Source organism: Terribacillus saccharophilus, from assembly GCF_000725365.1.
Lineage (GTDB): Bacteria > Bacillota > Bacilli > Bacillales > Amphibacillaceae > Terribacillus > Terribacillus saccharophilus.
Genome location: NZ_CP008876.1, coordinates 360001 through 416922, shown reverse-complemented (window position 1 = coordinate 416922; position 56922 = coordinate 360001). Strand labels below are relative to the sequence as shown.

The 56922-nt window shown below is 42.5% G+C and carries 61 protein-coding genes, 2 tRNA genes, 2 rRNA genes, 1 pseudogene and 2 riboswitches (2 of these 68 cut by a window edge); of the genes and pseudogenes, 17 read left to right on the top strand and 49 right to left on the bottom strand.

Annotated elements, in window-relative coordinates:
- The 3 genes from GZ22_RS02240 to groES all read right to left on the bottom strand — a co-directional run.
- Window positions 1-265: the start of a Gfo/Idh/MocA family protein gene (locus GZ22_RS02240; RefSeq protein WP_038558264.1), read on the bottom strand. 707 nt of this gene lie to the left of the window's left edge; the window shows 265 of its 972 coding nt (coding positions 1-265); the start codon lies at window positions 263-265; its stop codon lies off the left edge, out of view.
- Between the two features lie 330 nt (window positions 266-595).
- The gene (groL, locus tag GZ22_RS02235; protein ID WP_038558262.1) at window positions 596-2227 is read right to left on the bottom strand and encodes a chaperonin GroEL; all 1632 of its coding nucleotides are present in this window, start codon (window positions 2225-2227) and stop codon (window positions 596-598) included.
- Window positions 2228-2279: 52 nt separating this feature from the next.
- On the bottom strand, window positions 2280-2564 hold the full coding sequence (groES, locus tag GZ22_RS02230) for a co-chaperone GroES (protein ID WP_038558259.1): 285 nt from the start codon (window positions 2562-2564) through the stop codon (window positions 2280-2282).
- 267 nt (window positions 2565-2831) lie between these two features.
- On the opposite strand from groES, the gene GZ22_RS02225 reads away from it, so the two are divergent.
- On the top strand, window positions 2832-3560 hold the full coding sequence (locus tag GZ22_RS02225; protein ID WP_038558257.1) for a CPBP family intramembrane glutamic endopeptidase: 729 nt from the start codon (window positions 2832-2834) through the stop codon (window positions 3558-3560).
- Between the two features lie 6 nt (window positions 3561-3566).
- A complete protein-coding gene (locus tag GZ22_RS02220; RefSeq protein ID WP_038558255.1) occupies window positions 3567-3773 on the top strand; it encodes a DUF4305 domain-containing protein in 207 nt (68 codons plus the stop codon).
- 86 nt (window positions 3774-3859) lie between these two features.
- Here GZ22_RS02220 and GZ22_RS02215 read toward each other — a convergent pair whose 3' ends face one another.
- The 4 genes from GZ22_RS02215 to GZ22_RS02200 all read right to left on the bottom strand — a co-directional run bounded on the left by GZ22_RS02215 (window position 3860) and on the right by GZ22_RS02200 (window position 8133).
- The gene (locus GZ22_RS02215; RefSeq protein ID WP_038558253.1) at window positions 3860-4369 is read right to left on the bottom strand and encodes a GNAT family N-acetyltransferase; all 510 of its coding nucleotides are present in this window, start codon (window positions 4367-4369) and stop codon (window positions 3860-3862) included.
- 66 nt (window positions 4370-4435) lie between these two features.
- A complete protein-coding gene (locus GZ22_RS02210; protein ID WP_038558250.1) occupies window positions 4436-4744 on the bottom strand; it encodes a DUF2087 domain-containing protein in 309 nt (102 codons plus the stop codon).
- 202 nt (window positions 4745-4946) lie between these two features.
- Complete coding sequence (locus tag GZ22_RS02205; RefSeq protein WP_051747956.1) at window positions 4947-7019, bottom strand: class I SAM-dependent methyltransferase; 2073 nt, start codon at window positions 7017-7019, stop codon at window positions 4947-4949.
- Between the two features lie 172 nt (window positions 7020-7191).
- Window positions 7192-8133: a helix-turn-helix transcriptional regulator gene (locus GZ22_RS02200; protein ID WP_051747954.1), complete on the bottom strand. Its 942-nt coding sequence runs from the start codon at window positions 8131-8133 to the stop codon at window positions 7192-7194.
- An 84-nt stretch (window positions 8134-8217) separates the two neighbouring features.
- On the opposite strand from GZ22_RS02200, the gene GZ22_RS02195 reads away from it, so the two are divergent.
- Window positions 8218-8661 carry a VOC family protein gene (locus GZ22_RS02195; protein ID WP_038558247.1) on the top strand — a complete coding sequence of 148 codons (444 nt, stop codon included), beginning with the start codon at window positions 8218-8220 and terminating at the stop codon, window positions 8659-8661.
- Between the two features lie 23 nt (window positions 8662-8684).
- Here GZ22_RS02195 and GZ22_RS02190 read toward each other — a convergent pair whose 3' ends face one another.
- The 6 genes from GZ22_RS02190 to GZ22_RS02160 all read right to left on the bottom strand — a co-directional run bounded on the left by GZ22_RS02190 (window position 8685) and on the right by GZ22_RS02160 (window position 14091).
- A complete protein-coding gene (locus tag GZ22_RS02190) occupies window positions 8685-9074 on the bottom strand; it encodes a hypothetical protein (RefSeq protein WP_038558245.1) in 390 nt (129 codons plus the stop codon).
- Window positions 9075-9103: 29 nt separating this feature from the next.
- A complete protein-coding gene (locus GZ22_RS02185; protein WP_038558243.1) occupies window positions 9104-9388 on the bottom strand; it encodes a regulator of G-protein signaling domain-containing protein in 285 nt (94 codons plus the stop codon).
- 130 nt (window positions 9389-9518) lie between these two features.
- A complete protein-coding gene (locus tag GZ22_RS02180; protein ID WP_051747952.1) occupies window positions 9519-10034 on the bottom strand; it encodes a DoxX family protein in 516 nt (171 codons plus the stop codon).
- A 327-nt stretch (window positions 10035-10361) separates the two neighbouring features.
- On the bottom strand, window positions 10362-11774 hold the full coding sequence (locus tag GZ22_RS02175; RefSeq protein WP_051748436.1) for an alanine/glycine:cation symporter family protein: 1413 nt from the start codon (window positions 11772-11774) through the stop codon (window positions 10362-10364).
- 646 nt (window positions 11775-12420) lie between these two features.
- Entirely contained in the window at window positions 12421-12978 is a 558-nt protein-coding gene (locus GZ22_RS02165) for a cysteine hydrolase family protein (protein WP_038565458.1), read from the bottom strand.
- 147 nt (window positions 12979-13125) lie between these two features.
- On the bottom strand, window positions 13126-14091 hold the full coding sequence (locus GZ22_RS02160) for a hypothetical protein (protein ID WP_038558237.1): 966 nt from the start codon (window positions 14089-14091) through the stop codon (window positions 13126-13128).
- Between the two features lie 80 nt (window positions 14092-14171).
- A riboswitch (SAM riboswitch) is annotated at window positions 14172-14276 on the bottom strand.
- A gap of 220 nt (window positions 14277-14496) precedes the next feature.
- Between GZ22_RS02160 and GZ22_RS02155 the strand changes: the two genes are divergently transcribed.
- Entirely contained in the window at window positions 14497-15105 is a 609-nt protein-coding gene (locus GZ22_RS02155) for a transglutaminase-like domain-containing protein (protein WP_038558235.1), read from the top strand.
- Window positions 15106-15454: 349 nt separating this feature from the next.
- Here the strand turns inward: GZ22_RS02155 and GZ22_RS02145 are convergent, their stop codons facing one another.
- From GZ22_RS02145 to GZ22_RS02090, 13 genes and pseudogenes are all read right to left on the bottom strand, one after another.
- Window positions 15455-16318: a DegV family protein gene (locus tag GZ22_RS02145; RefSeq protein WP_038558233.1), complete on the bottom strand. Its 864-nt coding sequence runs from the start codon at window positions 16316-16318 to the stop codon at window positions 15455-15457.
- A gap of 260 nt (window positions 16319-16578) precedes the next feature.
- Window positions 16579-18081, bottom strand: a complete 1503-nt coding sequence (locus GZ22_RS02140) for an amino acid permease (RefSeq protein WP_404815066.1) — start codon at window positions 18079-18081, stop codon at window positions 16579-16581.
- Window positions 18082-18149: 68 nt separating this feature from the next.
- A riboswitch (Lysine riboswitch) is annotated at window positions 18150-18336 on the bottom strand.
- A gap of 121 nt (window positions 18337-18457) precedes the next feature.
- Complete coding sequence (locus tag GZ22_RS02135; protein WP_038558229.1) at window positions 18458-18961, bottom strand: DoxX family protein; 504 nt, start codon at window positions 18959-18961, stop codon at window positions 18458-18460.
- Window positions 18962-19197: 236 nt separating this feature from the next.
- Entirely contained in the window at window positions 19198-20250 is a 1053-nt protein-coding gene (locus GZ22_RS02130; protein ID WP_038558228.1) for a tetratricopeptide repeat protein, read from the bottom strand.
- A 149-nt stretch (window positions 20251-20399) separates the two neighbouring features.
- Entirely contained in the window at window positions 20400-20966 is a 567-nt protein-coding gene (locus GZ22_RS02125) for a 5' nucleotidase, NT5C type (protein ID WP_038558227.1), read from the bottom strand.
- Window positions 20963-22072, bottom strand: coding sequence for a bifunctional diaminohydroxyphosphoribosylaminopyrimidine deaminase/5-amino-6-(5-phosphoribosylamino)uracil reductase RibD (gene ribD / locus GZ22_RS02120; protein WP_038558225.1), 1110 nt, complete (start codon window positions 22070-22072; stop codon window positions 20963-20965). Before ribD ends, GZ22_RS02125 begins: the two co-directional genes overlap by 4 nt.
- Entirely contained in the window at window positions 22065-22820 is a 756-nt protein-coding gene (locus GZ22_RS02115; protein ID WP_038558224.1) for a GTP cyclohydrolase II, read from the bottom strand. The genes ribD and GZ22_RS02115 overlap by 8 nt, the downstream gene beginning before the upstream one ends.
- Window positions 22821-23077: 257 nt before the next feature.
- Window positions 23078-23548 carry a Cys-tRNA(Pro) deacylase gene (ybaK, locus tag GZ22_RS02110; RefSeq protein WP_164072000.1) on the bottom strand — a complete coding sequence of 157 codons (471 nt, stop codon included), beginning with the start codon at window positions 23546-23548 and terminating at the stop codon, window positions 23078-23080.
- 28 nt (window positions 23549-23576) lie between these two features.
- On the bottom strand, window positions 23577-23984 hold the full coding sequence (locus GZ22_RS02105) for a hypothetical protein (protein WP_038558220.1): 408 nt from the start codon (window positions 23982-23984) through the stop codon (window positions 23577-23579).
- 3 nt (window positions 23985-23987) lie between these two features.
- The gene (locus GZ22_RS02100; protein ID WP_038565453.1) at window positions 23988-24191 is read right to left on the bottom strand and encodes a helix-turn-helix transcriptional regulator; all 204 of its coding nucleotides are present in this window, start codon (window positions 24189-24191) and stop codon (window positions 23988-23990) included.
- A 78-nt stretch (window positions 24192-24269) separates the two neighbouring features.
- A complete protein-coding gene (locus tag GZ22_RS18750; protein WP_038565451.1) occupies window positions 24270-24788 on the bottom strand; it encodes a DNA topology modulation protein in 519 nt (172 codons plus the stop codon).
- 15 nt (window positions 24789-24803) lie between these two features.
- A pseudogene (locus GZ22_RS18810) lies at window positions 24804-25250 on the bottom strand (2-thiouracil desulfurase family protein); the annotation flags it as partial.
- 12 nt (window positions 25251-25262) lie between these two features.
- Window positions 25263-25820, bottom strand: coding sequence for a helix-turn-helix domain-containing protein (locus GZ22_RS02090; protein ID WP_038558218.1), 558 nt, complete (start codon window positions 25818-25820; stop codon window positions 25263-25265).
- A 79-nt stretch (window positions 25821-25899) separates the two neighbouring features.
- Between GZ22_RS02090 and GZ22_RS02085 the strand changes: the two genes are divergently transcribed.
- Complete coding sequence (locus tag GZ22_RS02085; RefSeq protein ID WP_099046352.1) at window positions 25900-26616, top strand: AzlC family ABC transporter permease; 717 nt, start codon at window positions 25900-25902, stop codon at window positions 26614-26616.
- Window positions 26613-26936, top strand: a complete 324-nt coding sequence (locus GZ22_RS02080; RefSeq protein ID WP_038558215.1) for an AzlD domain-containing protein — start codon at window positions 26613-26615, stop codon at window positions 26934-26936. The genes GZ22_RS02085 and GZ22_RS02080 overlap by 4 nt, the downstream gene beginning before the upstream one ends.
- A gap of 34 nt (window positions 26937-26970) precedes the next feature.
- Here the strand turns inward: GZ22_RS02080 and hpaB are convergent, their stop codons facing one another.
- Window positions 26971-28401 carry a 4-hydroxyphenylacetate 3-monooxygenase, oxygenase component gene (gene hpaB / locus GZ22_RS02075; RefSeq protein WP_038558213.1) on the bottom strand — a complete coding sequence of 477 codons (1431 nt, stop codon included), beginning with the start codon at window positions 28399-28401 and terminating at the stop codon, window positions 26971-26973.
- A gap of 305 nt (window positions 28402-28706) precedes the next feature.
- Between hpaB and GZ22_RS02070 the strand changes: the two genes are divergently transcribed.
- Both GZ22_RS02070 and GZ22_RS02065 read left to right on the top strand, forming a co-directional pair.
- Window positions 28707-29669 (top strand): L-lactate dehydrogenase, encoded by a 963-nt coding sequence (locus GZ22_RS02070; RefSeq protein ID WP_425427795.1) that lies wholly within the window; start codon window positions 28707-28709, stop codon window positions 29667-29669.
- A gap of 33 nt (window positions 29670-29702) precedes the next feature.
- Complete coding sequence (locus GZ22_RS02065; RefSeq protein ID WP_038558208.1) at window positions 29703-31325, top strand: L-lactate permease; 1623 nt, start codon at window positions 29703-29705, stop codon at window positions 31323-31325.
- A gap of 78 nt (window positions 31326-31403) precedes the next feature.
- Here the strand turns inward: GZ22_RS02065 and GZ22_RS02060 are convergent, their stop codons facing one another.
- The gene (locus GZ22_RS02060) at window positions 31404-32060 is read right to left on the bottom strand and encodes a DUF4097 family beta strand repeat-containing protein (RefSeq protein ID WP_038558206.1); all 657 of its coding nucleotides are present in this window, start codon (window positions 32058-32060) and stop codon (window positions 31404-31406) included.
- A 132-nt stretch (window positions 32061-32192) separates the two neighbouring features.
- On the opposite strand from GZ22_RS02060, the gene GZ22_RS18495 reads away from it, so the two are divergent.
- From GZ22_RS18495 to GZ22_RS02045, 3 genes are read left to right on the top strand one after another with little or no spacing between them, the layout of a single operon-like run.
- Entirely contained in the window at window positions 32193-32339 is a 147-nt protein-coding gene (locus tag GZ22_RS18495) for a hypothetical protein (RefSeq protein ID WP_038558205.1), read from the top strand.
- 11 nt (window positions 32340-32350) lie between these two features.
- Window positions 32351-33106 (top strand): MerR family transcriptional regulator, encoded by a 756-nt coding sequence (locus GZ22_RS02050; protein ID WP_038558203.1) that lies wholly within the window; start codon window positions 32351-32353, stop codon window positions 33104-33106.
- 1 nt (window position 33107) lies between these two features.
- Window positions 33108-33767, top strand: a complete 660-nt coding sequence (locus GZ22_RS02045; RefSeq protein ID WP_038558202.1) for a GAP family protein — start codon at window positions 33108-33110, stop codon at window positions 33765-33767.
- Between the two features lie 225 nt (window positions 33768-33992).
- Here the strand turns inward: GZ22_RS02045 and GZ22_RS02040 are convergent, their stop codons facing one another.
- The 5 genes from GZ22_RS02040 to GZ22_RS17920 all read right to left on the bottom strand — a co-directional run bounded on the left by GZ22_RS02040 (window position 33993) and on the right by GZ22_RS17920 (window position 37814).
- Window positions 33993-34535, bottom strand: coding sequence for a hypothetical protein (locus tag GZ22_RS02040; RefSeq protein ID WP_038558200.1), 543 nt, complete (start codon window positions 34533-34535; stop codon window positions 33993-33995).
- Window positions 34536-34556: 21 nt separating this feature from the next.
- Entirely contained in the window at window positions 34557-35234 is a 678-nt protein-coding gene (locus GZ22_RS02035) for a DUF554 domain-containing protein (protein ID WP_038558198.1), read from the bottom strand.
- A 27-nt stretch (window positions 35235-35261) separates the two neighbouring features.
- Window positions 35262-36218 (bottom strand): LacI family DNA-binding transcriptional regulator, encoded by a 957-nt coding sequence (locus GZ22_RS02030; protein ID WP_038558196.1) that lies wholly within the window; start codon window positions 36216-36218, stop codon window positions 35262-35264.
- A 216-nt stretch (window positions 36219-36434) separates the two neighbouring features.
- Entirely contained in the window at window positions 36435-37205 is a 771-nt protein-coding gene (locus GZ22_RS02025; RefSeq protein ID WP_038558193.1) for a TSUP family transporter, read from the bottom strand.
- 144 nt (window positions 37206-37349) lie between these two features.
- Window positions 37350-37814, bottom strand: coding sequence for a DUF4306 domain-containing protein (locus GZ22_RS17920; RefSeq protein WP_051747944.1), 465 nt, complete (start codon window positions 37812-37814; stop codon window positions 37350-37352).
- A gap of 225 nt (window positions 37815-38039) precedes the next feature.
- Here GZ22_RS17920 and GZ22_RS02015 point away from each other — a divergent pair, with 225 nt between their 5' ends.
- Window positions 38040-38954, top strand: coding sequence for an iron-hydroxamate ABC transporter substrate-binding protein (locus GZ22_RS02015; protein ID WP_038558191.1), 915 nt, complete (start codon window positions 38040-38042; stop codon window positions 38952-38954).
- 41 nt (window positions 38955-38995) lie between these two features.
- Here the strand turns inward: GZ22_RS02015 and GZ22_RS02010 are convergent, their stop codons facing one another.
- Complete coding sequence (locus tag GZ22_RS02010) at window positions 38996-39877, bottom strand: LysR family transcriptional regulator (RefSeq protein ID WP_038558189.1); 882 nt, start codon at window positions 39875-39877, stop codon at window positions 38996-38998.
- 126 nt (window positions 39878-40003) lie between these two features.
- On the opposite strand from GZ22_RS02010, the gene GZ22_RS02005 reads away from it, so the two are divergent.
- Window positions 40004-40582, top strand: coding sequence for a LysE family transporter (locus tag GZ22_RS02005; protein WP_038558188.1), 579 nt, complete (start codon window positions 40004-40006; stop codon window positions 40580-40582).
- Between the two features lie 330 nt (window positions 40583-40912).
- Here the strand turns inward: GZ22_RS02005 and hxlR are convergent, their stop codons facing one another.
- Window positions 40913-41284: a transcriptional activator HxlR gene (hxlR, locus tag GZ22_RS02000; protein WP_038558186.1), complete on the bottom strand. Its 372-nt coding sequence runs from the start codon at window positions 41282-41284 to the stop codon at window positions 40913-40915.
- Between the two features lie 149 nt (window positions 41285-41433).
- Here hxlR and GZ22_RS01995 point away from each other — a divergent pair, with 149 nt between their 5' ends.
- Window positions 41434-42600 (top strand): iron-containing alcohol dehydrogenase, encoded by a 1167-nt coding sequence (locus GZ22_RS01995; protein ID WP_038558184.1) that lies wholly within the window; start codon window positions 41434-41436, stop codon window positions 42598-42600.
- 27 nt (window positions 42601-42627) lie between these two features.
- Here GZ22_RS01995 and GZ22_RS01990 read toward each other — a convergent pair whose 3' ends face one another.
- From GZ22_RS01990 to GZ22_RS01980, 3 genes are read right to left on the bottom strand one after another with little or no spacing between them, the layout of a single operon-like run.
- A complete protein-coding gene (locus GZ22_RS01990; protein ID WP_038558183.1) occupies window positions 42628-43296 on the bottom strand; it encodes a haloacid dehalogenase type II in 669 nt (222 codons plus the stop codon).
- On the bottom strand, window positions 43289-44722 hold the full coding sequence (locus tag GZ22_RS01985; RefSeq protein WP_425427794.1) for an MDR family MFS transporter: 1434 nt from the start codon (window positions 44720-44722) through the stop codon (window positions 43289-43291). The genes GZ22_RS01990 and GZ22_RS01985 overlap by 8 nt, the downstream gene beginning before the upstream one ends.
- A gap of 43 nt (window positions 44723-44765) precedes the next feature.
- Window positions 44766-45188, bottom strand: a complete 423-nt coding sequence (locus GZ22_RS01980; protein ID WP_038558180.1) for a universal stress protein — start codon at window positions 45186-45188, stop codon at window positions 44766-44768.
- A gap of 298 nt (window positions 45189-45486) precedes the next feature.
- Here GZ22_RS01980 and GZ22_RS01975 point away from each other — a divergent pair, with 298 nt between their 5' ends.
- On the top strand, window positions 45487-45744 hold the full coding sequence (locus GZ22_RS01975) for a hypothetical protein (RefSeq protein ID WP_038558178.1): 258 nt from the start codon (window positions 45487-45489) through the stop codon (window positions 45742-45744).
- A gap of 113 nt (window positions 45745-45857) precedes the next feature.
- On the opposite strand, the gene GZ22_RS01970 is transcribed toward GZ22_RS01975, so the two are convergent.
- From GZ22_RS01970 to GZ22_RS01960, 3 genes are all read right to left on the bottom strand, one after another.
- Window positions 45858-46604 (bottom strand): ABC transporter permease, encoded by a 747-nt coding sequence (locus GZ22_RS01970; RefSeq protein ID WP_038558177.1) that lies wholly within the window; start codon window positions 46602-46604, stop codon window positions 45858-45860.
- Window positions 46601-47326, bottom strand: a complete 726-nt coding sequence (locus GZ22_RS01965) for an ABC transporter ATP-binding protein (protein WP_038558173.1) — start codon at window positions 47324-47326, stop codon at window positions 46601-46603. The genes GZ22_RS01970 and GZ22_RS01965 overlap by 4 nt, the downstream gene beginning before the upstream one ends.
- A gap of 128 nt (window positions 47327-47454) precedes the next feature.
- Window positions 47455-48081, bottom strand: a complete 627-nt coding sequence (locus tag GZ22_RS01960) for a redox-sensing transcriptional repressor Rex (RefSeq protein WP_038558168.1) — start codon at window positions 48079-48081, stop codon at window positions 47455-47457.
- A 448-nt stretch (window positions 48082-48529) separates the two neighbouring features.
- On the opposite strand from GZ22_RS01960, the gene GZ22_RS01955 reads away from it, so the two are divergent.
- Complete coding sequence (locus tag GZ22_RS01955; RefSeq protein WP_038558166.1) at window positions 48530-50485, top strand: ABC-F family ATP-binding cassette domain-containing protein; 1956 nt, start codon at window positions 48530-48532, stop codon at window positions 50483-50485.
- 194 nt (window positions 50486-50679) lie between these two features.
- On the opposite strand, the gene tsaD is transcribed toward GZ22_RS01955, so the two are convergent.
- Genes tsaD through tsaE form a run of 4 tightly spaced genes read right to left on the bottom strand, consistent with a single transcriptional unit; the run spans window position 50680 to window position 53277 of the window.
- Window positions 50680-51687 (bottom strand): tRNA (adenosine(37)-N6)-threonylcarbamoyltransferase complex transferase subunit TsaD, encoded by a 1008-nt coding sequence (gene tsaD, locus GZ22_RS01950; protein WP_038558162.1) that lies wholly within the window; start codon window positions 51685-51687, stop codon window positions 50680-50682.
- Window positions 51684-52133 carry a ribosomal protein S18-alanine N-acetyltransferase gene (rimI, locus tag GZ22_RS01945; protein ID WP_342666727.1) on the bottom strand — a complete coding sequence of 150 codons (450 nt, stop codon included), beginning with the start codon at window positions 52131-52133 and terminating at the stop codon, window positions 51684-51686. Before rimI ends, tsaD begins: the two co-directional genes overlap by 4 nt.
- Window positions 52130-52828 (bottom strand): tRNA (adenosine(37)-N6)-threonylcarbamoyltransferase complex dimerization subunit type 1 TsaB, encoded by a 699-nt coding sequence (gene tsaB, locus GZ22_RS01940; RefSeq protein WP_038558161.1) that lies wholly within the window; start codon window positions 52826-52828, stop codon window positions 52130-52132. The genes rimI and tsaB overlap by 4 nt, the downstream gene beginning before the upstream one ends.
- Entirely contained in the window at window positions 52825-53277 is a 453-nt protein-coding gene (gene tsaE / locus GZ22_RS01935) for a tRNA (adenosine(37)-N6)-threonylcarbamoyltransferase complex ATPase subunit type 1 TsaE (RefSeq protein WP_038558159.1), read from the bottom strand. The genes tsaB and tsaE overlap by 4 nt, the downstream gene beginning before the upstream one ends.
- Window positions 53278-53421: 144 nt before the next feature.
- Between tsaE and GZ22_RS01930 the strand changes: the two genes are divergently transcribed.
- A complete protein-coding gene (locus GZ22_RS01930) occupies window positions 53422-54204 on the top strand; it encodes a PP2C family serine/threonine-protein phosphatase (RefSeq protein WP_038558158.1) in 783 nt (260 codons plus the stop codon).
- Window positions 54205-54249: 45 nt separating this feature from the next.
- Here GZ22_RS01930 and GZ22_RS01925 read toward each other — a convergent pair.
- The 4 genes from GZ22_RS01925 to GZ22_RS01910 form a co-directional block, all read right to left on the bottom strand.
- A tRNA-Asp gene (locus tag GZ22_RS01925) sits at window positions 54250-54326 on the bottom strand.
- Window positions 54327-54396: 70 nt separating this feature from the next.
- Window positions 54397-54471, bottom strand: a tRNA-Met gene (locus tag GZ22_RS01920).
- A 21-nt stretch (window positions 54472-54492) separates the two neighbouring features.
- Window positions 54493-54605: ribosomal RNA gene (rrf, locus tag GZ22_RS01915) — 5S ribosomal RNA — on the bottom strand.
- 290 nt (window positions 54606-54895) lie between these two features.
- Window positions 54896-56922: ribosomal RNA gene (locus GZ22_RS01910) — 23S ribosomal RNA — on the bottom strand (it continues 899 nt past the right edge of the window).

Genomic DNA, 56922 nt, shown 5'->3' with positions numbered 1-56922 from the left:
TACCACGCCCTATAAGCTCTAATTCAATCTCTCCCCGAACCATTGGCGGCGTAACAATATAAACCGCATCAAGCTCCTCTGCATCCAGCATTTCCACATACTGATTATACCCAATTGCACCCTCATAATCGGACGCCATATCCGCTGCTTTCTCTTTGCTTGTTCCGCAAATAGCTTGGATCTGAACCCCATCCATCTTAGATAGAATGTCCGCATGCTTGCGGCTAAACCAACCTGTTCCAATCATTCCAATTTTGAGTGTCATGTTTTTCTCTCCCTTGTTTGTTGGTAGTGAGCTGTAAAATAGAAAGATGTTGCTTACGTTTCAGTGGCGTGGTGTCCTAACGGGTCACTTTGATAAAAGCAGCTTTGAGGTAGTTAAATTCCGGATAGTGATTTAGTACTGTGAAATCTTCTGACAACTGATATTATTCTTAAACCCATAATGAAAATAGAAAAGAAAAAGCCTCCCAAAAGTCCATTGACCATTGAGAGGCTTCTTAGATTTAATTGGCTTTTTAGAAAAAACCAATTAAAAATCTATATTCATTTATAGAGTTTCAAATCCTTGTGTAGCAAAGGGTTTGAGGACAGATTACATCATTCCGCCCATTCCACCCATACCGCCCATGTCAGGCATGCCGCCGCCAGCGTTTTCTTCTGGCTTGTCAGCTACTACTGCTTCAGTAGTTAGGAACATAGCTGCTACGGATGCTGCGTTTTGAAGTGCGGAGCGTGTAACTTTAGTTGGGTCAACGATACCTGTTTCAAGCATGTTTACCCATTCGCCTGTTGCTGCGTTGAAGCCGATGCCGACGTCTTCTTTTTTAAGACGTTCGATGATAACGGATCCTTCAAGGCCTGCGTTGTGTGCGATTTGGCGAACTGGTTCTTCGATTGCACGAAGGACGATTTTCGCACCAGTTTCTTCGTCGCCAGTTAGTTCGAGACCTGCAACGTGGTTGTAGATGTTAACTAGAGCTGTACCACCACCGGCTACGATACCTTCTTCTACTGCTGCGCGAGTAGAGTTAAGGGCGTCTTCGATGCGTAGTTTGCGTTCTTTCAATTCTGTTTCAGTAGCAGCACCGACTTTAATTACTGCAACACCGCCAGAAAGTTTCGCTAGGCGCTCTTGTAGTTTTTCTTTATCGAATTCAGAAGTAGTTTCTTCTACTTGTGCACGGATTTGTGCTACGCGGGAAGAAATGTTTTCTGGGTTACCGTTACCTTCAACGACAGTTGTGTTTTCTTTTGTAACAACAACTTTAGAAGCGCGGCCAAGCTGCGTGATTTGCGTGTTCTTCAGATCAAGACCTAGGTCTTCTGTGATCACTTCACCACCAGTTAGTGTCGCGATATCTTCTAGCATTGCTTTACGACGGTCACCGAAGCCAGGAGCTTTAACAGCTACAGCGTTGAATGTTCCGCGTAGTTTGTTTACAACAAGTGTTGCAAGTGCTTCGCCTTCTACGTCTTCAGCGATCATCAATAGAGGCTTGCCTTGTTGTACAACTTGCTCAAGCACAGGAAGTACTTCCTGGATGCTGGAGATTTTTTTATCTGTGATCAAGATGTATGGATCTTCAAGAACTGCTTCCATTTTATCTTGGTCAGAAACCATGTACGGAGAAGCATATCCGCGATCGAATTGCATACCTTCTACAACTTCAAGCTCTGTGTTGAAGCCGCGGGATTCTTCGATAGTGATAACGCCGTCGTTACCAACGCGCTCCATTGCTTCTGCGATTAGTTTACCAACTTCTTCGTCAGCTGCAGAGATTGCCGCTACTTGTGCGATAGACTCTTTGCCTTCGATTGGTTTAGAGATTTCTTTAAGCTGCTTGATAGCTACTTCAACAGCTTTTTCGATACCGCGGCGTACGCCTACTGGGTTCGCACCAGAAGCGACGTTTTTAAGACCTTCGCGGATCATTGCTTGTGCAAGAACCGTTGCTGTAGTTGTACCGTCACCAGCGATTTCGTTTGTTTTAGAAGCAACTTCAGATACAAGCTGCGCACCCATGTTTTCGAATGCATCTTCTAGTTCGATTTCTTTAGCGATTGTCACACCATCATTCGTGATTAGTGGAGAACCGAATTTCTTATCCAAAACGACGTTACGGCCTTTTGGTCCGAGTGTTACTTTAACTGCATCAGCAAGAGTGTCCACACCGCGAAGCATGGAACGACGAGCGTCTTCAGAGAACTTAATGTCTTTAGCCATTAATAAAAACCTCCTAATATATCTTCTATGTTATATAAATCTGTTCTTCGGATTATCCTACTACTGCAAGGATGTCGCTTTCGCGAAGAATTAAGTAATCTTTACCTTCATATTTCAATTCTGTACCAGAGTATTTAGAGAAGATGATCAAATCGCCTTCTGAAACTTCCAGCGCAACTCTTTCTCCATTATCGGTTACACGACCGCTACCGACGGCAACAACTTTACCTTCTTGCGGTTTTTCCTTCGCAGATTCAGGAAGCACGATACCAAATGCTGTTTTTTCCTCCTGCTCTACAAGTTCAATTACGACACGATCGCCTAGTGGCTTCAACATGTGAGAAACCCTCCTTATATAATCGATAATTTGTTTTTTAGCACTCGAGTTAGTTGAGTGCTAACCCAGTTATTATAATAATCAAAACGAAAACGGAATGCAAGCATGACACTCTGATAGTTGTTCGACGAATTCCTTGTTTCTCCTGCCAAGCCTTGGACGAATTAACAGGGTAATTACAATGCGCACCGCTACATACTTACCTGCTTCTTATGTTAAAATACGTAAGATGCCAACTACATAAGTAAGGCGGAAGGAGTCGTTATATTGCCAGCACGTTATTGGTTCGTCATATTGACATATATTGTGATGCAGCTCTCTGCATTCCTGCTTGTTCCTTTCGTTCCTTGGATGAGGGAGCAGAATCTGGATGTTGTGACCATATCGTATTGGTGGAGTCTGATCACCTTCCTGCTCGCTGTCATTATCGTCTGCTTTATGCTGCGTAAGGACATGAGGACACCAGCTATGCGAAACGCCACTGGTCCTGGTATGACGATTGTCTGGATCATTATCGGTTTCTTTGGTGCCTATGCCGGACAGATAATTGCAGGGTTGATCGAGACGTATGTTTTTGGAATTACACAAGGCTCAGAAAATACGTCTAGCATCATGGATGCAGTTCGCGCAGTTCCAGCGTTCGCACTAATCGTAGTTGTATTCGCACCAGTGTTGGAGGAAATCATTTTCCGTAAAATACTATTCGGCGAAATCTACAAGCGAACAAACTTCTTCGTAGCAGTACTTATCTCCGCACTCGTATTCGGTGCCGTACATGGAGACTTCTTACACCTATTGCAATACTTCGTTATGGGTGTCGTTTTTGCAGCTTTATATGTACAAACTAAGCGAATCATCGTACCAATCATCACACACGGCTTGATGAATCTGATGGTCGTAATCATTCAGTTTAATCTCACCCCGGAAAGAATGGAAGAGATAGAAAGAATGCGGAAACAACTCGAAAATATGCAAATGATCATCTTTGGAGGATAAGAATTTATGATACGATCGCCATTGCCCGCCGCGATACTTTACCTTGTAATAGGTGTTTTCTTCGTCTATTGGGCCATTCATGACGTACAGGCAGCGAAAGACTGGACGATTTTCAGCATCTTACTTGCAGTGTTTGCTGCATTTGATTTTTACACATCGTTCCGATATTTCAGTCTGTATTTCAAAATCAAGAAAATGAACAATAAGAAATGAGGAAAACCAGCCGATTGAGGCTGGTTTTTTCGTTCCCTCATTCCTGTTCTATATGTAAGCTTGCCACGCTACAGATTCAGGATATGCTATATCTTCCGATAATATCTCAAGGCAGGATAACTTTCTCCCTCTATATCATGATAGCCAGGTCGCTCATGCTGGACGACGAATCCTCTCGCTTCATAAAAAGGTATGCCCTTCTGATTTCCCTTTGCTACGGATACCCATTGTTCCGTGGCGTTAAACTGCTCTTTTTGCTGTTTGGTCAGGGCATCTAATAATTTCGTTCCTATACCCTCATTACGTCTATCAGGATCTAGATAAAGTACGAAAACCTCCCCAATATCTTCACCGATCATTCCACCGCCGATAGCCCCTAGCACTTCTCCATCTTCGAGCGCAACAAAGTACCCGCCCCAATCTCTGCTCGTCTCCGATACTTCTTTTAAAATTCTCTCGTGATTATAAAACTCTTCGATAACTCCTTGGATGTATTTCTCCGAGCGCGTTTCGCTGTGCGTAGCCCAATAACCGTCGCTGCACACTTTCGATATACCTGCTACATGGTCTGGATTTGCTAGTGTTATATGTATCATAATTGCCTCCTTTATAGATTGTGAGCAATTGATGACTGACATGCTGTTATGTAGATCTCTTAAGATTTATTTTGCAACCTCAACATCTTCATCGCTATTCAACCAGTATTGTGTTCCATCAGATGTCCTCTTAAATAATTCAAATGTTATTAGATATCTTCTTTGTTCGACGTAATCGTCTCTTGAAAACATAGTTAGAAGTTCAGTGTTAATTTCCTGCTCGGAATAGATTTTTCCTTCATCAAATTTCTTTGCAAATTCAGTTGATAAGATATACTTCTTTTTCTCTTTTGCAGGAACACTGATAACTTTACCGTCTTGCATAAAATTAGAGATTACTTGTTTTCTTTCTTTTTCTGTAAAGCTGTATTTCAAGATTTCTCAACTCCTCTTTCATTGCTACTTACTTCCAGAATATACAAGAAGGGATGCATTAGCAATAAAAGGATGGAGTAGGTCTACAAATGGCCTTTTAGATAATTGTTGAATAATAATATCCTTCTTCATTCTTATACTGAATTTGTGTAAGCACCTTTTTTCAAAATAAAAAGAGTGGTTTATCCCACTCCTTTGACGTTTATTCTTTTTCAATTACGATAAAGCAAGTGCTGTCCGGTAGACCTTCTACTCCTTGTTCATCCATAACTTTTACTTTTGGTGAGAGAAACTCTTCATATCCATCTTGTAAGTAATGCTTAAATGCAACTATCCGAGCCTTATCTCCTAATGCTTCCTCTATGGCCTTTTTAAATTCCGATGGAGTAAAGTACCCAAATTGTTCTTGTACTTCATGTGGATAAGCTTCTTCTCCCCATGTGTAGGTATACAGGAACTCCATGGCGTCATTAACCGCGAGTTTGATATTTCCATCATCTACAACGTCATATGCTATCTCTCTGCCCTTAAAATCTTTGACGTATCTACTAAAGAATTCATGTCCTTTTTCATCTTTGAATTTAAGATAACGCATGTCATTTGGCTCTGTCATAATGCCATCCCGAATAATAATTCGTCCGCCGTCATTTAGTACTTCAAATGAACTTTTCAACGCTTGAATAATTACTTCATGATTAAACTTTTTCCCTTTGTACGGAATATAGGAAAACATTTCATGGAGGATAGAGGAAAAGACAATGGTATCGATGCTTCCTGAATCATAGTAATCTTTCAGTTCCAAAGCATCTGCTTGTTTTACCTGCCAACGTTTATTTTCTCTGTTTTTACGTTTGTTCAGTTCTTCTATAACATTTGTAGAGACATCAATTCCGACGACCTCTGCTTCTGGGTGATCTTCTGATAAGATATCTAGCATTACTCCACCGCCAGCACCTATATCAAGCATCAATGTACCCGTAGCGTAATCAGAGATGATTCTTTTATGGTCTTGGCCATTATTCATATCTGTCAGGTATGTTTGTTCATTTTGCAGCCGATCAAAGGCATCTTTTCGGAATCCGAAGAAATCATAGAGTAGAATGGTAGCTCGCTCATAATGAGGAGACTTTTCTGCTTCCTGGCAAAACTCAATTAATTTTTCTCCTGCTGCTGAATAACGAAAACGGACGCCTACAATTTGACCAAAAAGGTCCATTGGTTCTGTTTGTAGCTCAACATGCTCATTTACAGAATTTTTTCCTTGTAAAAGATCTTCTAAGGAGAATTCATTTAGATAAGATTCGATTATACGCTTCTTATAAAGGTTGATAGATTTTTTGCCTTTATAATCATAGTAAATATCCTTCATAAAGGACTCGAAGCTCACTTGCTGAATAGAAAGTGGGTTTATTTTTTGATATATGAGGATGAATATCTTTAAGAACTCTTCCAAAGAAAATTCTTGCAATGCAGATTCTACATACCACATATCTGTTTTCTTAAAGAAGCCTTCTATGTATTTATTTAAGTGTTCATTCTTCATATATTGATCATATTGCTTATCAAAATTCTCTCCCTTTTGGATAGAAGATTGTCGCAGTCTTCTTATCCTCACTTTTAGCGGGAGTTCTTTTAGTTGTTCTTTATTCACAATCGAAGAGATTAAGCGCCCAGTGTCGTCTTTCACCTTATCCCATATGTCATTCGAGACACCTTGAATAATGCATTGATTTAATTTATTGAGAACAACTTCTATATTTACGTCTATATTGTTTTGTTCCTCAACCCAATGAATTAACGGCTGTAACTGTTTATAACGAACCTCTCCTCGTATAAACTGACCAAATAATCCATGAGTTAGGATAAGGGTATAGATTAATTCCTCTTTCTCTAGATCTCGTTGGTGAAGCGATAAATGCATTTGTTCTGCAGCGTATATTTGTGCGGAACCAATATTATGTATGTCGAGTTGAAAGCCATTCTCTCTCCAAATCCTTCTATTATGCCTCATGCCGCCTTTTGCAACTTCTGACCAAACTAGGACTTCCTCAATAATGCTTTTCTCTTTCAATGGCAGATCCATTTCACTTAAAACAAGTAGCGTCCGCTCCACATAAGGCAGGATTGGATTTTCTGGCATCCGCTCGAGTGAATCCACTTGTTCTAAATTGATATGTTGCTCTTTCGTAAGATATAGATACTGCAGCCATTTATTATCTCTGAGTACATTTCTGTCTCCTGATTTAGCTTTTTCTATAAGATTTAGTGATTTCATCAATCGCTTTATCCCCCTTCAAATCAATTTCTTTTCTTCGATGGAAAAGCTCTACTATCTAAGTAATACCACACGCCATGTATAATGGAAATAGCCACCCATTATGAAGCTGACCGGATACAAAGCATCTCTTCTAACTTTGTATTTACCTCTATTGAACTAGCACCAATCGCTAGTTTATTTTGTCCAAGTGCATAATAAATAATTGTAGCTTATTTTGAATTGCCAGCTGTAGCGCAGAAGGTTGAATTGATATGATAGATCTACCAAAACGTAAAAAATACTCCGCAATAAATGCCGCTTCATCTACATTATAATAGCCAGATATCGTAAAGTTATTTCCTGTCTTCTCAAGACTCATGGACGGATAATTTTCTTTATCATATATATCCTTACCTCGTTCTGTAACTTCTACAGTGAACCTGGTCGCTCCTGGTTGAGGATGATACGTTTTTAAAAGTGAAAGAAGATACTGTAATTCCTGCGGCTGGTTCTCTTCTGACTCTTTCAATTGCACTATCTTGTCGCAGCGAACAGTCTGGATACGATTTGAATTCATATTGTAGACTTTCGCATACCATTGTCCGAATTTCGCCTGCAGTGTAACAAACTGTACTGTCATACTTCGGATTTCTTCTTTTCGATAGGAAATTGTATAGATCTTCTCCTCCATGATACCTTTTAGGATTTCTTTAAGATAAGGTGCCTCATTACTATGGCTGGGTGTATCCAGCTTTACCGAATCCTTCATCTTTTTCACTCTATCTTTTATACCGCTTGGTAAGACACTCCGAAAGGTCTCTTCCAAGCTATTTATCTCCTGTTCAAATGGTGTTTCCTTATATCCCGATAACGTTAGCATCGCAAAGTAAATGGCGTATAGTTCATTTGCAGTAAAAGTGATTGGCGAAATGACGCGATTATCTAAGACAACGTACTTTCCGTTTCGACCGTGTTCCGCGTAGATCGGCATTCCGAGCATTTCAAGTGCCTGGACATCTCGAATGGCTGTGCTTCTGGATATACCATACTCCTCCATCAAGTCTTTTAAGTTAAATTGCTTCTTCTCATTTATGTACTGCAGCATGTCCTGCAATCTTTCTGATTTACGCATGATAAAAGCTCCTTAATAGGTGTCATGAATTGATACCTTTTTACTGTAAGCTAAAACTGTTAACAGGAAAAGGAGTGTTTTTTTATGACATTGGAGATAGCAGTTTTTCTATCAATGAATGGAAAGGCTAAAGAGGCGATTGAATTCTATAAGCGCAACTTGCAAGCAGAGGAACTTTTACTTGTGACTTATACAGACATGACACAGCGTGATCCCTTCATGGAGCTTACAGAAGAAAACAAGGAGCTTATCTCGCACTCTGTGCTGCAAATTGGAAAAACGAAAGTAATGATTGCGGAAGAGACAATGGAGCCTAAGGAGAAATATCAAGCAGGAAATAACTTTTCTCTTTGTATTCAAAGTGCAGACTTAACGGAGGTAAAACGTTTCTATCAGAATATAACGAGTGACACTCGTGTGAATGTTATACGTCCGCTATCGGCGAATATGTTCAGTGAAGCGTATGCTATTGTGCGAGATCCCTTTGGAGTTGATTTGCAGCTGATGTATGATCCAAGATTGAATTAGATACTAAAAAGAGGAACCAGCATTTATGCGTGGTTCCTCTCTTTCATCACATAGCAGGATATTTGCTGCACTTTCGCATTCTTTCCCGCACTTGTGAATGTAAAAATTAGCGCGAAAGAGTATGTCTGTGTATCTTTTTTGAAAGAACCGTTCACTGCTCCTTGCTTGCCGTGAGTAAAAGCATTGGCAATATGTAAAGATGTGATACTCTGCAAAGGAGTTAACATAGATAAGATATTCTTATGACCAACATATACATCCCTACCAGCTAGCTCCACTGTGCAATCTGCGGCAAGTTTCTCTTCTAACTGTTCATGTTGCTGCAGAAATGCGTCAACTGTCAGCTGACGAATTAGCTCACTCTTAGGAGAGTTGCCGCATGATGAGATGCCTGTCACCTGTATTTTTGTCATGAGTATCCTCTTTCTTTTGCATTATTATCTTACTGAGAAACAAAAAACTTCTGCTGCAATGCTTTTGTGACAATACGCTGATAAGCTTCTCTTTGCGGATTCTTCGCCAGCTTCTTATTATTCAGTCGCCCAATAACTTTTCTCACATCCTTATCAGAAATAAGCAAATCCCGATACGGCTGTTGCTTCAAATACTGCTGGAACCAATCTGTCTTTTTCAAGTTCTCGATATTGTGCTGCGTATCATCCTCAGAATAAGAGCCCGAAATGGAAGACAGCATCAGAATACTGAATACATCCAAGAGTATAATCATGTTTTCAATCCTTTCCTAATAATGTAACTGATATTATCTGTACGATTCAATAAATAATGGGTTTCATTTCCATTTACACATAACAAAAAAACCTACCGCTACAAAACGGTAGGTTCTATATCATTATCATTTAAGAAGCAATCGGCTTCGTCGGTGTTTTAGTTGTGTGTTTTGGATAGTGATTTCTTAGATAAGGCATTACCCAGCGATCCAGTCCATATCGTCCGGCATTAGCTCCTGCGACAAGTAAGAAGATAGTTAGCAAGACCATTTGGGCGTTTGTGCTGACGGTGCCACTGAACAAGAAAGCGAAGTTCATTGTTATTCCCATAAGAGCAGCGAAGTTAGTGAAGACTCCGAGTATAAGTGCGATTCCTACAAGTATCTCTCCCCACATAACAAGGAAGCTGAACAACCCTGCGTTTGGCAATGCGACTTGTTCCAGGAAGACTGCCCACCAGCCTTGCACCGCTGGATGATCTCCGCCGGCTTGTGCGACTGCGCCTTGCAGGAAGCCACTTGCATCAAAACCGCCGCCTGTCAGTTTGCCCAGTCCGCCTGTTAACCAGCTATAGCCAAGGTAAATTCGGATAACTGCCCAAAGTCCCGCTGCTGCTTTACTGTTTCGAATCCACTGTATGATCATTTTCTTCAACACTCCATTCATGAAAATAGTTTGTTAAACATTTCACATAATAGATTGAGATGGATTAGCGCTGTTCCTTCTACACTTGTAGTATAAGCGAAAAAAAGATATTGCGCGCACCATTGTGAACGTTTTCACAAATTCGCAATATTCCTATTACAGATTTGTGAACATGGGCGAAATGCTGTTTCAAATGCTCTTCTTTATCCGATTGCTTCTTGTCATAAGAAAAGAACGAGGTGTATGCCTCGTTCTCCGATTCAAAGGGATATTCTCATTTTATTTTAATGCTTCACAATACCTTCCGGGACTGCGGAAAGGTTTTCGTTACATTGTCTTCCTACGCTTTTCATCTTCCTCTTCACGTTCCACCCAATAATCGGCATTTTCAATATTGACTTTTGAAGGACGGAATATGGGATCAAGCCCTTGCTTCCTTTGTGCCTTATAATCCTTGAGTGCGATCATCGTCGGTTTATACAGCAGGATGACAGCTATTAAGTTTACCCAAACCATTAATCCAAGTCCTATATCCGCTAGTGTCCAAGTAAAGGTTGCCGAGCGTACAGTGCCGAAGAATATCGCCGCCAAGAATAATACCTTTAAAATATTGGAGAAAACCTTCCTTGATTTACCCCTGACGATATAAAACAGATTCGTCTCAGCAATATAGAAATAAGCAACGAGTGTAGTAAAGGCAAAGAGAAATAGAGAGATTGCCACAAATGGCGATCCGAATCCGCCAAGCACTCCATCTACTGCTGCCTGCGTATAGCCTGCACCTGCTTCCATTCCATTTGTATAGTCGACAATATAGCCGCCATCCGGATCTGTTACACTATAATTACCTGTCATCAATATCATCAGTGCAGTTGCTGTACAAATAAGCAGTGTATCAATATAAACTGAGAAGGACTGTACCAAGCCCTGCTTTACTGGGTGGGAAACTTCTGCAGCCGCCGCTGCCTGCGCTCCTGTTCCCTGCCCTGCCTCATTGGAATATAAGCCGCGTTTTACTCCCCAGCTTATGGCTGCACCAATCATACCGCCAAATGCAGAGTCAACACCGAAAGCACTGCTGAAAATTAGCGCAAATGTACTTGGAACCTGTTCGATATTCGCGAAGATAACAATAGCAGCAACGATTAGATAAAATAAAGCCATGATTGGAACAACATATGAAGCCAAGAAGGCTATTCTGCGGACACCGCCAAAGATGACGTATCCTGTGATAACAACCAAAGCAATCCCAGTGATTACTGGTCCGATGCCGAATGCATTATTCATGCTGTCAGCAATTGCATTTGCCTGCACACCTGGTGTTAAAAGACAGGTAGACACAGCTGCAACCACCGCAAAAATATAGCCATACCATTTCCATCCAAGCCCTTTCTCCGCATAATAGGCTGGTCCCCCGCGATACTCGCCATCCACTTTCTTTTTATAAATCTGCGCAAGCGTCGACTCCGCAAAAGCAGCCGCAGATCCAAAGAAAGCAATGAACCACATCCAGAACACAGCCCCAGGGCCTCCTGCTGCGATAGCAGTCGCAACCCCTGCTATATTCCCTGTACCAACTCTGCCTGAAAGCGCAATAACCAGCGATTGAAAGGGCGAAACGCCTGATTCAGAACTTTTCCCGGTAAACGTGTGCACAACCATGTCCTTCACATATCTTACCTGCAGAAACCCGGATGCAATTGTATAAACCCCAGCAACCACAGCGATGAAAATCAGCATTGGTACACTCCATAAATAACCGCTAATCTCCGTTAGTAAAGCTTCAAAGCCCAATAGAATACCTCCTGAAAAGATGTATTTAAGACGGATTATGGGTTAATTATGTCGAAATACCATGATGGATGCATCTATGTTGTGAGATCATATAACACACTTATTTGATTATTCAGATATTTATTCTGTTCTCAGAAGGTAATATTTAAATATATTAACAAAACGTAGTCAGTACTTTCTTACATTCTCTAAAATACACCTATCAATTATTCCCTTCACTTCGTTTCGGTCAGACATTCACCGTTGACGAATACTACGTTTTTCATTCTGCAGCTAGTCAGTTTTTGAACGGAAAAAAAGACCGCCAGATTGACGATCTTCATTATTCAACAAAAGCCGTTAATCTTATTCCATTTTCAAAAGTTCAGCAATAATATCGGAACTACCAGGCATCAATAAGACTATTGACACCACTATGAATAAGATTCCAATAACAAACAACAAAATTACTGCCTTAACAGCTGCAGAAACACCTTTTTTCATGATTCCTATAACAAACAAAATGATACCTATCAAAAGTAGTAGTAAATACCAAAAACCCACTACATCAACCCTCTCTGCAAATCATCTGTTTTTAAGTCCTATATTAAACTCAACGATACGAATCATGTGTCGGTACAAACAAATCTTCCTCAGCCTGCCGGACAACAGAGAAATGGTCGACGTTATAGTGACCGTGCAGAATCTGATTATGATGCTGAATGATTTGCTCTGCAGTCAGAACATCGGAGCCGGCTGTGGAATGGCCATCTGCCACGAGTGTTACATCCATCCCTTGTACGGTTGCAGTACGAACCGCCGTGTCGATACAATGCTGGGTTTCACAGCCCATGATGACAAGATGTGTGAAACCTTCTTCTTTTACATGTTCCAGCAAACCTGTTCCATAGAAAGCATTTGTTGCCTGCTTGTTAAAGACAGGCGCTTTTTCTGGCACTTGGATACCCGGATGAATTTGAAATCCGGCACCTTTCCCTTCTGCTACATCTGTATCACGGACGAATAGAATTGCGGCGTCTGCTTTTTTTGCTTTCGTGATCACTAGATTTATTTGCTCAATCAAGTTTTCTTTACGATAAACAGGTCTCTCTCCTGCTCCGCCTTCAACCAGTGCTTGCTGTGCGTCAATAATCAATAGTGCTTGCTTCAATAAAAGCTCCCCTTTAGCTGATTGCTGTGACACTCCTGCTTTGCGACTTGTATGCTGCATTTGTCTTTTTCATACTGAACCGCCTCCTCTATACTGTTAGCTTCAGTATACTGGAAATTAAACAGGAATGGGGAATTTTACCACAAACTAAAATTGTAATTCTTTGCTTCGTAAAAGATAAGTCTGAATCAGCTGATTTGTATCCTCCAAGTCCTTTACTGACACGACCTGAGTCGTCTGATCAAGATGCTCTATCGGGATATTTAGGACGCTGACTGGAATTTTAGTAGATAGCTTTTTATAGCGATGCCGAAATAAAAATTCCAGCTGAAATGGAATATCATGAGCTATGGCCAAATCGACCAGCTGATTTTTTAATGTCTGATTGATCGGAATCGTTTTGTCTGCCACTTTGATGGCAACTCCGCTTCCTAATTCGATGGCTCCTCGGCTTTTGTGCGCTATTCTTTGACGCGGGACGGATCCGATGAAAAAGGCTGCTTCCCCTTCGAGCTGATAGGTAAGTTGCTTTTTGTTATGAAACGGAAAGAAGATAATAGTGATTTCCCCTTCAGCTGTATCCCATTGCTGCAGTAGATTAATCGCAATTGCCGGTGCCACTTTATTATCCAATCCTTTTCCGACGACTCTTCCGCTCACTTCGTCACCAAGATACAGGAAATCATCATATAGCGTAACATGGTTGCCAGGCTCAACACCCATCTCGCGCGCATCGTTTTTCGAGTTGGCGCCGATGTCGATCACAGCCGCATGCTGCCCTGTTTCCCCTGCCATAATTACGCCCTGCACTAATCCATTCTTTGTCTCGACTTGAACAGTCTGGCCTTGAGCATAGGTGAGGGAAAAATAATTCGCATCCGCTACAAGAGAACCTGACTCTGTAATGGATGATACAACGTAAATTTCCTCCTTCACCTCTGCAAGCAAAGTGATTTTTGGCGAATACTTTTCTCCATATTTACGGACAATAAGATTCCCCCGACTGTCAAAGTGCATCTCATCCGCGAACGGTGTAATCTTATCGACGATCTGTGAAACAAAGGACTGATTGTACCCTTTATACTTAGACAGTTCCCGAATCAATTCAAACATGTTGCCTTCCCCTTTCTGTAGGCAGCGGGACAAATACAAAAGCCTCTCGTGCAAGATGCGTCGAGAGGCTTCCTCTATTCATCTTATCTGCCGGCTATGAACCGATGGAATTAGCACAGTATCTGTTGTCAGACCTGCTGCTGAGGTTTCACAGGGCCATATCCCTCCACCTCTCTAGATAAGAAACATATACAGTTTTCAGAAAGTTTACCAGACAGCGAGCAGATTGTCAATATACCTTATCGGGTTACTCGGATTAATTGAGTATTAGAATAAAAATGTAAATTGCTTTCGACAACCATTAATATGCGCATATAAGAATGACTTAGAACAATCAAAATTAAAGAATCCTTTGATTACTTTTATTGGTATATTTATACATATGTATTATGGGAGGGAGATACTTTGAATTTAATACCCGAGAAACATTCTTACGATGACTACTTAATGGAATCAGATGTAATAGACTTCTCACACCCTCTGATCAAGGAGAAGGTAAGTGAGCTGATTTCATTTCAAATGTCCGAATCAGACATAGTCAGAGTGGTATTCAATTACGTCCGTGACAATATAGCGCACTCATGGGATATTCAAAGCCCACGGGTGACTTGCAAAGCTTCAGATGTACTTACATATGAAGAAGGTATTTGTTATGCAAAGTCTAACTTGTTTGCCGCTATGTTAAGGTCATTAGATATTCCTACTGGCTTTTGCTACCAAAGATTGACCCTATTCGATACACCAGACAAAGGTTATTGCATTCATGCTTTAAATGGAGTTTTTATGAAAGACTTAAATAGGTGGATCCGTTTAGACGTACGCGGAAACAAACCTGGCATACAATCTGAATTTTATCTGGACGAAGAGCAATTAGCATTCCGAATTAATGAAGATTATAGTGAAATAGATTATCCTATTATCTACGCTGCACCCAATGCAAAGACAATCCACACTTTAGAAATAAGCAAAAATGCTCTGAACATGTATAAGAATCACTTACCTGATTTTTTATAATATTGAAAAGGATCATATATGAAAGGGCTGATTATAATGAGTTGGGAAGCCAAACGTGCCATTGCTGTATTATTCATTAGCATTCCTCTTTTAATCGCAGTTTATCTTTGTTTTAACAGTCATTTATTGTATCAAAGCAGCTTTGACATGACCGATGGTGATGTTATAGGCAGGACTCTAATAATCATCTTTACACTCTATCTTTTCACGAAGATAGGGTTCGTTATATTGAAGAGTACAGAAAAGCAGCCTTAATACTAAAAGCTACATACAGCATAATAAAACCCTCGACCAATATAATTGTTCGAGGGTTTTATATATACTATTGATTAATATCACAAACAGTTTGCTAAACAGAATAATTCGCAGGCATCCAGCTTGCTCCAACTCCGCCTCTTCCAAAATGAATTGCCATGACAGAACTGATTTCATTGCTGATAAATACTTCTACTCTATCTCCGCATGTTTCCATCGCATGCTTTAGCTCCGTGGCAAGATCAATGGAATTCACGTGTGTAATACGAACAACTTGTTTTCCTGATTCCTCAATATCATGTCGTAATCTTTCCAGCATCCATTTTAACAGACGTTTCTTAGTACGAACCTTACCCATAACCTCTAATTTCACATTCTCAAATCCGATAATTGGTTTAATATGCAATAAGTTTCCGATCCTTGAAGCTGTTTTCGAAATGCGGCCAGTACGTACTAGCGTTGTCAGGTCATTAATCGTAAGGTACAGCTGTCCATGTGTGCGGTAATATTCAATTACCTTTAATAGTTCATCAAGTGACTTACCTTGCTCCATGAGCTCACACACTTTAATGACGATATTTTCTACTCCAATAGAAGCTGTATTCGAATCGATGACGGTAATTTTTTCTTTTGCACCTTCGATGGAATCCCTTGCTATACGGGCGGAATTGACGGTACCGCTTACATTTTCTGTACAATGAAGACTGATTATAGCATCATATTCTGCCAATAGTTTTTCATATAGGGTTACAAACACTTCTGGTGACGGCAAGGAAGAAGAATAGGAAGCTCCCTCATCTATAAAACGAAATAACTGATCATTCGTAATCTCTTTTAAATCAATATAAGACTTATCATCTACAACAACATTTAAATGCGCGTAATATATAAAAGGATATCTCTGTAAATCCTCTTCTCTCAAGTTAGTAAGACTGTCTGTCACAATTGCAATTTTCATATATTCACCTCTAATTCAGTATAACTTGTAAATAGAATAAAGAAACAAGAAAATTAGGAAATTAGTAATAAAATCAAACAAAAAAATACATAAAAATATCACATATTTCCGTTTACTGTTACTTTGGATTAAGCTGGAAGTTATTTCGTGTTAAATCTACGTCATTACTTATAAATTACCCCAAATACTAAGGTTAGTTAACATTTTCCCAATAAAGAATCTCTTATAAAAAAAGCTGCCGGTCTCCCGGCAGCTTTTACTTATTCTGGTGCTGTTTCATGTGCCGGAGTTGTCAAATCAACTTCCTCCAGTTTGTGCACCTTCGTTTTCTTTTTCACTTTAAAAATGAGCCAGCAAAGCAGGAAGACTGGAATACCGATGTAAGAAGCAATTAAAGTGCCCCATTCAATTCCATCTGCAGTGAAAGCAGTGAAGCTCTGACCGATAATGACGATGATACATAGCACAAAGGCAAGTATCGGCGCTATCGGATAGAATTTAGCTGTGTATGGCAAATCCTTGATGTCATTTCCTTGAGCAAGATATGCTTTTCGGAATCGATAATGACTAACAGCAATACCAACCCATACAATAAAGCCAGCCATACCTGACACGTTTAACAACCATGTGTACACAACACCATTTCCGAAGAAAGATGTTAGGAAAGCAACACAGCCTACTGCTGCTGTAGCAATCAATGCGTTTACAGGCACGCCGTTTTTGTTAAGTTTACCAAGGAAAGCTGGTGCTTTCCCTTCTTTCGCCAAGTTCCAAAGCATCCGTGTGCTGGCATACATGCCGGAGTTACCGGCAGATAATACAGCCGTAAGGATAACAGCGTTCATAACAGATGCTGCAAACGCGATTCCAGCTTTTTCAAACACAAGTGTGAACGGACTTAGACGGACATCATCACTTGCAAGACTCTCTGTTGTATAAGGAATGAGCATCCCGATAATGAAGATAGCCAAGATGTAGAACAACAGAATACGCCAGAAGACCGAACGAATTGCTTTCGGAATCGATTTTCTCGGATTGTCTGCTTCTCCGGCAGCTGCTCCAAGCAGCTCTGTTCCTTGGAAAGAGAAGCCAGCAGCCATGAATACGCCAAGCAATGCAAGAAAGCCGCCATTAAATGGTGCGTCTTCTACAGTGAAGTTGGAGAATCCAGGTGAATCGCCGCCAAGGATACCAATGATCATCAATAAACCGACAATGATGAAAATGATGACAGTAACGACTTTGATCAAAGCGAACCAATATTCGGATTCACCGAACCCTTTAACAGAAATATAATTCAATAAGAACATGATGATAAGACTGATAGCACTCCAGATCCATGATGGAGTATCCGGGAACCAGAATCCCATTATCAATGTAACAGCAACAAGCTCCGCTGCAATTGTGATAGCCCAGTTGAACCAATAGTTCCAGCCTAGTGCAAATCCAAACGATTCGTCGACAAAACGTGATCCATATGTGCTGAAGCTTCCGGATACAGGCATGAATGCTGCCATTTCCGCCAAGCTTGTCATCAAGAAGAATACCATACAGCCAATTAGCGCATATGCAAGCAATGCTCCTCCTGGTCCTGCACTGCTAATGGCTCCTCCGCTGGCCAGGAATAATCCTGTACCAATTGTACCGCCAAGGGAGATCATCCCTAAGTGACGAGCTTTCAGTGCTCTGCGTAAGCCCGTTTGTTTCGTATTGTTACTCACTTTCTTTCCCCTCTCTGTTTCTTCGTCCGTTGCGCTATAGATACGAAAAAAGACCATCCCGGATAGTTTGCTCTATCGGAACGGCCTTTACTTATAAACAGCATCATTCTCACAAAGATAGCGCAACACGCCAGCTTTGCGACTGACGTGACAGTCCTGCCCCTATTCGGGAGCAGGCCCAGCCAGTAGGATTGGAGAATCCATCCAGCTTCGGCAGCTGTTCCTTTTCAGTCTAATCAACGATCTCTCCTGATCTCCTAGTCTGTACTAATAACAGCTGCAACCTCTACCTCATCAAATGATGAGGATTTGTATGCAATTAAAAAACCTTTTTAACTGTACTACACACATTGACTTATTTCAACAAGATTTTTTTTCCTGCATAAAGAAACACGCGACAAGCGCGTGTTCTCTTTTATTATATAAGTTGTCTTTTGCTGTTTCTGGCTGACCTGTCATTTCCTTTGTTACGCAGAGAAGACATGATCCAGCGATCAATGCCGTACCGTCCAGCGTTTGTCCCGCCGATGATCAGCACTAAGCCCAAGATGATAAATATCAAATTTTGCCCAACCGCACCGCTTAATAGGAATGAGATATTCATTAATATTCCCATAAAAGCTGCAAATGCAGTGAATGCACCAAGCAGCAGTGCCAATCCGACCAGAGTCTCTCCCCACATAACAAGGAAACTGAAAACCTCTGCATTTGGAAGGACTACTTCTTCTAAGAAACTTCCCCACCAGCTCTGGATGACACCGGCGTCCGAGCGCGCTAACGCACCTTGGACAAATCCGCTTGCATCAAAGTTTCCGCTCATCAGCTTACCTAAGCCGGCGGACAGGAACGTGTACCCAAGATATAATCTGATCACTAGGAAAACGACTGCCGCTCCCTTACTGTGACGTAAGGTGTTGATCATATTTTTTTCCTCTCCTATCGCTGCCAAAGTTTGTAAACCGATGTGGTTCAGCACTTCCACAGCTCTAGTATAAAAGGAAAAACAAAAAATGGAATATTTATACGAAAATCTTAATATAATAGTAATAATTTTAGAATATTTTAAAAGATTCTCCTAGATAGCCACTATATAGTCAGATGCTGGTTTTTCATGATTCTTAGGTAACAGGCAGAAAATCCTACCAGATAAATTAGCTTTCATAATACAGCAAGCCGATAATAGTAATTCGCCTTCTCTTCTTCTCCTTTTAGCGTGTAATAATCCGCCATGCGCAAGCTATAATAATGGACACTTTCGCTATCATCAATAGCTTTATAATAAGCAATGCCTTCTGCCCATACCGCTTCAAAATTGTCACAATCGACAAATTGCTTGTGCAGCATAGCGAAAGCCCATTGATAGACCATATCCTTCTTTTCCTTACTCTTAGTAAGGCCGATTTGGTAGTATTTCATTGCTTCTGAGTGGTGATTGACACGGAAGAGGGATTCTGTCAGATAGTAGAGGCTCTTCAAGTAATGAGAGCAAGGGGTGGCATGTACAGCTTGATCAAAGTAGTCGACTGCCTTTTCAAACTTTCGCTGCACAAAATGAAGCAATCCTAAATTGTGATGAACCATTGATGCCAGATCAAGAGACGTTTCATCAATATTATGCTGGCTGTCGAGTGCTTCGTATAAAAGAAACTCGGCTTGTTCGAAGTTCCGTATTTCCAGATGATTCAGTCCGAGCAGCAGCTTGCATTTAGCAAGATGATATTGCTGCTTGTATGATGCTGCATAACGAAGCGCTTTATTCGCGTTCAGTACTGATAATGCGGGAATACCAGTGCGATAATAAGCATGAGATAGCTTATAATAAAAATCTGCTTTTTCTTCATCCTCTGTTATGTAAAGCTCAGCTTGTTCATAATATCTTAATGCTTCTTTCCATCTTTTCTTTTTGAAGAGAACTTGCCCTTTAAAATATTTATAGAAGTATTCATTCTGTTGCGAAAGGTCATGCCCTCGCTCCTCAAACTCTTCCAATAGATATCCTGCAGGTTGCAATTCCCCCTGCATCACCTGGTACCGAATGGTAAGCAAATCTGCTTTAATTAACACTTCCTCTAATCTAATGTCCTTCTTCATTGTGTCAATTATATCTGCCAGCATTGCTGCTTCCTCTTGTTTTTCCTGTTTCATCACATCATAGAAGTCTTGCAGCAGCTCGCTAAAATCTTTATCTGTGATTGACAAAACCAGGCCCATAGTTACTCCTCCCCCTCGTTCATGTGATTCTATTACATATCCTATAATAGAAATTTGCTATTTAATTTTACTTCTCTATTAGATACTTATTTCCTGCCTATTTCCTAAAACAAAAAAGGATTGACGGCAAATCACCGTCAATCCTCCTATTAATTTTGTACCATATTTCTTATTTCAGATAAATCGATTATTCGCGGCAGCTTTACAAGCTGATTATAAGACTGATCTTTTACAAATACTTTTGTTGTAGAATCCTCCAGCAGCGTATTCAGTACATGTGGCTTATCATCAAAATAATAATCGAGCTGGAGTTTCTTGATGATATGTACCTTTTCTTCATCCTGCATGCCATAGAAGAATTGTTCTTCTTTAATCGGAAATCCTAGTGCACGGAGCCATTCCATTGTTCTTTCGCCATGCTCTTTTGGTCTTGAGGTAATATAGTAAATCACATGCCCTTCCCGATCCAGTTCCTGCAATAGCTCGACAGCATCTGGGAAAGGCGGACAAGTAGTATAATAGATTTCTTCCAAGGTGGCGTTCCACATTTCTGATCCTTGTTCATCCGTCAGTCCGAATGGTTCATGTATCTCGACTCGTTCAAGCTTCTGAAACACATCAAGCGAAATGTTCTGATTCAGTTTTTTATTATAAATATGGAAGGCATGCTCCCGCAGATTGATGAGTGTATCATCAATGTCAAAACCTAATTTCAATGTTCTATATCCCCTTTTTCATAGCGAGGATAGCCGATAAATTTGAAATCTTGTCCGATTTTAATGATGTCTGTATCGGTCAATTCAACCGCATCAGCCATTTTAGCAAAACCTGTTCCTTCCAGGAAAGTTGGCGCATCTTTCCCGCCAACCAATTTCGGAGCGAAGTAAAGCACTGCTTTATCAATCAAATAATTCTCCAGGAATGAGGCATGGACGCTTCCTCCTCCTTCAATCAAAACAGAGGAAATAAGCTGCTCGCCTAGTGTCTCAACTACTTCTTTCACATCCACACGATGTGACCCACTTGTCCGGAATATTTTTATTCCTTGAGACGAGAGTAATTTCTCCTTCTCTTCATCTGCTTTCTGGCTTGTGAAAACCCAAGTTTCTGCCAATTTATCAGTGACTACTTTGCTATCCATCGGTATGCGCAAAGTGGAGTCCAAAATGATTCGGATCGGATTCCGTCCGTTCGGTATTCTGGCTGTCAGCTCTGGATCATCTTCAATAATCGTATTCACACCAACAAGAATTGCCATGTTCTCATTGCGCAGCTGATGGACATCCTGTCTGGAAGCAGCAGATGTGATCCACTTGCTATCAAGCGAATGTGTAGCAATCTTACCGTCTAATGTTGTTCCTGCCTTTAATGTGACAAACGGCTTTTTCTCGACGATGAATTTATTGAATACCTCATTCATCTTGCGGGCTTCTTCTTCCCGGACACCGATAGTCACTTCAATACCAGCTTCTTCAAGAATTTTCACTCCGTTCCCGGAAACAACTGGGTTCGGGTCAAGCGTGGCAATGACCACTTTTTTAATTCCCGCCTCTTTAATTGCCACCGCACATGGACCTGTCCGTCCATGATGGGAACAAGGCTCGAGCGTGACATAAATCGTCCCGCCCTTTGCTTTTTCTCCCGCCATCCGGATAGCATGAATCTCGGCATGCGGTTCACCGGCCTTTAAATGAGTACCAATACCAACAATATGATTGTCGTTCACAATAACGGACCCTACAAGCGGATTCGGATCGGTTTGTCCTTTCATTGCCTTGGCGTTCTGCAACGCCAAATCCATATAAAATGAGTGATCAGTCATTGCTGCAAATCTCCTCATCGCCAAGGTGGCCAGAGCGGACGATCTTTGTCTTTAGGTAATTCTCGTTGAACTCAGACACATCTCCCCATAGCGCTGAGCGTCCGGACAGCTGCATACCTGCTTGTTCCATCGCTGCCAATTTACGCGGATTATTCGTCATTAGCGTAACAGGCTTCGTGCGCAATGCTTTCAGTACTTGAATGGCATCAGTATAGTCACGGGAATCATCCACAAAACCAAGACTTTCATTCGCTTCTACCGTGTCATAGCCATTTTCCTGCAGGATGTATGCCATTGCTTTACTGAACAACCCAATTCCGCGACCTTCATGGTTTGCCAAATAAAACAGTGCACCTGTACCATGCTCAATAATTCGCTGCATAGACTGCTTCAGCTGGAAGCCGCAATCACAGCGTTTGCTGCCAAAAATATCACCCGTATGGCAGATAGAATGCATTCGGATCAGCGCATCTTCATCTTCGGCAAAGTCGCCATAAACCAACACACTGGACTGCTGCATTTCCGCCAGATTCATGTCAGATAATTTTGCGATAACTTCTTCATAATCTTTGGCCACTTCCTCACAATTCAGCCAGCAATACCATTGGAAGGTAACTGTTTCTCCGTAAAGGTTAACAGGCAGCTTTATTGGGCCGACGAGATAAATGGCTCCCTCAGCTGTCGGAATAAGTTCAATTTTATCTTTTAAGATCGAAATGGCTTTCGATTCTAGTTTCATTTCAGTCATCATCTTTCTCCTTTTTTATCAGTGTACGTTGAAATTACTGGATTTATGTAGGCACCAGTTCGCCATTACTTTGTTGTGCATTTTAGGTGTAGTATTCTTATTCCATCATAGTATGACAAAGTAAATCTTAGAAGTAGGCACATCAAGGTTATTTAGTATCCCAAAAGTAACTAATGCGATATTGTGCTAACTATACACCGAAAAACAAACATGGAAAATAAAAAGGCTCCACTCCTCGAGGAAGCTGGAACCGTATTCTACTCGGTTAACGAAGTTACTTTATGAGGGAGAATTTTATTCAAGTCTTCTAAGGAAAGTTCTACCTGATAACCGATTTTGCCTGCACTGAAAATGATGGTCTCGTGTTCTGAAGCAGTTTCGTGCACAACAGTCCGGAAAACCTTTTTCATTCCAATTGGTGAACAGCCGCCATGAACATATCCAGTTAACGAAAGCAATTCCTTCGCCGGCAGCATTCGTACCGATTTCTCTCCAACACTCGCAGCTGCCCGCTTTAAGTCCAGCTCTTTTTCGACTGGGATAACAAATACATAATACTGGTTTGCTTTGCTGACTGTAACCAGCGTTTTGAACACCTGAGCTGGATTCTGTCCTAACACCTCAGCCACTTCTGTACCGCTGATCGCATCTGTATCGGCGTAACTATAGGATTTGTATGGTATTTTCTTTTGATCCAGCATACGCATGACATTCGTTTTGTAGTCCATCGTTTCACTCCTCCTCATACAGCTATGGTTACAACCGTTTTACTACGAATAATCCGACTGTCATCAAAAATACAATGCCTATGCCATATACTGCAATCAAGCCAAGCTCAACTGTTTCGTAGCCTATTCCAAAAAGTACGAGCAGCAGTATACCTGAAAGCAGCCACACTCCTGCAGTAGCAGCTAATAAATAATCCTTCAGCATTCTAACTGTACGCTCATCCATTTCTGGCTGCCGTTTTCTATCTCTTAACCAGCTGACCAGCATAGGCAACCCGATGCCACCGGCTATTCCGACCAGAATTAGTACGAGCAATGATTTGCCCGACGGTAAATCTTCGCCGATAAGCTTTAAGCCAAGCCATAAACCCAGGAAACAACAAAGAGTAATGAATATATATACCAAAAGTTCATAGCGCTTCTTCATCTTTCGCATATGCTACTCCTCCTCTATATAAAATAGCTCTTCAAACGGGACATCAAAATACGCAAGCAGCCGAAAAGCCAGCTCTAAACTGGGATTGTATTTTCCTTTTTCGATGGCATTAATTGTCTGTCGTGTGATGCCTAGATCCTCCGCCATCTTCACTTGGGTGATATGACGAGCTTGTCGCATTTCCCTTACTTTGTTATTAACTTTCATCCGCATCCTGTCCTATCCACATGTAAAGGTACCTTTACAAACAAGATATACTAAAAAAGACCAGATGTAAAGGTTACTTTACACCTGGTCCTTTAGTTTATCTAATAATCTTTTTACTTCTTGCGGACTTTTTAATGTGATAATTTGCTTGTCCATCCCTAGGTCCGCAAGCTTCTGCTGCAACTGGGGACGTTTCTTTCTCGGAAAGTCCCAAATCCACTTGAGGAACTGCAAATCAATTTTTTCCTTACATCCAGACTGCATGTCAGGGCGTGATCGATTATGATACATCAGACGCCTCTTCCATACTCTGTACAAACAAAGTGTCCGCGGCATATCCATGAAAATAATTGTATCGGCTGCCTCCAGCCGAATGTCTAATGTGCTTTGGTAATTGCCATCGATAATCCAGCTTTTCCGACTTACTAATTGTGACTGAATCTGCTTTTGCGCTTCTCGCGGTGTAAGTATCCAATTCGGTTTCCAAAGGATAGCGTCCAAATGCCACACTTCTATATCTAGCTTCTTTCCAATATCCATAGCTAAAGTAGACTTACCAGAACCGCTGGAACCGATCAATGCAATTCTGTATCGTATGACTCCTGCCAATTCCTGTTCGAGCTCTGCTTCTGAAATAACTCGAATTCCGGCTCGTCTGAACATAGCTGTCGTGACACCTGCACCGGCCTGCTTATGGCCTTGGAAGGTACCATCATAAATTACAGAGCTGCCGCAAGATGGGCTGTTTTCCTTTAAAACAACCAAATCCACACTCTGCTCCTTGGCAATGGACAAGGCGTGTGCTGCACCTTCTATGTACTTACTGGTGACATCTGTTCCTGAATACTCGACGACTTTTGCACGGCCATCTAAAACGTCATACCCATTTCCTCCGACAATTTCAGCTGGTTCCCTTGGGGTTACGAATCCGCCAAGTAATTCAGGACACACACTGATTGCCTTTTTCTGAGCAATCAGCTGTTCCACAATCGTATCGGTGGCTGGTGTTCCATTGTAACGAACAGGTTTTCCCGCTAAACAGGCACTTACCATGATCATACACAATCCCCCTTATGCTTCAGGTTCAGGATAATACATCAGTAAGAAAAAGCTCGCTGTATTGGCTGCTTTATTTTCATAGCTGTGCATCGTATTGCCTGAGAATTGCAGCGCGTCTCCAGTGTTCAGCTGATGTTCTTCCCCATCCAGAGAAACTGTGAGAGCCCCATCTCGCACAAGCAGATATTCCTCTCCAAGATGCGTTTTCGCTCCATGTACACATCCTGGCTCCAATTCCACTGTGTAAATCTCGAATTTCCTGTCAGGCTGAAATTTAAAATAAGGAAACACCCGATACCCGCCTTCTTCATCCTCCACTGCGGAGATGTCCTCCTTATTAATCTTAATAAAGGAGACCTTATCTTCTTTCATAAAATACGAAAACGAAACCTGCAGTCCATTGGCTATTTTCCACAACGTGGATACAGTCGGATTGGATTTCCCTTTTTCGATTTGCGCCAGCATCGCTTTGCTTACACCCGTTAATTCAGCCGTGCGATCAAGGCTAAGTCCGCGGCTTTTACGCAAGCCGGCAAGGTTACTGGCAATCATCTTATTCAAATGCTCCATCAGAATTCTCCTTTCTTCTGCGAAAGTTATTGTTCGATATAACGTACATATGTATAATATAACGAAAAGGAGTGATATCATGCTTACAGATTCCGTCAGTAGAAATACTTCGCTGACTTTTGTCCAAGGATTTCGAGATTGTTTGCCCACTCTCTTCGGCTATATCAGCGTAGGTATTGCGTTCGGTATTGTTGGTTCGGCTTCTCATCTAAGTATACTGGAAATCACTTTGCTTTCAGCAAGCGTTTATGCTGGCGCTGCTCAATTTGCCATATGTGCATTGTTGCTTGCCGGCAGCCCTTTGTCTGCCATCGTCTTTTCAGCTTTCATAATCAATTTGCGTAATTTCCTGTTAAGCGCCACCCTTGCCCCTCATTTTACCAAAGAATCGTTTCTTCATAACATAGGAGTAGGCATTTTAATGACAGACGAATCCTTCGGCGTTGCCGCCACGAAGTTGAAGCAATTTGGCAGTCTCTCTGCTCATTGGATGCATGGCTTGAATCTCACGGCTTATCTGTTTTGGAACTTATCCTGTATAGTCGGCGCTGTTAGCGGCCAATGGATTTCAGATCCAGAAGCATGGGGTTTGGATTTTGCTTTGCCTGCTATGTTCTTGGGTTTGCTTTTCTTACAGCTCGAGCATGTGCCCTCAGCAAAATGGAAGCTGTACGCTACACTGATTCTCTGCATGTTCGCCGCCATGCTCGGCTTATCACTTCTGCTTCCAACACATATTTCTGTTATCCTTGCTACCGTTATAGTCGCGTCACTCGGGGTGGTGCTGGATAAATGAGTATGAACAGCACTGTACTGGCAGTCATTGCACTTTCTGCCTTAGTTACTGTCATCCCTAGAATTCTGCCGTTCATCCTAGTTCGAAACTTGCGTTTGCCCGATGCAGTCATGAAATGGCTGTCCTTTGTACCTGTCTGTATTTTGACAGCATTGGTTATTGAAAATATGCTCATGCAAGAACAAAGCAGGCTATCTATCGATTGGCCGGTATTGCTTATTCTGCTCCCGACAGCCATTATTGCTTACAAATATCGAAGTCTTTCCATGACTGTAGTAAGCGGTGTGCTGCTGATGGCAATATATCGAAATATACTGTAATTAAAAAGGCCTCATCCATAGGATAAGGCCTCCTTCATGATAGCAAATCATCTATTTTTTCTGTATATGGTTTAAAATTAACTGAGCCATAGAATTGACCTATCAGCCGAACTGGATCTCCAAAAAAGAAATATTCATATAGTGTCTCCCTCGTGCCAAATGAAGACATAACAAAGTCCCAAGCAAGCCTAAACAGCTTTACTCGATCTTTCCCTAGGTTCGTTTTACCCTGAAGATAATGGTTCAATGCTGTTCCATGTTCTGATTTAAATGCATGCAACGGCGGGATACTCATCAGTCCGCTTGCTCCGAGCTGGTGAATCATTGGCGCGATTTCCGGATACTTTCGTGCAAAAATATTAGATGCTACCTGGAGTGGCTTTAGATCAGGACAGAACGTCCCCCACTGATCAGGAGCAGCGCCTGCTTCCGCTTGCTGCAGGAGTGATTGAAGTACCTCTGCTAAAATGACCAGACTAGCTGCTTTTTCCTGAACATGCTGGTACTCTGCGATATTGATTTCCTCTATTAAGGATTGTACGAGACCAATTGCGAATTCCAGCTTAGCAATTCGGCGGATCAATACTTGATGCAAGGTGAAGGCTGCGAAATTGCTTTGGTTCTTAAAGCTGCTTGCTACTGCGACATTGTCATAGTAAAAAATACGTTCCCATGGAACAAGTACTTTATCAAACAATACGATTGTATCTATTTCTTCGTACCTGGCACTCAGCGGATAATCTGCTGTACTCTTCCCTCCGGCAAATGACTCTCTTGCCACGAATGTCAGGCCCTCTGCATTACTTGGTATGGCGAATCCGTAGCCTCTATCCTGCTCAAATCCCCCTGTTGACATGACTACCAGTTCATCCGTAATACCACCTTGTGTTGCTAACAGCTTCGCTCCTTGAATGATAATACCCTCCGCATTGCGATCCACGACTTTTGCGGCAATCGGCTCATCATTCTGCTCAAAATAGAAATCGGCTCTGTTTACCTGAGGGTCAATGAATGTATGCGTCATTGTCAGATCATGCTGTCGGACATATTCATAATAGCTTCGCAGATGATCAGGAAAGCAGTTATCTTTTCCTTCCAATAAGGAAGCAGAAGATGAGAGCGCCATCAGTACGGTATTCATATAATCCGGACTGCGGCCAACCATCCCATTTGTCTGTTCCGCCCAGCATCTGATCATACTGCTTCGCCTTTTCAAGTCCTCCTTCGTTTCAGGTTTGAGAAAAGAAAGACCATAACGCTCTCCTGTATCACTGTCTGTATATGTCAGAACATCTGCGTATGCAGGATCATGCTGCAAATCGTACAATCCTGCTTGTGTACGCATCACCCCTCGAAATGCACTATGCTTGGAAAGAGGCTTCTTCACAATTGATTTCCCATTCAACACTTTGTTACCTAATGCATCAATACTGGTTAGATAGGCATCTCCAGTTCTGATAGACAAACACACCCACCCCTGTCATTTTGTAATCCAAAACGGATAAGCCGTTCTTCTCATGCAGATACTAGATCTGTTATTCTCCCTTTCGTCTTTCTATTACCGTACGTACTGCTGCAAGGAAGACGATCAAGATGAAAACACCAAAAGCAAACAGCATCGTAAACATACAAAAACCCCCTCAAAGAAGAATATTCGTCTCGTTCACAATTTATTCAAAACAAAGTACTTGATAAAGTTTGTGAAGTGTTGCACAATGTATTTATAAAGAATGTGAAGTTGTTCACATACTATAAATCTTAACAAAGGTGATGATCTACATGGAAAGAATCAATAAAGTAGCTTTGGTTGGTGCGGGATTCGTTGGGAGCAGTTATGCGTTCGCATTGCTGAATCAGAATATCGTGGATGAACTAGTGATTATTGATTTAAATGAGAATAAAGCGATGGGCGATGCAATGGATCTGAATCACGGCCAAGCATTTGCCCCTCGCCCGACAAAAATCGGCTATGGCACATACACTGACTGCACGGATGCTGATATTGTCTGCATTACTGCTGGTGCTAATCAAAAGCCAGGAGAAACAAGACTCGACCTTGTCAGCAAAAACGTTAGTATTTTCAAAGGTATTGTTGATGAAGTAATGGCAAGCGGCTTTGATGGCATCTTCTTGATTGCTACAAACCCAGTCGATGTACTAACACATGCAGTTTGGAAATTCAGCGGTTTGCCTAAAGAACGTGTTATTGGTAGTGGTACAACATTGGATTCTAGCCGTCTTCGTTTCATGCTTGGTGATTACTTCGGAGTAGCGCCGCATGATGTACAGGCGCATATGATTGGGGAGCATGGCGACACGGAACTTCCGGTCTGGAGCCAAGCTACAATCGGCGGTGTACCGCTTGCAACAATGATGCAGACAGACAGCAAATATAAAACAGAAGATTTAGATGAGATTTATGTAAATGTTCGAGATGCTGCTTATCACGTAATCGAGAAAAAAGGCGCAACTTACTATGGCATTGCAATGAGTCTAGTACGCATAACACAAGCAATCCTTGGTGATGAAAAAGCAATTTTGCCAGTAACAGCATATCTCGATGGTGAATACGGGGAGAAAGATGTGTATATCGGAGCTCCGACTATTGTCGGTCGTAAAGGTGCACAGCAGGTTCTGGAGCTGCCATTAAACGAGAAAGAAAAAGAACAGTTCAAACATAGTGCTGGCGTCCTTAGAAATATCGTAGAAACTGCCTTTCAGACTGTAAACTAACCCAAACTCCATCAGAAAAGAGATGAGCATAGCATGTGGATGCAAGCGTATGATCCGTTTGGCAATGAGTATGTTAGTGCAATAATCGCCTTTTTACCGATTCTGTTTTTCTTAGTTGGTTTGACTGTATTTAAAATGAAAGGAATACTAGCTGCGGGGCTGACTTTGATTATCAGCTTCGCAGTAGCAGTATTCGTTTTTCAAATGCCTGCATTGAAAGCGTTATCCAGCATCGTTCTTGGTATCGGAAATGGTTTATGGCCAATCGGCTACATCGTCATCATGGCTGTATGGCTGTATAAGCTGGCAGTCAAATCCGGTAAATTCGATGTAATCCGAGGCAGTATCGCAAGCATTTCACAAGATCATCGTTTACAGCTCTTATTAATTGGTTTTAGTTTCAATGCATTTTTGGAAGGAGCAGCTGGATTTGGTGTACCGATTGCCATCAGTGCTGCCCTTCTTACTCAGCTCGGTTTCAAGCCGCTAAAGGCGGCCGGACTTTGCTTGATCGCTAATGCAGCATCTGGAGCTTTCGGCGCTATCGGAATTCCGGTTATCACTGGTGCTCAGCTTGGCGGCATCAGCAGTCTGGAGCTTTCCCGGACACTTGCCTTGATCCTGCCTCCAGTCAGTTTTTTGATTCCGTTCCTGCTCGTCTTTATATTGAACGGATTCAAAGGTATTAAAGAGACATTTCCAGCTTTGCTTGTACTTAGCGGAACATATACAATCATTCAAACTGCGACTATGGTTTTCATAGGTCCGGAGCTTGCTAATATCGGAGCTGCTCTAATCAGTATGGGCGTACTTGCTCTCTTCCTTCGTAAATGGCAGCCAAAGCATATTTACCGGGAACAAGGTGCGGAAGTACAAGAAGAGCCTGCAAAGTATTCACTTGGACAAGTGGCTAAAGCATGGTCACCATTCTATATCCTAACTATTGTCATCGCCTTTTGGAGCGCACCATTCTTTAAAAATTTATTTGCACCGGAAGGCCCGTTGGCAGGCTGGATTGCCTACTTGAAAATGCCTTTTCTGCATCAGGAAGTTGTCAAGATTGCACCAATTGCCGTCACTGATACACCAATGGATGCCATTTTGAAGCTGGACTTTGTTTCTGCAACAGGCACAGCTATCCTGGTCGCAGTCATTTTGACTAGTCTGTTCAGCCGGAATATCAACTGGAAGTGTGCAGGGAGCGGATTACAGGAAGCAGCCAAAGAACTATGGATACCAATTCTCACAATCTGCTTTATCATGGCGTTTGCAAATCTATCAAACTATGCCGGGCTAAGTGCTTCCATAGGTTTGGCCTTGGCCAAAACAGGCAGCCTGTTTCCATTATTCAGTCCGATACTCGGCTGGATCGGCGTGTTCATCACCGGCTCAGTTGTCAGCAATAACGCACTGTTCGGTACACTGCAAGTCGTCACCGGCAGCCAGATCGGTACAAGCTCAGCACTTCTCCTATCTGCCAATACAGCCGGCGGTGTCATGGCCAAGCTCATCTCACCGCAGTCCATCGCAATTGCAACTGCAGCTGTAAAAGAGACAGGTAATGAGTCAGCATTGTTTAATCAGACGATTAAGTATAGCTTGCTTCTGGCTGGATTCGTTTGTGTATTGACCTTTGTTTTATCATTGTTTCTGTAAAACAGTTATAGCGAGGACGTCGTATGGTGTCCTCGCTCTTTATATTCTGTTTTCAAAGTCATCCTTACAGATACAAGTTTAATTTACTGAGATATTTCCTGAGGCCGTATCAATTGCGACACGAAAATCACCACTCCCACTCTTCCCAGTTGTCATTTTTTTCGTTTCGTTTCTGTCCATGAGCGGATAAGTGATCGCTCTTCTGCCACTGTTAGATGAAAGCCTAAACAGTGCGTTTGGCTCGACTTCTTGTATGCCAAGATAAACTGCACCGCTTGTCGTTTTAATAGAAATGTCCCCCTGAACTGCTAGTGCATTGAGCGTTAGATTCCCACTGCTGCTATCAATCGCCAAACCTTTTATGTGTAAGTTTTCAACATCTAAATTCCCAGATGATCCCTCAAATATCAACCTTCCCAAATAAGATTCTGGTATTCGTAACTCAAGTTTTGGTTTGTCACGTGAAAATAACCTCCTTATATCGCTTCCAAGTGATACAAAAATGCTTCCACGTTCAGCCTCCACCTTCAAACCAGGTCCATTATCGTCCAAATGGAGGATAATTTCTAACTCTGATGAATCGGTTTGAATTACACTTGTATCCGTACTGCCAAAATCTAGGTGTATTTTCTCTACACTTTCCACAGATAACTGCCGATAATCTTCATTTGGAGTTGTTTGACAGCCACATAAGATGATAACAAAGCACAAGCTTAACAAGTATCTAATCTTCATAAAATTCCCCCTTCAATTTTCATTATAAAAAATGACATTGCGTCAGTTTCCATTAAAAAAATCCACTTGAAAATGACGTAACGTCATTTTGTAGACTTAAAAAAGAGGTCAAAATAGGTAGGAGGTGTAATAGTGAATAGAGGAGATGCAATTATTTATGGATGTGTCATTGTCGGAGCTGGTGTGGGACTGCTTATTGATCATGCATTTCCAGGAGTATTGATTGGATTAGGTATTGGTTACCTTCTAAAACAAGCATTTGATAACGAAGAAAAGTAAGGAGGAAAAGCATGCTTCATATTCATGATGTGAGGAAATTGACAGGCGTAACAGTACGAACACTCCGCCACTACGATCACCTAGACCTACTTATGCCCGCGGCAAAAACAGAAGGGGGACATCGTCTGTATGGAGAATACGAGTTAAAAAAACTTCAGCAGATACAGTTTTTGAAGCAAATCGGTTTCTCTCTGGGGGAAATTAAAAGCATGTTGCAGGAGGAGAACTGGGAATGGACGGATAGCATAAAAAAACAGCTGATTTATGTAGTTCAAGAACAACAACATCTGCATCAGACAGAAATACTGCTGCGAGAATTAATGAATAGCATTGCATTGGAAGGCCAAGATCATCTGGAAGCAATCCGGAAATTGATGTTACTTATGGACGGAGAGAAAACGATGCAGGACAGATACAAGGAAAAAGTTTTTAATCAGCAGCAAATGCAGCTATTGGATAGAGTCCCACGTATGGTTGGACATGATTCGGATTCTTTGGAATGGATTGGCTTAATCGGACAGCTAAAAGAGCATATGGATAGGGGATTGTCTGATGATCGAGTGCAGCAGATCATTAGACGTATGGATGAGAAACGCTCGGAACAGTTTGAAGGCGAAGATGATTTTTTGGATAAACTGTGGGAAGTCCGTCTATCACCAGAGGAATCGGAGAAAATGGGGCTATACCCGATTGATCAAGACTTACTGCATTTTATGGAAGATGCTTACACAGTATTCATGCAGTCGAAGCAGAAGGAAAAGGATTAAAATGCAAACCGAACTACTTCTTATTATAGGCGGACTTGCATTATTAGATATGATTAGCCCGGTCGCTTTAGGCGTTACATTCTATTGGATAACAGAAAAGCATTCGGATACCACTCAAAAGCTGTTCATCTACCTAGCTACTATAGCAGTATTATATTTTAGTTTCGGTCTATTGCTATTGTTAGGGCTCGACTTCCTATTGGATAACGTTGTTGAGTTTCTGCAGACAAGGATGGTAAGCTGGTTTGTATTTATCCTTGGTATCATACTGTTTGTTATAAGTTTCTATGTTCCAAAAAAAAGATCGACCCTCGTTCCCATAAAGCGCGGGCCTGAGCACAGAGGCCATGCATTGTCCTTAGGTATATTTACATTTCTATTAGAGGCCGGAACAGCCCTCCCATATATAGCTGCTACAGGGATCATTGCAGCAGCTGATAGTACCTTGGGACAAAGTCTTGCCCTTCTTGGAGTATACAATCTTCTCATGATTCTTCCTTGTATATTGCTTTATATGCTGTTTCAATTTGCTGGAGAATCCTTAAAAACGAAGGCCAGTACCCTTCTTCAGAAATTACAGCAATCTACAGGCTCAGCATTGTCGTGGATTCTTTGTCTAGCAGGTTTAGTTTTAATTTATTATACAGTGGATTATCTTTAGGCTAACGCTGTCCTGGTTTATACATTGGACAGCGTTTTTCTTATTTTAGTTAAGCTATTCTAAAGTTTTCTCCTTATCCATCGTAACTCCCTCTAGCACTGGATCTGGACCATAACCTTGCACGCTTCGCTGGTTTGCCAGTCGTGTATTATACATTGTATTTCTCCACTCCTTCAAAAGAATCTTGCATGACATGCCGCCCTATAGTTTTCCGGTAATGTTCCGTCATCTCCATACACTTTTATACTTCTTCTCATACTTGTCGTCCTCGACTGTATCGATCAACTCCATCGCCGTTTGTTTGATTGCTTCATCGCCTAACTCGTCGTACAGATGCTTCATATTCTGCTGGATATCAAAACGAATTAACGTATAGTTCTTTTCTTCTGTAGTTTTGAATCGGTCGACCATATACGTCATAACCAAGTCCTTTTGTTCTGTTCCGCCAAGACCGACTTTCCAAAATGATTGCAGGCTATGTCTGGCAGTGACGAACTTCTCATCCTTGGTTACTTCCCAGAGCCTCGGCAAATCTGTAAGCATTCTATTTTCTGGATCACTTTGTGCAAGATTAGCTAAATATTGTGCCGCTCGGGATCGCTGATGATTATCTTGATCTGTCAAACCGTCCAGCAAGTCATCCCAGACCTCGTATGCCCAGTCCACTTGCTTTTCTGTCGCTTGGAGTATGTATAGATATGCTTCATAGCTTTCTTGTTTGTCCTTAGATTTTGATCTTATGAATGCCTCTTTTATTTCTCTATCCATGCAGCTCCTCCTTAATTCTGATTAAAAAATCTTCAATATCAAAAAGAAAACAGGCGGGACAAGCAGCGCTGGCAGGAAGTTCATCGTCTTGAACTTCTTAATTCCTAAAATGCTTAAGCCTGATGCCATGATCAATACGCCACCTACGATGCTCACTTCATTCAGCAAGTCCACATTCACTGTACTTTCCAATGCTTTTGCCACTAAATAAATCGAACCTTGCCATAAGAATAAAACCCCTGCCGATAATGCAATACCAAATCCGAAAGTAGACGCCAGAACCAAGGACGTTACGAAATCCAGCATACCGTTTGCAAGCAAGTAGGAATAATTACCATGCAGGGCGGCTTCTACTGGACCTAGTATAGAAAGAGATCCAATACAGAACAACAGGATTGCTGTAGACAGACCTTCTGCCAAATTCGACTTGGAGAATTTCTTTACAACGTTTGTGAATCCTGCATCCAGATCCAGTTTTTCGCCCACTATAGCTCCAATCGCCAAACTGATAATGAATAGGACAGAGTATTTACTATCTGGCAGATGTCCAACTATAGCATTGACACCTAATGCCAGTGCGGCTAATCCCATTGCCTGCATGAGGATTGTTTGATACCTATCTTTCATTCCTTTCTTAAAGACAGTACCGAGTGTACTGCCGATGATGATCATTGCTACGTTGAATAATGTCCCAAACATAATTTTTCCTCCAAAAACTTAAGAACTTTATACTGTTTCCCGCTTAATTAACTTGGTGTGGAATAGCTTCTGGTTCGCTTCCTTCTCCATAACTTGCTGGAACAGATGCTCGCCCATTTCTTCCAGCGGCAGATGCATACTTGTAATCCCCATCATTCGGGCCATTGGAAGGTCATCGAAGCCGATAATGGCCAGCTCTTCCGGAATACGTAAACCAATCTTATTAGCATAAGTTATCACGCCAGCAGCAACGTGATCACTTGTTATAATCATTGCTGATGGCGGATCTTCCATTCGCAGAAGCTTTTTTACTATCGTCTCGCCGTCCTCGAAATACAGCATCTTATCAAAAACATTATCTGTACGATATTGCAGTTTTCTTGCTGCAAGGAAATCCCGGTAAGCAGCGTTTCGATTTTTACTGCTCGTCCCATCTAGCCTCGTTACGGTATAGCCGATCCTAGTATGTCCTTCCTCATATAGATAGGAGAGTGCGTCCTGAAAAGCTTGATAATGATCGACATACGAAGATGACAATTCCTCCGGTACATTCTCACATACAACAATCGGTCCATACTGTTTGTAAGACTTTATCAAGGACAGCTCACAGCTGCGCGAACAGATGATCAGGCCATCTATCTGCTTTTGCCGAAGCATCTGCAATGCATCTTTTTCCCGCTCTGTTTGATAATCTGTCTGTATCAATACGAGCTTGAAGTGATGCACGAATGCTTGTTTCGCTATTCCTTTCAATAGCCGAGCAAAATAAGGGTGATCTGAAAAAGGCAGCACTACACCGATCAGCTGCGTTTTTCCAGTTTTCAAATGTACCGCATTAACATTCTTTTCATACCCAGTTTGTCGGATGGCCTCCAGCACAGACTTCCGTTTTTCCTCAGTCACATAAGGATGACTATTGAGCACTCGGGATACAGTCGTCACCGAGACTCCGGCCATCCTGGCTAAATCCTTGATCGTCGCCATATGTTCTCCCTCTCGCAATATACTTGCTTTCAGTATAACGCTTCCGTGTTTGAAAAAACACTTGACCTGGTATCGTTTTCAGCAAGTAATCTGTGTTTAAAGGTGCTGGGAACCCGGAGCGTAATCCGTTTTGGCAGAGCGTGATCTGGTACCGCACTTTTATCTGCTTAAGATGCTAATCCTAAATACAAAACAAAAAGGCCGAAGCGGCCTTTTTTACATGATCTCTTTTATGTAATCATACACATTCTTCACAATCAGCACAGTTGTTACGACAATGAAAAGAATACGAACATATCCGCTGCCCCGCTTAATTGCAAAGCGTGAACCTACGATCGACCCGAATATACCAGATATCCCCATGATTAAGCCAATAGCATAATGTACTTGCCCTAAAATCATAAACAAAATCAGCGCAGACACATTACTGCCGAAGTTCAACAGCTTTGCGCTGCCGGCAGCTCGCAGGAAATCAAAGCCGATGAACAGGAAGGCGAACATGAGGAATGACCCTGTCCCTGGTCCGAGAAAACCGTCATAAAAACCGATTAGCGTCAGGACTGCTGCAAAAATAAGCATTCTTTTTGGTGTTAATCGTTCATATGTAGAGACGCTGCCCCAATCCTTTTTCATGATAGTATAAATAGCGACCGCAATCAGCATCACTAGCATGAGCGGTTTGAATAAAGCTGGATCGATAACGTGTACGGTCCATGCTCCGAGCAATGAACCGATGAAGGATAACGGAAAGAACTTCATAACTGATTTCAAATCCAGATTGCCAGATCGATAGAACATGAGCGTGCTTGTAAATGACCCCAGCGTTCCGGCCAGTTTATTCGTTGCCACTGCAGCAGCCGGGTTCAATCCTGCAAACAGCAATGCTGGAATCGTAATCAGTCCGCCCCCACCGACAACAGAATCAATGAATGCGGCAAGAAATCCGAAAAGAATAATAATTAAAATCGTGTCTAATTCCAAATGCATACAGCTTTCCTGCCCTTTCTCTAAAAGAATTTAGTAATACAATTATCTTACCATAAGAGAAAAAGGCAAAGGCAGCTGGTTTTCTAGTCTTCAAAATAGATATAAGCTTATAAATGGAAAGTACCTCAAGAACACTGTGATACATTAATTAGAAGTTTTATGCTTAAAAATGGAATAGCTGGCACACAGAACTAGCATCAAGCCGATAACCAGCAATGAATAGCGAAACACTGTGGAACCAAGGCTGTGAGCTGAAAAGAAAGCGAGACTTGTATACAACGTAATTACGCCTAGAAGAATTCCTGAAATATTGATATATATCTTTTTGTTCTTATTCATATTCCGTATTGTCAAACCTAATAGTAATGCTGCGCTGATAAGAGTCATAATTGGATAAACAGCGTAAAACTTAATGGCATAGACAAAGAAGTCCAGCCAGACAATATCTTGCGGAAAGATCGGATTGGAAACGAGTAGATGTGTAAAAGGCGTTGAACGCTTCCATTCAAATGGATCATTTACTATGTTACTGCCCTCATAAAGTGAAAACAAAAGGAAAAATATAAAAGCAAACCCTGCCAAGACAAATCCAACGTAATTCCGCGACATTTCTCTTCCTCCTCTTTATAAAACAATATTCTGCTTTTCTGCCTAAAAACCTCTATCATACAATTTAGAGTCCTTTTCATAAAAAAGTATAATTTACCAATTAATCACTAGCAATGAATATCTTATTGACATTCTACTGGATTCATTCTATTATTTACCTAATTGATACTGATTATCATTATCACGAAAAGCTCCTCTATCAAAAGCAGAAAGCAGGAATATAAAATGAAAAAAGCTCTAATCGCTATTATCGGTCTCTTCCTACTCATTCTCAGCGCATGCGGTTCTTCAGAAGAATCTACTGCCTCTGGCAGCGAAAAAGAGACAAACGAAACTTTTACATACGAATCTGAAACAGGTCCCGTTGAAGTACCGACCGATCCGCAAAGAATTGTAGTACTGGCATCTTATGCTGGTGATGTACTTTCCCTTGGCGGCAATATTGTCGGTGTAGATCAATGGGCGAAAAGCAGTCCTGTACTAGCAGACGGATTAAAAGATGCTGAAACAGTAAGCGAGGAAGATGTAGAAAAAATCCTTGAACTGAAGCCGGATCTGATTATCGCAGCAGATACAACAAAGAATCTGGACAAGTTTAAAGAGATTGCACCTACTGTAACGTATACATATAACAAAGTCGATTACCTAACGCAGCATGTTGAAATCGGAAAACTGATGAATAAAGGTGATGAAGCACAGCAATGGGTTGATGACTTCAAGGATCGTGCGAAAACAACAGGCGATGAAATTAAAGCCAAAATCGGCGAAGATGCAACTGTCACTGTAATGGAAAGCTATGAAAAAGGCATCGGCGTACTTGGCGACAGCTGGGGACGTGGCACGGAAGTCCTTTATCAAGAGATGGGACTTAAAATGCCTGATAAGGTAAAAGAAATGACGGAGAAAGACGGCTATTCCATGATTTCTTCAGAAGTGCTTCCTGAATACGTCGGAGATTACCTTGTGATCAGCGAATATAAGGACCAGGATAATTCCTACCAAGAGACAGAACTATTCAAAGAAATGCCTGCTGTTAAAGATGGACATGTCTTGACTGCAGATGCAAATGCATTTCTGTTCAACGACGCATTGACTTTGGATTATCAGCTGGACTTCTTTAAAGAGCAATTCTTGAAGTAATCAAAAAAGAGGGCGATTTTTCCCTCTTTTTTTTCATTCATTCACACTTCTATTTTCTTATTGGAAAGCTCACGCACTATTTCCATGAACTTATCCACAGCTGGAGAGTGCCAGTTTTTCGATCTGACCATCATATAGGAGTAAATCGGTTTGAAGCTCTCAGTATATTCCAATAGCTTTAGTGTTCCATTCTCTATTTCCTTTTCCACAGTAACAAGAGGCAATGCCGCAAATCCTAATCCGCTAGCGACAACCTGCTTAATTGCTTCAAGACTCCAAAGCTCCATCGTCTGAAATCTAGGTATATCCTGTTTAATCACGTGCTCTTCAAACATTACCCGGTAGCTGCAGCCTTCTTCATTTGTTACAAAACAAGCTTCCGTGCCTTTATAATCGTCGAAATGCGATGCTTTTTCAGGAGCTGTCACCAAGACAATCTCTTCTTTATGCAACTTATGATACACATAATTATCCGTCTGCAGCTCAGGCCAAAGCATGAATGCCACATCCACGTTTCCATTCAGCAGCTCTTTTTGATTATCCCCACATGTCCCATTGCTTAATTTGATTTTCACTTCCGGATATTTCATAGAATAAGTCTTCAATATTGGCCCTAGCCTCGAAATGGTTAGCGATTCAGGCGCAGCAATCTTCAGCTCTCCATTTACCCGGTTATCATTCAGTTTTTCTATGCGCTGATACGAGCCTAGTAGCTCATCTACCATTCCTACTAATTCCCGTCCTAAGTCCGTTAAATGAAGCTCTCTTTTTACATATGAAAATACTGGACCTCCCAGCTGCTGTTCCAAAGCTTGGATGTGCGCTGTAATGGTAGATTGTGTATAGCCGAGTTTTGCAGCTGCGTTCGTATAACTTCCTACATCCACGATCGTACGGAAAGTAATGAATTGTCTTATCTCCATCGCGCATCTTCTCCCTTTATCGAAAATATCTATAATGTTTATCTGTAATTTCAATTTTACCGATACTGATTTTCATCATACAATGGTTCATGTTAGTTAGCAATTGCAAAAGGAGAACTATCATCCATGAGTCTTACTGCATTTTTTTCATATATCATCATCACCAGCATCACACCTGGTCCGAGTAATCTGCTGCTTATGAATGAATCACGAAAACATGGGCTGAAGGGAGCTTGGAAGTTTAATAGCGGCATCGTTGCCGGATTTATTATATTAGGTATTATCGGAACAATACTAACGAAGACAGTGTATAACTGGATTCCTGCAGTGGAGCCTTATCTGAAGGTATTAGGGGCCTTGTACTTGCTGTTTATTGCCTATAAAATCATGTTCGATAAAAGTTCGAAAGAGGAAGATGCGATCGAGCGCCCCTCCTTCCTTTCCGGCTTTCTTTTCCAGCTTATTAATATAAAAAGCATCCTTTACTTCATCACGGCAATGGCGACTTTTATCTTACCTTTCGAGGCTTCGATTTCTTCCGTTATCCTGTATGCAGGTGTGACAATTATCATTGGCTGTTTAGGTCTTCTTTTATGGGCAGCCTTTGGTTCAGCATTCAAGAAGTTCTTCAACAAATATACAAGATCGATTAATTTGATAATGTGTTTGCTGCTTATTTTTTCTGCTATAACAATATTCAAATGAAGAACAGCTCAGGACATAACTGAAGCGTCAGTGCTAAAAACCGAATATTGTTCTTGTGCACCGCTTCGGCAAAACACTTCGCTAAGTGAGACTGTAGCGCAACATAGCGTAGGAAATACACGGAGACTCCCGCGGGAGGAAGGCCTAGGTGAGACCCCGCAGTGCGAATGCACGAGGAGGCTCACCAGCCGCCCGCAGGAAAGCGGAGTGTATTTCCGGAGCGGTAGCCTGATGAAGCATAAAAAAACCAAACAATACCGGAGCATTATTGTTTGGTTTTTTGTGATGCTAAAAGGCTTTGTCCCAACGTCTTCTTTTTATATTTAACTATCACTTAAATGCCGAATTGCTCTCCAGTACATCTGTATCTTTTAAAACAGTATTTGAATAATTCTTTCCCCATGCATACATTGCATCAAGTATCGGCAGCAATGAAAGACCTTCTTCTGTCAGGGAATACTCTACTTTTGGCGGGACTACTGGATACACTTCGCGGTGCACAATCTGATCGTCTTCCAATTCTCGCAGCTGCGAGACGAGCATGCGCTGTGTAATGCCTGGAATCAGACCTTTCAGTTCATTGAAGCGCTTTGTCCCTTCCTTGCCAAGATGCCACATAATAAGCATTTTCCACTTTCCGCCGATGATGGACAGCGTCAATTCCTTCTCACAATTGAATTTCTGTTTTTCCAAACGACTCATCCGCCATTCCTCCTTACAGTATACTTTTCGTCACTATGTAAGAAAAAAGTGCGTACTTACATAGTTAAATTATACTCCCTATAATAAGAGATGCAAAGGGATAGCCTGTTTCTCGCTGGCTAACCTACTTTCTTAGAAGGGATGATAATATGAATAGATTTACTATACCTCGTGATATTTACTTTGGTGAAGGTGCTTTGGAAGTATTAGAAAGCATTAAAGGAAATAAAGCGATGCTTGTTATCGGCGGGGCTTCTGCCAGAAAAAGCGGTGTCTTGGACCGTGTCAAGTCTCACCTTGAGAAAGCTGGTATCCAGACTAAAGTGATTGAAGGTATCCGTGAGGAGCCTACAACTGACAAAATCAATGAAGCTTTAGAAGACTTCGAACAATTCGGTCCAGACTGGGTTATTGGAATCGGTGGCGGATCCGTTATGGATGCGGCTAAAGCAATGTGGGTGTTCTACGAGCATCCAAACCTATCATTTGAAGATGCTACAAAACCATTTGAATTGCCAGCATTGCGTTCGAAAGCAAAATTCATCGGAATTCCGACGACAAGCGGCAGCGCATCTGAAATCTCCAACCTGTCTGTAGTAACTGATAGCAAAACAAAAATTAAATACCCGTTAGCTGATTTCGAACTTACACCAGATATCGCGATCATTGATCCGATTACTATCTTTGATATGCCGAAACATATTACAGCCTTCACTGGCATGGATGCTGTCACGCATTGCATCGAATCTTATGTAGCGAAGCCACGGACTGTGTTCACTGATTCTCTGGCTATCGAAGGTGCAGAAATTCTTCGTAATCACCTGATAGCTTCTTATAATGGCGAACGCACGTCCCGGGAACAAGTGCATTATGCACAGGCAATGGCCGGTATGGCATTTGCAAATGCTGTACTTGGTAATGTCCACAGCATGGCACATAAGAGCGGTCCTACTTTTGGTATTGCCCATGGATTGGCTAATGCGATTTATTTACCGTATGTTATCCAGTTCAACCGCACTGTTTCCGAAGAGAGATATGCCCGCATTGCCCGCCGTCTGCAATTAAACGGTACTACTGATGCTGAACTGACAGACTCTCTAATTCAATGGATACGCGATTTGAACCGTGAAATGGATATTCCATTGAATCTACGTGATTTCGGCGTTGCCGAGGATTTATTCTATGCTCATGTAGAAGATATGGCTGCTAATGCAGTTACAGATCCATGTACTGGCACTAACCCGCGTGAGACATCTGTTGAACAAATGAAAAAACTATATGTCGCTGCCTTTGAAGGCGAAGATGTAGATTTCTAAAAAAATAACCTCTGAAGCAATAATGCTTCAGAGGTTATTTTTTTCAATCAATCCCTTCAGGTTCTCGTATTCCTTATCTGGGTTGTGACCAAGTCGTTCTGCTGGTGCGCCTTTTCGGTTAATCCAAGCAGTATGAAAACCGAAATTAGCGGCTCCAGCGATATCCCAGCTATTCGAAGAAAGAAAAAGTACTTCTTCACGTTTTACATCTAATTGTTTTAATAAGTATGCGTATGAAGCTGTTGCTGGTTTATATTGTTTTATTTCGTCGACACTGACAATCGCATCAAAATACTGTGCCAGATCTGCATTCCGTAAAAGAGGATCGAGCATCCCATCTGGTCCATTTGAAAAAACGGCCAGCTTTTTGTCTTGAACTTGCTGCAGCACCTCTTCCGTTTCTTCATAAGGACGCAGCTGGTTATAGGCGTCCATCAGCTTCTGGATAATCTCATCTTTATACTTGCATTCATGCGTTTCCAAGGCATATCGAAGAGCGTCTCTCGTAACATCATTAAATGGTTCGTACTGACCCATCAGTTGCCGCAAGAATGCATATTCGAGCTGCTTGCTGCGCCATAAGGAAGAGATAGACTCCCCTTTTTCCGGGAATTGCTGCTCACAAGCTTCTTGTACACTTTGGACATCAAATAACGTACCATATACATCAAATACTATTGCTTTCATTTCAGCCATTGGAAACTCCTTTCGCCTTTTGCTCCTGTTGCTTCTCTGTCTTATAGCGCATGATGAACGATACTGGAACCATGATGAGCATTAATATGCCGGAAAATACAAATGCCTCATTGATTGTTTGCAAGCTAGCGTGCTGGGCTGCTTCTCCTGCAGCTGTCAGATGTGCTCGGCGCACTTCAAAGTAGATGCTGAAGAACACGATTCCGAAGGCAGAAGATATTTGACGTAAAACATTGTTCATCGCAGATCCTTGGGAAACAAGATGTTCTGGTATATCATTCATTCCCGCTGTCGTTGCAGGCATATTGCTGAGACCGAGACCTGCCCCCCGAAGCATATTGATTACAAGGATCAGCCAAAATGGTGTAGATAGACTGAGATTACCGATCAAGAATGTAGCAATAGCCAGAATTAGCAGCCCTGGAGGTACTACCCAGCGCGGCCCTTTCTTATCTAAAAGCTTGCCGCCCAATGACATCATGGCACCGCTGAACAATGCTGCTGGAAGAAAGAGCAAACCTGTCTGGATCTCACTAAGACCGTAGACATTCTGAATCAATAATGGCAACAGGAATATACCAGAAAATAACCCAATGGAAGCTGTCGTTGTCACCAGTATCGACACTGTATAGGTTGGGTTACGGAAAAGTGAGAGCTCCAATAATGGCTGCTCTTTTCGTCGCTCATAGTAAACAAAAATCGCAATGGCTAGTATTCCAGCTGCAATTAGCGCAAGATTAGGTGCTGATACAAGCACATCAAGTGTCTGTCCACGACCTAAAGCATACAGAACGAGACCAATACCGAGTGTAACGAATACGAATCCACCCTTGTCGAAGCGGCGTTCTGGATTAGCTGCGGTGGATTTCAAGTAACGACTAGCCATCAGTAAACCGAGGAGACCGAACGGCAAATTGAAAGCGAATAGGAACGGCCATGGTAAGTAAGCAATCAACACACCGCCTATCGTCGGTCCTATGGCAGGAGCTACCATTGCTGCTACACCATACACACCGACAGCGAGGCCGCGCTCCTGCTTCGGGAAGGCCTGGAATATAAGTGCCATCGATATCGGCATCATCAATCCCCCGCCTATACCTTGAATAAAGCGTGCCGTAATCACAAATGGCAGACTGCCGGAAAAGATACCAAAAATGGACCCTGCAAGAAATATCAAAAGGCCAAGTAGATAGATACTTTTTTTCCCGAACCGATCGCCAAGATAGCCTGTGACAGGCATCGTCATACCCATTGCAACCATGAAGATGGTCAGTATCCAGCCGACACTGACAGCATTGGCATCGAATGTGGAAATCAATGATGGCAGTGCCGGATTCAGCATACTATTGTTCAAAATAACAGTGAATGTCCCAAAAAGGACGGCAACAACGACCAACCACTTGGATTCTAGTTTACTCACATGCATACTCCCAACTGTTTTTGCGTTTCACTCCAGTTGGTAACGCTTCCTATTTTACGACCAACACTGGGCAATTCGCTCTTTTGATCACTTCCGTACTTACACTTCCAACCACAAGCTTCTGAAACCCGTTCAAGCCTCGTGTCCCAATCACAACCAAGTCGAACGAATCATTATTTGCCTTATTAGCAATCGTTTTACCGGCATCGCCACGTTCAATCGTACGGGTATAAGGAATATTCGCATTCTGCAGTTCCGCTTCATTTGGCTGGATACGAAGTTCTCCGTCCCGATTCATATTATCCGGCTTTACCTGCTGTAGAACAATCTCACTATTACTTACATCTTGAATGACATGGGTAATTTCCAGCTTTACAGGATGTGTGCTGGCCTGACAAATTTTAATTACTTCTTCTGTCGCTCGAATTGAGTTCTCTGAACCGTCGACAGCCAATAGGACTTTTTCGTACATACTAGCGCCTCCTACAACCATGATAGTAATCATTTCCCTTAATATGGCGCTAACAAACGACGAAAAAACTTCGATACCCGAAACTTATCTGTATGAAATTAACAATAACATTAAATACCTTTTTGGAAAAGTATGAGATGATATTGGAAAGAATTTAGGGGGACTGTGTTTGCTAGCCAAGACCATCAGTTTCATTGTCATTTTTCTCTTAGTTATTGGAGTAGCTGTCTGAATATTTGCTGCTTTCGAACCTTTCAAGCAGGAAGCTTTTATTGAAGATACTATAGAAAAGATTGAAGTGTATGATGCGGAAGCTACTGAACCTTCTGAGACAATAACAGAAAAGGGGCAGGTAGAAAGTATAGTTACATGCATTAATACATGCAAACGCGAGGAAATGAGTCCCGAAGCTTCCTATTCAGCTCTTGATATTACACTGATTTTATATGGAGAAGAAGACAATTATAAAGTCGGCGTTTGGCAGGGTGGCAGTACGGTCAGCTTTGTGTATGATGCCACTATAATAGAGAGTGAATTTGAACCTTTTTCGTTGTAGTACTAGAAAAGCCGTCCCTTTTTATTTGGGCGGCTTTTCTTTGAAGCATTGACATCTCTATATTCGCTTCAGATTCTCCCTTCATAGGACTATCTAATAAACGAGACTGGATTCTAATCTATAACCTGCATCCGCTCATTAAACTTCGTTGGATAAGACAAGAAGCCTAGCATGATACTCGTCACAATCGCAGTTGTCAGCAGAAGGAAAAGAATCAGGAGCTGGAACATGACTGCTTGGAGCGGATCTGCTCCGGCAATGATTTGCCCGCTCATCATACCTGGCAGCTGAACTAGTCCGATCGTTTTCTGGCTTTCTATCGTCGGTATGGTACTTGCCTTAATGGATGCAAGCAGCGAGCGCTGAATTGCTTGCTTCGGTGTACCGCCTAAAGAAAGGATGAGCTCTGTTTCCTCTCTTCTGGATGCCACTTCTGAAGTGAACCGATTCAAAAACAAGATACCTAGGACCATCGAGTTCCCTATAACCATTCCGCTTAATGGGATGATATATTGTGCAGTTGGTGGTGTAATCTGAAGTCCCAATAAAATTCCTTGTGTCAGTACTTCGATTACAATGAATGTAAGCACCAGCTTCCATGTAATACCCCTGATAGATGCCCCTTTCTTTCTAGCATTTTGTACTGCTGCACCGATCATAAGCGCAACCATGAGGAAAATATAAAGGATATTACCGGAGTCGAAGATAAACTGCAGCACATAGCCAACGGCAAGCAGCTGAATAATGGAGCGGACTGTTGCAATGAGCGTATCTTTCTCGAGCCCCAGTTGTAATGTCTTAGATAAGATAAGTGGAATAAGGACAAATATCAAGGTGAGTAATAAAGCAAGTGTACTCATTTTTCCTCCTCCATGACAAAGTGTTTAACAGCATCATTTTCTGGATGATCCAGTATGTCAATCGGCCCTGCTTCGGCAATAGTGCCATTCATCATGACCCAGACTTCATCTGCAACCGATTTTGCCTGCTCCAGATTATGCGTTATCCAGATGATTGTCGTGCCATACTCGCTATTGATCCGCTTCATTAGATTTTCAATATCCTGCTTAGAAACTCGGTCCAAGGAAGAAGTGATTTCATCTAGCAGTAAGATTTCCGGCTCATTCAGCAATGTTCGGGCAATGGAGACTTTCTGTTTTTGCCCGCCTGATAAATCCCTGCTTTTTCGATCAAGTATCTCTGCCTCTAATCCTACTTCTTGTATTATCCGCTCCGCCTCATCTTGTTTCAGTTCTTTTCCGGCAAGCTGTAATGACAATGCTACATTATCCCGAACGCTTCCTTCCAGCATAGTTGCCTGCTGCAGGACTATACCGACACGACGACGCAAATTTACTGGATCAAACGTTAAGATATCCTCCCCATCAATCAGGATGTTTCCATCTGAGGGGGACAGCAATCCATTACATAATCGAAAAAGTGTTGTTTTTCCTGCGCCTGATGGACCAATTATCGCTGTGATCTTTCCTTTCGTGAACATACCTGTAATCCCGTGAATTATTTTATTTTTTTCTGTTTCGTAGACTACATCTTGTAACGTGATGGCGGCTTGCTGCTTCATGCTTTCCCTTCCCTTCCGCTTCTTACTGTCCTAGTATCTTTCCTTTGTCTCTATTTACCCGTAATAAGTAAATAGAATTAGACAACCTTATGTAAGAAAAAAGCACCTCTGCATGAGAGGTGCTTGAATTAATAGTGCTTCAAAAAATAAACTAATGACTGCAATTCGATAGCCAAATCGATATGATGCACGCGGATATTGCTTGGTACTGCAATACGTGCTGGCGTAAAGTTCAGGATTCCAGCAATACCGCATTCGACAAGGCGGTCCGTGATTGCTTGAGCAGCATGCGCTGGCACCGTTAGGATCGCTGCACTTACGTTGCCGATATATTGTTCCAAATCATCAATATGGTATACAGGGACACCGCCGATATTATGATCCACTTTTCCTGGATCTGTATCGAATGCCATTTCTATTTTTGTATTGTTATTCTTCGTAAAGTTATAATTCAGGAATGCTGTTCCAAGATTACCGACCCCGATAAGCGCCACTCTTGTGATCTCATCTTGATCTAGTGTCTTCCGGAAGAAGTTCAGCAAGTACTCTACATTATAACCATAGCCTTTCTTGCCAAGTGCTCCAAAATAGGAAAAGTCACGGCGGATTGTAGCTGAGTCTACTTTTACCGATTCACTGAGTTCTTTTGAAGAAACTCTTGTTTTACCCTGCAAATGCAGACTGTTGAGAAATCGATAATAAAGTGGCAGCCGCTTTGCCGTAGCTTTTGGTATTTTATTTTGATCCATATACATGCTAATTTATCCTCCTAAAGCCTGCAGCTTCCAGAAGCGAACTTCGTGCAGCCATGCAGCTGATCAAAAGGCCTATCGGACTAGAACGATACCGTTCTGTTACCTCTTGTCGTATATGACCAGCACTATTCCTAAAACGGAATAATGGCTGCAGACAGGTTCCTTTCTGGCATCTATAAGGAGTTGCAGATGCTGCCTGCGGCTTCGTCCTTGAATTGTTACGATATGATACTTTCACAAAGTACGATTATAGTTAACAACTTATTCTAACAGATATAAGAAGGAAAGTCTTGTACAGATTCACAAAGAAGATGATGAGGGGGCACCTTGTCTCCATTTTAACAAATTCATTTCTGATGTCCATTCACATGAAAGCGAAAAGCGCAGGAATTCGGCGCTTGCTACTGTTTTGTCACATAGGATACACTGATAGTATGAGGTGAACAGAATGATTTTATTGCAAGCGAATAATATAACGAAACTATTTGGCGCAGACGTCATTTTATCAAATATAAAACTGGAAGTACAAACACAAGATCGATTAGCCATTGTCGGACGAAACGGTGCCGGAAAATCGACCTTGCTCAAGATCCTTGCAGGAGAACTGAGCTATGACGAAGGAAATGTATTCTTAGCAAGAGATGCCACACTTGGGTACCTGGAGCAGCATACAGGCCTAGAGTCGGAAAAAAGCATCCTGGAAGAAATGAAGACTGTCTTTGCAGATCTTATTCAGCAAGAGGAAGAGCTGCGCCGTCTCGAAGCAAGGATGGGAGACCCTGATCTTATTTCAGACGAAACAGCCTATCAGCAGCTTCTAACCAATTATGATACAAAACAGCAGGCCTTCCGGTTAAACGGAGGCTATCAATATGAAGCAGATATACGTTCCGTGCTGAATGGCCTCCGATTTGGAGACAAAGACTTGTCCACACCGATAGGTTCATTGAGCGGCGGGCAAAAAACGCGTCTAGCCCTAGGAAAGCTCCTTCTCCAGAAACCGGACGTATTAATACTGGATGAGCCGACTAACCATTTGGACATTTCTACTTTGGACTGGCTGGAAGGTTATTTGAGCAGCTATCAAGGAGCTGTCGTAGTTGTGTCGCATGACCGTTACTTTCTCGACAAAACTGTTAATACCGTAATTGAGATAGCGCACAATCACTCTGTTCGTTACAAAGGAAATTACAGTAACTATCTTGAACAGAAAGCTGCCAATTTCGAACGCGAGCTGAAGCAATTCGAGAAACAGCAGTCTGAAATTAAAAAGATGGAAGAATTCGTTCAAAAGAATATCGCACGTGCCACAACGACGAAACGCGCACAAAGCAGACGTAAACAGCTGGAAAAGATGGAACGAATCGATCGGCCGCTTCATGATGCATCTTCTGCAAAACTTACATTTGATATCGATCGGCGGAGCGGAAATGATGTATTGAAGGTACATGACTTGGCTTATCAATATCCAGAGAGTACCTCTCCTGTCTTTGAGCACGTTACTTTCCATATGAATCGTCAGGACCGCATCGCTCTTACGGGGCCAAATGGAACTGGGAAGACGACATTGCTCAAGACCATTATCGGAAAGCTGCCTGCTAAATCCGGTAAGGTAGAACTCGGGACAGGTGTCAGCATTGGTTATTATGACCAGGAACAGACAGAATTGCATTCATCGAAGAGCGTCCTTGCCGAGTTATGGGACGAGTATCCGCTTATGGACGAGAAGAATATCCGCACAATTCTCGGTAACTTCCTGTTCACTGGTGATGATGTACTCAAAATAGTCAACACACTGAGCGGTGGTGAAAAGGCTCGGCTTGCTTTGGCTAAACTGATGATGCAGAAATCGAATCTATTGATCATGGATGAACCGACCAACCACCTTGATTTAGACAGCAAGGAAGTATTGGAAGGTGCATTGGCCGACTACCCAGGTACTATACTCTTTGTCTCACATGACCGATATTTCATGAATAAGGTTTCCACACAAGTACTCGAAATGGCGGACAAGCAGATCATATCCTACTTGGGCAACTATGATTACTTTATAGAAAAGAAACAAGAGAAGCAGGAGATTGCTGCCTTAGAAGCTATAACTGCGGAAACGAAACAGACAACTGTTACGCCGGAGAACAAATCTTCTTATCATCAAGATAAGGCAATAAAGCGGGAGATTCGGAAACGGGAACGACGTATTTCAGAGCTTGAAGAAAAGATAGTCGAACTGGAGACTGAAATTGAAAGCAATGAAACTTTGCTTACCGATCCAGAAATTTTCCAAGATTATCAGAAGGCACAGGAAATTACTGAAAGAAATGAAGAGCTAGAGGCAACGCTTCTAGAAGTAATGGAAGAATGGGAAACACTTAGCGAAGAACAGGAAAGTTATACACAGGGATAAATACGTTTTCATTGTTGATTTGATGGGATATACACAAAGTTATGCACAGTATCCACAGAATCCACAACAGTTTTACACAGATTTATCCACTTCTTTACCTGGTACTAATAGTGGGTTTTAAAAAGTTATACACAATTCAGAATATAGTTGTGAATAAAAAAGCATCGTTTTCTTAATGAAAACGATGCTTTTTATTATAGCGGCATGGATGCCCTAGCATTCATTGATAAATCAGCGAATTTCTCTTGATGATAAAGAATGGATGCAGCTGCTCCAATCATGGCTGCGTTATCCGTGCACAAAGCAAGCGGCGGGATGAGCAGATTAGCTTGCTTGTCCGCAAACACTTCTTCCAAAGAAGCGCGCAGCCCACGGTTCGCAGCAACACCACCTGCAACAATAACTTGCTTTGCGCCGAATGCTTCGGCTGCTCGCATTGTTTTACCTACAAGCACATCTACAACGCTTGCTTGGAAACTTGCCGCTACATCTTCAGGTGCAAATGTTTCTCCCTTTTGCTTAGCATTATGCAGTGTGTTAATGACCGCAGATTTCAAACCGGAAAAGCTGAAATCATAACTCTCTGGCTCAAGCCATGCACGAGGGAAATCAATCGATTGCTCGCCTTCTGCTGCCAGCTTATCAATGCGGGGACCTCCTGGATAAGGCAGCTGCAATGTTCTGGCTACCTTGTCATAAGCCTCACCTGCTGCATCGTCACGGGTCTCTCCAATGACTTCAAAGCTGCCATGTTCTTTCATAAGAACAAGCTCTGTATGACCGCCAGAAACGACCAATGCAAGCAGCGGGAACTCGAACTCCTGCTCCAGTCGGTTGGCATAAATATGCCCTGCAATATGGTGGACACCAATCAGCGGTTTGCCTATGGAGAATGCCAGCGCTTTGGCGGCATTCACTCCGACAAGCAATGCACCGATAAGACCAGGTCCTTGTGTCACAGCAATAGCGTCTAGTTCTTCTTTCTGGATTCCAGCTTGCTGGATCGCCTCTTCAATGACGAGCGTAATTTGTTCCACATGATGCCTGGATGCTATTTCCGGTACGACACCGCCAAAACGTTTATGGCTCTCAATTTGGGAAGCGACGATATTGGATCTGATAATCCTGCCACCCTCGATGACGGCTGCGGCTGTTTCATCACAGCTTGTTTCTATAGCTAAAATTAGTTCTGATGTTTTCATAAATTCACCCACATTACAATCGCGTCTTCCTGATTGTCTGTATAATAGTTTTTCCGGATACCGCCCGGGACTAAACCGAATTTCCGGTATAGATGCTGTGCCGGTACATTCGTTACACGTACCTCTAGGGATAAACGGTAAGCCCCTGCCATAATTGCTTGTTCCATTACATGGGCAAACAGCTTCTCGCCCAGTTTCTGACCTCGAAAGCTCGGGAGTATGGCAATATTCGTGATTTGTGCTTCATCAATGACGAGCCACATACCGCAATAACCAGCAATTACACCATCGCTTTCAATGACAAAATAATTCGCAAACGTATTTTCTGTAATTTCACGTTCAAAGATATCGATGGTCCAAGGAGTTGCAAATGATGCTTTCTCGATTTTATAGACAGCTGGCACATCGGTTAATTGCATCGGGCGCACAGTCACTTTTGCGCTCACTTCTGCTGCTCCTGCTGTTTCAACCAATTTGACTCAGCCTCTGTCATACGAACATAATTTGGTACGATTTGATGCATATCATCTGCTTTCCTTTCAGCTCCTATTTGAGCAAGTACAGATGGACGAGCATAATGTATAGCGGATTCCGGGATTACTGCTTGCTCACCCAGCACCTCGATGATCATACTCCGATACATCTCGATGTCAGGGCTTAGAAACAATATTTTTTCCCCTTTTTCCCGCAGTTGTTCCAGCCAATCCGAGAATAGCGGATTGACGATTTCTTCTGTTTGTTCAAAAGAGTCACTATTACTCGCGTAAAGAGCAGTATACACTTGACCTCTTCGGGCATCGAAGAAAGGACAAACATACCCTGAGAATAGCTCCCCTTGATGTGCAAGAGCTTCCAGACTTGAAACACCGATGACGTCGATGCCAAGTGCCCATGCCATTGTTTTCGCAGTTGCCATACTGATTCGAACACCTGTATATGATCCAGGTCCCTGACCAACAACAATTCGATCTAAATCAGCAGGAGTCGTTTTTGTTTCCTTCATCAATTGTTCGATCGCGGGAAGCAATCGAACCGAATGATCTCTGTGTCCATGCATCACATGTTCACCTAATGTCACTCCATCTTTCACAATCGCTACTCCTAGCAGCTGATTGGAAGTATCCATCGCTAATATATTCATTCTGCTAACTCCTTACAAAGCTTTTCATAACGTTCACCAATTGGCTGAAGCAAGATTGTTCTTGCTTCTCCATCATGCTTGAGCGTAAGCTCCAGACGTTCCTTTGGCAAGAAATCTTCAATGAATTGTGCCCATTCTACAATGGAAACACCTTCTCCTGAAAAATACTCCTCGAAACCGATATCTTCATCGCTGTTTTCTAACCGGTAAACATCCATATGATATAGAGGCAGACGTCCTTCGTATTCCTTGATGATAGTGAAGGTAGGACTGTTTATCGTCCTTTTCACTCCTAGACCCGCGCCTATTGCTTTCGTCAGCGTCGTCTTTCCTGCACCAAGGTCTCCTTCCATCGTGATGATATCTCCAGCTTGAAGCAGCTCGGCAAGCTTTCGTCCAAACGAATTGGTATCTTCTATTGTATGCATCTTCTTTATAAATTGGGTCATAACCGTCACCTGACTCACTTTCATTCTTTGTTCATCTATTCATCATAGCAAAATATAGCCTAAAAGCAAAAGCACTAGAAACAAAAAGGCTTTCGTGGATTTATGGAGAATACTTATATTATCAGCCAATAAAGGAGTATGCATATGGAAGCATTAGAGCAAATGTACAACTACAGCTGGAATGGTGAGATGAAATCCTATCTGGATCAAGTCGATCTGAGCGGATACCAGCATGTCTGGATTGGACGCTTCGGCGGAAGCATTGCCCATGGTGCTTATAAGAACGAGAATGCTTGCCTTATCCTTACAGGAGCCGATTGGGAGTTAGCCGTTGTCATGGGGGCACAGCATACAGTAGAAAGTGCTGCCTTCATCGCAGACTCCCTTATACTCAGACAAAGAAAAATAACTGAGACGCTTGATGAAGATGTTTCCAGCGCAATTAAAAAGATCGACAGCTTTCTGATGAGCATGTTCAACAGCGTACGATTCCGCTCAACAGCAGCCAAGGTTAACGGTAATGCTTCCTGTTTAATTGCCGTACGTAAAGAGGGTTACTTGTATTGGTTATCCATTGGAGAAAATTCGCTTTATCATCTAGTACCATCTCCACACCATTACAACTCTGTTCAGCTGAATCAGCAAAATAGCTCAGGTAAAATTGGTGCTGATAATACATTTGATCAAGCAGTGCCTGTCTTCAATATGGGGAGCGTACCTCTTTCAAGTGGTACCAACCATATCTTGCTCTCCACAATCGGATTGCAGTGCTTCCCTGTATCTCCATATAAAAGTGCTTCCCGGCTGCAGCGAGCCTTTAGCAAAAGCGATGATATGCCGCATTTTATGCAGACAATGCTTGCAAACGCCCAGTCAGCAGGTGCAGCGGAAAGCATTACACTAATTGGATGGGAAATACACATATAAAAAAAGCTTTAGGAGTAATCCTAAAGCTTTTGAACGTTTTATGTATGGCGGTCCGGACGGGACTCGAACCCGCGACCTCCTGCGTGACAGGCAGGCATTCTAACCAACTGAACTACCGGACCAATGTTGCTACTATGTATTAGTGCAATAAACTTTTGACTGTACACTTTGTGTACTGCCACTAAAAAATTATGGTTGCGGGGGCAGGATTTGAACCTGCGACCTTCGGGTTATGAGCCCGACGAGCTACCCCTGCTCCACCCCGCGATAATATAAAGGAAATACTCGGCCTGGCAGCGTCCTACTCTCGCAGGGCGAACCCAACTACCATCGGCGCTGAAGAGCTTAACTACTGTGTTCGGCATGGGAACAGGTGTGACCTCTTCGCAATTACCACCAGACCTTACTTATCTTTTCCAACGACAATATGTATTATACACTGTCTAATCAGGAAAAGCAAGTTTTTTTGAAGTGAACCTTCAAAACTAGATAAGAAACATGTCCTGCCAGACATCTCATGCGGCCAAGCACCGGAGTGCTTGGACTTTGGCGTTGACTTACTAGTCAGATCCAGCTCCAGAAACCAGAAACTATGGCCTAAGCGATAAATCTCTGCGTGAAGAAGTACACTCCACTCCGAGCTTTCTCACTTATTCCGCCGTTTCTAAACGGTTTCTTTCGCTTTTCGTTTTTAGTTAAGTCCTCGATCGATTAGTATTCGTCAGCTGCACGTGTCACCACGCTTCCACCTCGAACCTATCTACCTCATCGTCTCTGAGGGATCTTACTCATTTAAAATGATGAGAAGTCTCATCTTGAGGGGGGCTTCATGCTTAGATGCTTTCAGCACTTATCCCTTCCGCACGTAGCTACCCAGCTATGCTCCTGGCGGAACAACTGGTGCACCAGCGGTGCGTCCATCCCGGTCCTCTCGTACTAAGGACAGCTCCTCTCAAACTTCTAACGCCCACGACGGATAGGGACCGAACTGTCTCACGACGTTCTGAACCCAGCTCGCGTACCGCTTTAATGGGCGAACAGCCCAACCCTTGGGACCGACTACAGCCCCAGGATGCGATGAGCCGACATCGAGGTGCCAAACCTCCCCGTCGATGTGGACTCTTGGGGGAGATAAGCCTGTTATCCCCGGGGTAGCTTTTATCCGTTGAGCGACGGCCCTTCCATACGGCACCGCCGGATCACTAAGCCCGACTTTCGTCCCTGCTCGACTTGTAGGTCTCGCAGTCAAGCTCCCTTCTGCCTTTGCACGCTACGAATGATTTCCAACCATTCTGAGGGAACCTTTGGGCGCCTCCGTTACTCTTTGGGAGGCGACCGCCCCAGTCAAACTGCCCACCTGACACTGTCTCCGAACCGGATAACGGTTCTGGGTTAGAATGTCAATACAGCCAGGGTGGTATCCCACGGATGCCTCCACCGAAGCTAGCGCTCCGGCTTCTAAGGCTCCCACCTATCCTGTACAAGCTGTACCAACATTCCATATCAGGCTACAGTAAAGCTCCACGGGGTCTTTCCGTCCTGTCGCGGGTAATGCGCATCTTCACGCATAGTATAATTTCACCGGGTCTCTCGTTGAGACAGTGCCCAAGTCGTTGCACCTTTCGTGCGGGTCGGAACTTACCCGACAAGGAATTTCGCTACCTTAGGACCGTTATAGTTACGGCCGCCGTTTACTGGGGCTTCGGTTCACAGCTTCGGGACGAAGTCCCTAACCATTCCCCTTAACCTTCCAGCACCGGGCAGGTGTCAGCCCCTATACTTCGCCTTACGGCTTTGCAGAGACCTGTGTTTTTGCTAAACAGTCGCTTGGGCCTTTTCACTGCGGCTTCTCCTTAAAAGAAGCACCCCTTCTCCCGAAGTTACGGGGTCATTTTGCCGAGTTCCTTAACGAGAGTTCTCCCGATCATCTTCGGTTACTCACCGTGCCTACCTGTGTCGGTTTGCGGTACGGGCACCTATTTCCTCACTAGAGGCTTTTCTTGGCAGTGTGAAATCAGGAACTTCGGTACTAAATTTCCCTCCCCATAACCGCCTGGAATTAGTGTTGAGTGGATTTGCCTGCTCAACTTCCTCACGGCTTGGACGCGCATAACCAGCAGCGCGCTTTCCTTATCCTCCTGCGTCCCCCCATCGTTCAAGCGGATTTAGGTGGTACAGGAATATCAACCTGTTGTCCATCGCCTACGCCTTTCGGCCTCGGCTTAGGCCCCGACTAACCCTGAGCGGACGAGCCTTCCTCAGGAAACCTTGGGCTTTCGATGAAAGAGATTCTCACTCTTTTTTCGCTACTCATACCGGCATTCTCACTTCTAAGCGCTCCAGCCGTCCTCACGATCGACCTTCACTGCCCTTAGAACGCTCTCCTACCACTGACATCGTAGATGTCAATCCGCAGCTTCGGTGGTGTGTTTAGCCCCGGTATATTTTCGGCGCAGCGTCACTCGACCAGTGAGCTATTACGCACTCTTTCAATGATGGCTGCTTCTAAGCCAACATCCTGGTTGTCTAAGCAACGCCACATCCTTTTCCACTTAACACACACTTTGGGACCTTAGCTGGCGGTCTGGGCTGTTTCCCTTTCGACCATGAACCTTATCACCCATGGTCTGACTCCCAAAGTAGATTGATTGGCATTCGGAGTTTGACTGAATTCGGTAACCCGATGAGGGCCCCTAGTCCAATCAGTGCTCTACCTCC

Excerpts from the sequence above, each read along its gene's own strand:
- GZ22_RS02185 (WP_038558243.1), bottom strand. The coding sequence starts at position 9,388 with ATGATTATACTCTTGGATGTATTCAGTATTCTGATGCTGTCTTCCATT.
- GZ22_RS02030 (WP_038558196.1), bottom strand. The coding sequence starts at position 36,218 with ATGGCGACGATCAAGGATTTAGCCAGGATGGCCGGAGTCTCGGTGACG.
- GZ22_RS02070 (WP_425427795.1), top strand. The coding sequence starts at position 28,707 with ATGATCTACATGGAAAGAATCAATAAAGTAGCTTTGGTTGGTGCGGGA.
- GZ22_RS02085 (WP_099046352.1), top strand. The coding sequence starts at position 25,900 with ATGCTTACAGATTCCGTCAGTAGAAATACTTCGCTGACTTTTGTCCAA.
- groES (WP_038558259.1), bottom strand. The coding sequence starts at position 2,564 with ATGTTGAAGCCACTAGGCGATCGTGTCGTAATTGAACTTGTAGAGCAG.
- GZ22_RS02025 (WP_038558193.1), bottom strand. The coding sequence starts at position 37,205 with ATGCATTTGGAATTAGACACGATTTTAATTATTATTCTTTTCGGATTT.
- GZ22_RS02205 (WP_051747956.1), bottom strand. The coding sequence starts at position 7,019 with ATGAAATCACTAAATCTTATAGAAAAAGCTAAATCAGGAGACAGAAAT.
- GZ22_RS02010 (WP_038558189.1), bottom strand. The coding sequence starts at position 39,877 with ATGGAGATAAGACAATTCATTACTTTCCGTACGATCGTGGATGTAGGA.
- GZ22_RS02040 (WP_038558200.1), bottom strand. The coding sequence starts at position 34,535 with ATGGATAGAGAAATAAAAGAGGCATTCATAAGATCAAAATCTAAGGAC.
- GZ22_RS02130 (WP_038558228.1), bottom strand. The coding sequence starts at position 20,250 with ATGGGCCTGGTTTTGTCAATCACAGATAAAGATTTTAGCGAGCTGCTG.
- GZ22_RS02100 (WP_038565453.1), bottom strand. The coding sequence starts at position 24,191 with ATGAAAGTTAATAACAAAGTAAGGGAAATGCGACAAGCTCGTCATATC.
- GZ22_RS02060 (WP_038558206.1), bottom strand. The coding sequence starts at position 32,060 with ATGAAGATTAGATACTTGTTAAGCTTGTGCTTTGTTATCATCTTATGT.
- GZ22_RS17920 (WP_051747944.1), bottom strand. The coding sequence starts at position 37,814 with ATGTCGCGGAATTACGTTGGATTTGTCTTGGCAGGGTTTGCTTTTATA.
- tsaD (WP_038558162.1), bottom strand. The coding sequence starts at position 51,687 with ATGAAAACATCAGAACTAATTTTAGCTATAGAAACAAGCTGTGATGAA.
- GZ22_RS02200 (WP_051747954.1), bottom strand. The coding sequence starts at position 8,133 with ATGCGTAAATCAGAAAGATTGCAGGACATGCTGCAGTACATAAATGAG.
- GZ22_RS02160 (WP_038558237.1), bottom strand. The coding sequence starts at position 14,091 with ATGTTTGAATTGATTCGGGAACTGTCTAAGTATAAAGGGTACAATCAG.
- GZ22_RS01980 (WP_038558180.1), bottom strand. The coding sequence starts at position 45,188 with ATGTACGAAAAAGTCCTATTGGCTGTCGACGGTTCAGAGAACTCAATT.
- GZ22_RS02180 (WP_051747952.1), bottom strand. The coding sequence starts at position 10,034 with ATGATCATACAGTGGATTCGAAACAGTAAAGCAGCAGCGGGACTTTGG.
- tsaB (WP_038558161.1), bottom strand. The coding sequence starts at position 52,828 with ATGAATATATTAGCGATGGATACTTCCAATCAGCTGCTAGGAGTAGCG.
- GZ22_RS01990 (WP_038558183.1), bottom strand. The coding sequence starts at position 43,296 with ATGGCTGAAATGAAAGCAATAGTATTTGATGTATATGGTACGTTATTT.
- GZ22_RS02005 (WP_038558188.1), top strand. The coding sequence starts at position 40,004 with ATGAGTCTTACTGCATTTTTTTCATATATCATCATCACCAGCATCACA.
- GZ22_RS02215 (WP_038558253.1), bottom strand. The coding sequence starts at position 4,369 with ATGATACATATAACACTAGCAAATCCAGACCATGTAGCAGGTATATCG.
- GZ22_RS01965 (WP_038558173.1), bottom strand. The coding sequence starts at position 47,326 with ATGAAGCAGCAAGCCGCCATCACGTTACAAGATGTAGTCTACGAAACA.
- GZ22_RS01970 (WP_038558177.1), bottom strand. The coding sequence starts at position 46,604 with ATGAGTACACTTGCTTTATTACTCACCTTGATATTTGTCCTTATTCCA.
- GZ22_RS02035 (WP_038558198.1), bottom strand. The coding sequence starts at position 35,234 with ATGTTTGGGACATTATTCAACGTAGCAATGATCATCATCGGCAGTACA.
- groL (WP_038558262.1), bottom strand. The coding sequence starts at position 2,227 with ATGGCTAAAGACATTAAGTTCTCTGAAGACGCTCGTCGTTCCATGCTT.
- GZ22_RS02045 (WP_038558202.1), top strand. The coding sequence starts at position 33,108 with ATGCAAACCGAACTACTTCTTATTATAGGCGGACTTGCATTATTAGAT.
- GZ22_RS02065 (WP_038558208.1), top strand. The coding sequence starts at position 29,703 with ATGTGGATGCAAGCGTATGATCCGTTTGGCAATGAGTATGTTAGTGCA.
- GZ22_RS02145 (WP_038558233.1), bottom strand. The coding sequence starts at position 16,318 with ATGAAAATTGCAATTGTGACAGACAGTCTTACTAACTTGAGAGAAGAG.
- tsaE (WP_038558159.1), bottom strand. The coding sequence starts at position 53,277 with ATGACCCAATTTATAAAGAAGATGCATACAATAGAAGATACCAATTCG.
- GZ22_RS02115 (WP_038558224.1), bottom strand. The coding sequence starts at position 22,820 with ATGACTGAAATGAAACTAGAATCGAAAGCCATTTCGATCTTAAAAGAT.
- GZ22_RS01985 (WP_425427794.1), bottom strand. The coding sequence starts at position 44,722 with ATGCATGTGAGTAAACTAGAATCCAAGTGGTTGGTCGTTGTTGCCGTC.
- GZ22_RS02135 (WP_038558229.1), bottom strand. The coding sequence starts at position 18,961 with ATGATCAACACCTTACGTCACAGTAAGGGAGCGGCAGTCGTTTTCCTA.
- GZ22_RS02050 (WP_038558203.1), top strand. The coding sequence starts at position 32,351 with ATGCTTCATATTCATGATGTGAGGAAATTGACAGGCGTAACAGTACGA.
- GZ22_RS01955 (WP_038558166.1), top strand. The coding sequence starts at position 48,530 with ATGATTTTATTGCAAGCGAATAATATAACGAAACTATTTGGCGCAGAC.
- GZ22_RS02220 (WP_038558255.1), top strand. The coding sequence starts at position 3,567 with ATGATACGATCGCCATTGCCCGCCGCGATACTTTACCTTGTAATAGGT.
- GZ22_RS02195 (WP_038558247.1), top strand. The coding sequence starts at position 8,218 with ATGACATTGGAGATAGCAGTTTTTCTATCAATGAATGGAAAGGCTAAA.
- GZ22_RS02015 (WP_038558191.1), top strand. The coding sequence starts at position 38,040 with ATGAAAAAAGCTCTAATCGCTATTATCGGTCTCTTCCTACTCATTCTC.
- GZ22_RS02190 (WP_038558245.1), bottom strand. The coding sequence starts at position 9,074 with ATGACAAAAATACAGGTGACAGGCATCTCATCATGCGGCAACTCTCCT.
- ribD (WP_038558225.1), bottom strand. The coding sequence starts at position 22,072 with ATGACTGATCACTCATTTTATATGGATTTGGCGTTGCAGAACGCCAAG.
- ybaK (WP_164072000.1), bottom strand. The coding sequence starts at position 23,548 with ATGGACTACAAAACGAATGTCATGCGTATGCTGGATCAAAAGAAAATA.
- hxlR (WP_038558186.1), bottom strand. The coding sequence starts at position 41,284 with ATGAGTCGTTTGGAAAAACAGAAATTCAATTGTGAGAAGGAATTGACG.
- GZ22_RS02175 (WP_051748436.1), bottom strand. The coding sequence starts at position 11,774 with ATGCTGATTTTCATCGCTGTGGTTGCTGGGGTTTATACAATTGCATCC.
- GZ22_RS01930 (WP_038558158.1), top strand. The coding sequence starts at position 53,422 with ATGGAAGCATTAGAGCAAATGTACAACTACAGCTGGAATGGTGAGATG.
- GZ22_RS02080 (WP_038558215.1), top strand. The coding sequence starts at position 26,613 with ATGAGTATGAACAGCACTGTACTGGCAGTCATTGCACTTTCTGCCTTA.
- GZ22_RS01960 (WP_038558168.1), bottom strand. The coding sequence starts at position 48,081 with ATGTATATGGATCAAAATAAAATACCAAAAGCTACGGCAAAGCGGCTG.
- GZ22_RS02105 (WP_038558220.1), bottom strand. The coding sequence starts at position 23,984 with ATGCGAAAGATGAAGAAGCGCTATGAACTTTTGGTATATATATTCATT.
- GZ22_RS01995 (WP_038558184.1), top strand. The coding sequence starts at position 41,434 with ATGAATAGATTTACTATACCTCGTGATATTTACTTTGGTGAAGGTGCT.
- GZ22_RS02090 (WP_038558218.1), bottom strand. The coding sequence starts at position 25,820 with ATGGAGCATTTGAATAAGATGATTGCCAGTAACCTTGCCGGCTTGCGT.